General features: G+C 39.6%; 59 protein-coding genes (2 of these 59 cut by a window edge). 41 read left to right on the top strand and 18 right to left on the bottom strand.

Features of this window, described 5'->3' with window-relative positions:
- Both K7B07_RS02035 and ligD read right to left on the bottom strand, forming a co-directional pair.
- On the bottom strand, window positions 1-1560 hold the 5' portion of the coding sequence (locus K7B07_RS02035; protein ID WP_223707003.1) for a DNA polymerase III subunit alpha. The gene continues 1392 nt to the left of window position 1, outside the view; the window shows 1560 of its 2952 coding nt (coding positions 1-1560); the start codon lies at window positions 1558-1560; its stop codon lies off the left edge, out of view.
- Between the two features lie 1421 nt (window positions 1561-2981).
- Window positions 2982-5168 carry a DNA ligase D gene (ligD, locus tag K7B07_RS02030; protein ID WP_223707001.1) on the bottom strand — a complete coding sequence of 729 codons (2187 nt, stop codon included), beginning with the start codon at window positions 5166-5168 and terminating at the stop codon, window positions 2982-2984.
- A 163-nt stretch (window positions 5169-5331) separates the two neighbouring features.
- Between ligD and K7B07_RS02025 the strand changes: the two genes are divergently transcribed.
- Complete coding sequence (locus K7B07_RS02025; protein ID WP_223706999.1) at window positions 5332-5517, top strand: hypothetical protein; 186 nt, start codon at window positions 5332-5334, stop codon at window positions 5515-5517.
- Between the two features lie 78 nt (window positions 5518-5595).
- Here K7B07_RS02025 and K7B07_RS02020 read toward each other — a convergent pair whose 3' ends face one another.
- A complete protein-coding gene (locus K7B07_RS02020; RefSeq protein ID WP_223706997.1) occupies window positions 5596-6162 on the bottom strand; it encodes a hypothetical protein in 567 nt (188 codons plus the stop codon).
- Window positions 6163-6371: 209 nt separating this feature from the next.
- Between K7B07_RS02020 and K7B07_RS02015 the strand changes: the two genes are divergently transcribed.
- Window positions 6372-6572: a hypothetical protein gene (locus tag K7B07_RS02015; protein ID WP_223706996.1), complete on the top strand. Its 201-nt coding sequence runs from the start codon at window positions 6372-6374 to the stop codon at window positions 6570-6572.
- Window positions 6573-6700: 128 nt separating this feature from the next.
- Here K7B07_RS02015 and K7B07_RS02010 read toward each other — a convergent pair whose 3' ends face one another.
- Both K7B07_RS02010 and K7B07_RS02005 read right to left on the bottom strand, forming a co-directional pair.
- Complete coding sequence (locus tag K7B07_RS02010) at window positions 6701-7201, bottom strand: JAB domain-containing protein (RefSeq protein ID WP_223706994.1); 501 nt, start codon at window positions 7199-7201, stop codon at window positions 6701-6703.
- Between the two features lie 38 nt (window positions 7202-7239).
- Window positions 7240-7743, bottom strand: coding sequence for a JAB domain-containing protein (locus K7B07_RS02005; protein ID WP_223706992.1), 504 nt, complete (start codon window positions 7741-7743; stop codon window positions 7240-7242).
- Window positions 7744-8013: 270 nt separating this feature from the next.
- On the opposite strand from K7B07_RS02005, the gene pckA reads away from it, so the two are divergent.
- The 4 genes from pckA to K7B07_RS01985 all read left to right on the top strand — a co-directional run bounded on the left by pckA (window position 8014) and on the right by K7B07_RS01985 (window position 14252).
- Window positions 8014-9636 (top strand): phosphoenolpyruvate carboxykinase (ATP), encoded by a 1623-nt coding sequence (pckA, locus tag K7B07_RS02000; protein ID WP_223706990.1) that lies wholly within the window; start codon window positions 8014-8016, stop codon window positions 9634-9636.
- A 734-nt stretch (window positions 9637-10370) separates the two neighbouring features.
- Window positions 10371-12041: a S8 family peptidase gene (locus K7B07_RS01995; RefSeq protein ID WP_223706989.1), complete on the top strand. Its 1671-nt coding sequence runs from the start codon at window positions 10371-10373 to the stop codon at window positions 12039-12041.
- 80 nt (window positions 12042-12121) lie between these two features.
- Window positions 12122-13783 (top strand): S8 family serine peptidase, encoded by a 1662-nt coding sequence (locus K7B07_RS27745; protein ID WP_276225247.1) that lies wholly within the window; start codon window positions 12122-12124, stop codon window positions 13781-13783.
- A gap of 163 nt (window positions 13784-13946) precedes the next feature.
- A complete protein-coding gene (locus tag K7B07_RS01985) occupies window positions 13947-14252 on the top strand; it encodes a hypothetical protein (protein ID WP_223706987.1) in 306 nt (101 codons plus the stop codon).
- Window positions 14253-14289: 37 nt separating this feature from the next.
- Here the strand turns inward: K7B07_RS01985 and K7B07_RS01980 are convergent, their stop codons facing one another.
- The 3 genes from K7B07_RS01980 to K7B07_RS01970 all read right to left on the bottom strand — a co-directional run bounded on the left by K7B07_RS01980 (window position 14290) and on the right by K7B07_RS01970 (window position 17489).
- The gene (locus K7B07_RS01980) at window positions 14290-15591 is read right to left on the bottom strand and encodes an aminotransferase class I/II-fold pyridoxal phosphate-dependent enzyme (RefSeq protein ID WP_223706986.1); all 1302 of its coding nucleotides are present in this window, start codon (window positions 15589-15591) and stop codon (window positions 14290-14292) included.
- Between the two features lie 225 nt (window positions 15592-15816).
- Window positions 15817-16476 (bottom strand): TetR/AcrR family transcriptional regulator, encoded by a 660-nt coding sequence (locus K7B07_RS01975; protein WP_223706984.1) that lies wholly within the window; start codon window positions 16474-16476, stop codon window positions 15817-15819.
- 197 nt (window positions 16477-16673) lie between these two features.
- A complete protein-coding gene (locus K7B07_RS01970) occupies window positions 16674-17489 on the bottom strand; it encodes a DUF4249 domain-containing protein (protein WP_223706982.1) in 816 nt (271 codons plus the stop codon).
- Window positions 17490-18135: 646 nt separating this feature from the next.
- Here K7B07_RS01970 and K7B07_RS01965 point away from each other — a divergent pair.
- From K7B07_RS01965 to K7B07_RS01940, 6 genes are all read left to right on the top strand, one after another.
- A complete protein-coding gene (locus K7B07_RS01965; protein ID WP_223706980.1) occupies window positions 18136-18726 on the top strand; it encodes a hypothetical protein in 591 nt (196 codons plus the stop codon).
- A 53-nt stretch (window positions 18727-18779) separates the two neighbouring features.
- Window positions 18780-19163, top strand: a complete 384-nt coding sequence (locus K7B07_RS01960; RefSeq protein WP_223706978.1) for a hypothetical protein — start codon at window positions 18780-18782, stop codon at window positions 19161-19163.
- Window positions 19164-19310: 147 nt separating this feature from the next.
- Window positions 19311-20093: an HNH endonuclease gene (locus K7B07_RS01955; RefSeq protein ID WP_223706976.1), complete on the top strand. Its 783-nt coding sequence runs from the start codon at window positions 19311-19313 to the stop codon at window positions 20091-20093.
- A 20-nt stretch (window positions 20094-20113) separates the two neighbouring features.
- Entirely contained in the window at window positions 20114-20755 is a 642-nt protein-coding gene (locus K7B07_RS01950; protein WP_223706974.1) for an Nmad2 family putative nucleotide modification protein, read from the top strand.
- Between the two features lie 187 nt (window positions 20756-20942).
- On the top strand, window positions 20943-21815 hold the full coding sequence (locus K7B07_RS01945) for a hypothetical protein (protein ID WP_223706972.1): 873 nt from the start codon (window positions 20943-20945) through the stop codon (window positions 21813-21815).
- Window positions 21816-21935: 120 nt separating this feature from the next.
- Window positions 21936-23924: a hypothetical protein gene (locus K7B07_RS01940; RefSeq protein ID WP_223706970.1), complete on the top strand. Its 1989-nt coding sequence runs from the start codon at window positions 21936-21938 to the stop codon at window positions 23922-23924.
- Between the two features lie 45 nt (window positions 23925-23969).
- On the opposite strand, the gene K7B07_RS01935 is transcribed toward K7B07_RS01940, so the two are convergent.
- From K7B07_RS01935 to K7B07_RS01915, 5 genes are all read right to left on the bottom strand, one after another.
- Window positions 23970-24212, bottom strand: a complete 243-nt coding sequence (locus K7B07_RS01935) for a hypothetical protein (protein WP_223706968.1) — start codon at window positions 24210-24212, stop codon at window positions 23970-23972.
- A 293-nt stretch (window positions 24213-24505) separates the two neighbouring features.
- Complete coding sequence (locus K7B07_RS01930) at window positions 24506-24949, bottom strand: hypothetical protein (protein WP_223706966.1); 444 nt, start codon at window positions 24947-24949, stop codon at window positions 24506-24508.
- Window positions 24950-25301: 352 nt separating this feature from the next.
- On the bottom strand, window positions 25302-25601 hold the full coding sequence (locus K7B07_RS27860) for a type II toxin-antitoxin system RelE/ParE family toxin (RefSeq protein WP_223706964.1): 300 nt from the start codon (window positions 25599-25601) through the stop codon (window positions 25302-25304).
- On the bottom strand, window positions 25586-25822 hold the full coding sequence (locus K7B07_RS01920; protein WP_223706962.1) for a hypothetical protein: 237 nt from the start codon (window positions 25820-25822) through the stop codon (window positions 25586-25588). Before K7B07_RS01920 ends, K7B07_RS27860 begins: the two co-directional genes overlap by 16 nt.
- A gap of 145 nt (window positions 25823-25967) precedes the next feature.
- Complete coding sequence (locus K7B07_RS01915) at window positions 25968-26312, bottom strand: hypothetical protein (protein ID WP_223706961.1); 345 nt, start codon at window positions 26310-26312, stop codon at window positions 25968-25970.
- Between the two features lie 787 nt (window positions 26313-27099).
- Between K7B07_RS01915 and K7B07_RS01910 the strand changes: the two genes are divergently transcribed.
- Window positions 27100-30129, top strand: coding sequence for a SusC/RagA family TonB-linked outer membrane protein (locus K7B07_RS01910; RefSeq protein WP_223706959.1), 3030 nt, complete (start codon window positions 27100-27102; stop codon window positions 30127-30129).
- A gap of 10 nt (window positions 30130-30139) precedes the next feature.
- Window positions 30140-31591: a RagB/SusD family nutrient uptake outer membrane protein gene (locus tag K7B07_RS01905; protein ID WP_223706957.1), complete on the top strand. Its 1452-nt coding sequence runs from the start codon at window positions 30140-30142 to the stop codon at window positions 31589-31591.
- Window positions 31592-31682: 91 nt separating this feature from the next.
- Here K7B07_RS01905 and K7B07_RS01900 read toward each other — a convergent pair whose 3' ends face one another.
- From K7B07_RS01900 to K7B07_RS01895, 3 genes are all read right to left on the bottom strand, one after another.
- Entirely contained in the window at window positions 31683-31967 is a 285-nt protein-coding gene (locus K7B07_RS01900; protein ID WP_223706955.1) for a hypothetical protein, read from the bottom strand.
- 76 nt (window positions 31968-32043) lie between these two features.
- On the bottom strand, window positions 32044-32508 hold the full coding sequence (locus K7B07_RS27855) for a MauE/DoxX family redox-associated membrane protein (protein ID WP_420847739.1): 465 nt from the start codon (window positions 32506-32508) through the stop codon (window positions 32044-32046).
- Window positions 32509-33109: 601 nt separating this feature from the next.
- A complete protein-coding gene (locus tag K7B07_RS01895) occupies window positions 33110-34108 on the bottom strand; it encodes a helix-turn-helix domain-containing protein (RefSeq protein ID WP_223706953.1) in 999 nt (332 codons plus the stop codon).
- A 268-nt stretch (window positions 34109-34376) separates the two neighbouring features.
- On the opposite strand from K7B07_RS01895, the gene K7B07_RS01890 reads away from it, so the two are divergent.
- The 27 genes from K7B07_RS01890 (at window position 34377) to K7B07_RS01765 (ending at window position 55498) form a co-directional block, all read left to right on the top strand.
- Window positions 34377-34808: a response regulator transcription factor gene (locus tag K7B07_RS01890; RefSeq protein WP_223706952.1), complete on the top strand. Its 432-nt coding sequence runs from the start codon at window positions 34377-34379 to the stop codon at window positions 34806-34808.
- A 376-nt stretch (window positions 34809-35184) separates the two neighbouring features.
- Window positions 35185-36213 carry a helix-turn-helix domain-containing protein gene (locus K7B07_RS01885; protein WP_223706950.1) on the top strand — a complete coding sequence of 343 codons (1029 nt, stop codon included), beginning with the start codon at window positions 35185-35187 and terminating at the stop codon, window positions 36211-36213.
- 140 nt (window positions 36214-36353) lie between these two features.
- Window positions 36354-36791 (top strand): hypothetical protein, encoded by a 438-nt coding sequence (locus tag K7B07_RS01880; RefSeq protein WP_223706948.1) that lies wholly within the window; start codon window positions 36354-36356, stop codon window positions 36789-36791.
- A gap of 239 nt (window positions 36792-37030) precedes the next feature.
- Window positions 37031-37366 (top strand): DUF4134 domain-containing protein, encoded by a 336-nt coding sequence (locus K7B07_RS01875; protein WP_223711335.1) that lies wholly within the window; start codon window positions 37031-37033, stop codon window positions 37364-37366.
- 40 nt (window positions 37367-37406) lie between these two features.
- Complete coding sequence (locus tag K7B07_RS01870) at window positions 37407-37685, top strand: DUF4133 domain-containing protein (RefSeq protein ID WP_276225246.1); 279 nt, start codon at window positions 37407-37409, stop codon at window positions 37683-37685.
- Between the two features lie 42 nt (window positions 37686-37727).
- Window positions 37728-39071, top strand: coding sequence for a TraG family conjugative transposon ATPase (locus K7B07_RS27950; protein ID WP_262903491.1), 1344 nt, complete (start codon window positions 37728-37730; stop codon window positions 39069-39071).
- A 50-nt stretch (window positions 39072-39121) separates the two neighbouring features.
- A complete protein-coding gene (locus K7B07_RS27945) occupies window positions 39122-40231 on the top strand; it encodes a TraG family conjugative transposon ATPase (RefSeq protein ID WP_262903490.1) in 1110 nt (369 codons plus the stop codon).
- A 28-nt stretch (window positions 40232-40259) separates the two neighbouring features.
- Window positions 40260-40637, top strand: a complete 378-nt coding sequence (locus K7B07_RS01860) for a hypothetical protein (protein WP_223706944.1) — start codon at window positions 40260-40262, stop codon at window positions 40635-40637.
- A gap of 3 nt (window positions 40638-40640) precedes the next feature.
- Window positions 40641-41312 carry a conjugal transfer protein TraI gene (locus tag K7B07_RS01855; RefSeq protein WP_223706943.1) on the top strand — a complete coding sequence of 224 codons (672 nt, stop codon included), beginning with the start codon at window positions 40641-40643 and terminating at the stop codon, window positions 41310-41312.
- Between the two features lie 6 nt (window positions 41313-41318).
- Window positions 41319-41960 (top strand): hypothetical protein, encoded by a 642-nt coding sequence (locus K7B07_RS01850; protein ID WP_223706941.1) that lies wholly within the window; start codon window positions 41319-41321, stop codon window positions 41958-41960.
- Complete coding sequence (locus K7B07_RS01845; RefSeq protein ID WP_223706939.1) at window positions 41957-42592, top strand: TerB family tellurite resistance protein; 636 nt, start codon at window positions 41957-41959, stop codon at window positions 42590-42592. The genes K7B07_RS01850 and K7B07_RS01845 overlap by 4 nt, the downstream gene beginning before the upstream one ends.
- Window positions 42593-42657: 65 nt before the next feature.
- On the top strand, window positions 42658-43941 hold the full coding sequence (gene traJ / locus K7B07_RS01840) for a conjugative transposon protein TraJ (protein ID WP_223706937.1): 1284 nt from the start codon (window positions 42658-42660) through the stop codon (window positions 43939-43941).
- Window positions 43942-43956: 15 nt separating this feature from the next.
- On the top strand, window positions 43957-44559 hold the full coding sequence (gene traK, locus K7B07_RS01835) for a conjugative transposon protein TraK (protein WP_223706935.1): 603 nt from the start codon (window positions 43957-43959) through the stop codon (window positions 44557-44559).
- An 11-nt stretch (window positions 44560-44570) separates the two neighbouring features.
- Entirely contained in the window at window positions 44571-45068 is a 498-nt protein-coding gene (locus K7B07_RS01830) for a hypothetical protein (protein ID WP_223706933.1), read from the top strand.
- The gene (gene traM / locus K7B07_RS01825) at window positions 45052-46398 is read left to right on the top strand and encodes a conjugative transposon protein TraM (RefSeq protein WP_223706931.1); all 1347 of its coding nucleotides are present in this window, start codon (window positions 45052-45054) and stop codon (window positions 46396-46398) included. The genes K7B07_RS01830 and traM overlap by 17 nt, the downstream gene beginning before the upstream one ends.
- 21 nt (window positions 46399-46419) lie before the next feature.
- Complete coding sequence (gene traN / locus K7B07_RS01820; protein ID WP_223711334.1) at window positions 46420-47244, top strand: conjugative transposon protein TraN; 825 nt, start codon at window positions 46420-46422, stop codon at window positions 47242-47244.
- Between the two features lie 62 nt (window positions 47245-47306).
- On the top strand, window positions 47307-48092 hold the full coding sequence (locus K7B07_RS01815; RefSeq protein WP_223706929.1) for a hypothetical protein: 786 nt from the start codon (window positions 47307-47309) through the stop codon (window positions 48090-48092).
- 384 nt (window positions 48093-48476) lie between these two features.
- On the top strand, window positions 48477-49079 hold the full coding sequence (locus tag K7B07_RS01810; RefSeq protein WP_223706928.1) for a hypothetical protein: 603 nt from the start codon (window positions 48477-48479) through the stop codon (window positions 49077-49079).
- A 10-nt stretch (window positions 49080-49089) separates the two neighbouring features.
- Window positions 49090-49533: a hypothetical protein gene (locus K7B07_RS01805; RefSeq protein WP_223706926.1), complete on the top strand. Its 444-nt coding sequence runs from the start codon at window positions 49090-49092 to the stop codon at window positions 49531-49533.
- Window positions 49534-49549: 16 nt separating this feature from the next.
- Window positions 49550-50176, top strand: a complete 627-nt coding sequence (locus K7B07_RS01800) for a hypothetical protein (protein WP_223706924.1) — start codon at window positions 49550-49552, stop codon at window positions 50174-50176.
- Entirely contained in the window at window positions 50173-50484 is a 312-nt protein-coding gene (locus tag K7B07_RS01795; RefSeq protein ID WP_223706922.1) for a hypothetical protein, read from the top strand. Before K7B07_RS01800 ends, K7B07_RS01795 begins: the two co-directional genes overlap by 4 nt.
- 75 nt (window positions 50485-50559) lie before the next feature.
- Entirely contained in the window at window positions 50560-50859 is a 300-nt protein-coding gene (locus K7B07_RS01790) for a helix-turn-helix domain-containing protein (RefSeq protein WP_223706920.1), read from the top strand.
- 990 nt (window positions 50860-51849) lie between these two features.
- Window positions 51850-52623 (top strand): hypothetical protein, encoded by a 774-nt coding sequence (locus K7B07_RS01785; RefSeq protein WP_223706918.1) that lies wholly within the window; start codon window positions 51850-51852, stop codon window positions 52621-52623.
- A complete protein-coding gene (locus tag K7B07_RS01780; protein ID WP_223706916.1) occupies window positions 52620-53351 on the top strand; it encodes a hypothetical protein in 732 nt (243 codons plus the stop codon). Before K7B07_RS01785 ends, K7B07_RS01780 begins: the two co-directional genes overlap by 4 nt.
- Before the next feature lie 15 nt (window positions 53352-53366).
- Complete coding sequence (locus K7B07_RS01775; RefSeq protein ID WP_223706915.1) at window positions 53367-54686, top strand: hypothetical protein; 1320 nt, start codon at window positions 53367-53369, stop codon at window positions 54684-54686.
- 92 nt (window positions 54687-54778) lie between these two features.
- Window positions 54779-55030, top strand: coding sequence for a S8 family serine peptidase (locus K7B07_RS27845; protein WP_420847738.1), 252 nt, complete (start codon window positions 54779-54781; stop codon window positions 55028-55030).
- A 96-nt stretch (window positions 55031-55126) separates the two neighbouring features.
- Window positions 55127-55498, top strand: a complete 372-nt coding sequence (locus K7B07_RS01765; RefSeq protein WP_223706913.1) for a hypothetical protein — start codon at window positions 55127-55129, stop codon at window positions 55496-55498.
- A gap of 271 nt (window positions 55499-55769) precedes the next feature.
- Here the strand turns inward: K7B07_RS01765 and K7B07_RS01760 are convergent, their stop codons facing one another.
- The gene (locus tag K7B07_RS01760) at window positions 55770-56585 is read right to left on the bottom strand and encodes a DUF4249 domain-containing protein (protein ID WP_223706911.1); all 816 of its coding nucleotides are present in this window, start codon (window positions 56583-56585) and stop codon (window positions 55770-55772) included.
- Between the two features lie 819 nt (window positions 56586-57404).
- Window positions 57405-57671 carry the end of an AraC family transcriptional regulator gene (locus tag K7B07_RS01755; RefSeq protein WP_223706909.1) on the bottom strand. Its footprint extends 621 nt past the window's final position, so only the last 267 of its 888 coding nucleotides appear in the window; its start codon lies off the right edge, out of view; its stop codon occupies window positions 57405-57407.

The raw sequence follows: 57671 nt of genomic DNA, 5'->3' as shown, positions 1-57671 counted from the left end.
CTTTTTAAAACGCTGGATATCGAAAATATCGACTCGAACGCCTTTGTTCAGAAGAATCCAGGCCAGGCAGTCTTTAATATGGCCTAATCCGCGTTGGCTAAGAACGTCAAACTTGTTTAACCCTACATCCTCGGCGGTAAACATATCCATTTGCACTGTTGGAAACCCTTTAGGCGGCATAAAGCGGGTTGCATAGTGGGAAATGGCTTTGTCTGATATCAGAACCCCACAAGGGTGAAGGGACATAATATTGGGAAAGCCATGTAATAACCGGCTATATTGAATGACCAGCTTATGTATTGGGTCATTAAAATCGGGTGATTTTTGAACGGCTTTAATTTCTTCTTCGGATAATCCAAAGACTTTGCCCAATTCGTGTGTTGCCGCGTCATATTTAAAAGTTGAAATGGAACCTAACAAAGCGACATAATCACTTCCATGCCGCTTAAACAGATAATCCATAATTTCGTCGCGGTCGCGCCAGGAAAAATCTATGTCAAAATCCGGAGGGGACTTCCTGTGTGGGTTTAAAAAGCGCTCGAAAAAAAGATTTAATTCAACCGGGCAGACTTCCGTAATGTAAAGGCAATAGGCCACAATGGAATTAGCTCCGCTTCCTCGTCCCACATAATAGGAACCCCTGTTTTTTGCAAACATTACCATATCCCAATTGATCAGGAAGTAGGCATTAAAACCCAGGTCGTTTATGATTTTAAGTTCTTTATGCAGTCGTTCCAGGGCAACCTTATTTTGCATTCCATACCTTCTGCTAAAACCGTCCAGTGCCAGCTTCTCTAATAATTTCCGGTCATCTTCCGGGGTTCCCCCGAAAACTTTTTTTGTCTTATCGGTATAAAATTCCATTTTGATATCGCAGGCATCCATCAGTTTGTAAGTATTTGTTACGAAGCCTGGATAATCCTTGAACTTCTCCAGTAATTCGGATGGGGCAAGGAAGATCTCATCCGGAGAAGCCTGCGACTCGATGGTCAATTTGGTGAGTATTGCATTTTCATCTATTGCCCGGAGCAGCCGGTGCAGGTTGAAGTATTTTTTTTGGTTTTGAAAAGTAACCGGCTGGCGGATCACAAACCGATCCTTATAGGGTTTCCAATCAATTGAATAAAGCATATTTAATTCAGTCGGCAGGATACCAACGTACTCATTGCGCTCCAACTGTTCCAGCGGCTTTCCTCTAAGCGGGTAAATAACAAAACCGTCATTTTGATTGTCAAAAAAAAGAGGGGTATCACCAGCTAAAGGAAATGGTTTTTTGTTCATTAGATGTTCCGATAAAAACCGGTGGATCCAGCGCAAGCCATTGTTATTGGCGGCAATCAAAATGTAAAGAAGGGTGCCCTTGTTCCTGATCTCTGTGCCTAAAACCGGTTTTATTCCGTTTTGTTGACACAGCTTCACAAACTCCCAGGAATCAATGGTACTGTTAATATTGGTTAATGCCAGTGTTGTAACCAATTTGTCTGCGGCTTCCAAAACCAGTTCTTCAGTGCTATACGTTCCATACCGGAGGCTATAATATGTTTTGCAGTTAAGATACATTTACTGTGCATTTTCACTGCTAAGGTATACTCAAAAACTAAAAATATTAGCATTTAATTGCTAATTATTTTGGGCATGTCGCATTTGTTTGATTTTTAATTAAATATCAATGTGCAGAGCATTGTTGATTGTTCTCCGGGATGATTGCTTTTTATTCCCGGGTAAATGTGCATATGAAATCGAAGCGGCAGTTAAAGGCAATTTAGCAACGCGAAGAAAAAACCTGTGAATTTAAATTAAGTTTAAGCATATGAATTTCAGGATTGCAATCTTGATCATCAACTAGTTATAGAATTATCCACAATTTTGTTGATAACTTTGATAAAATTTCGTTTCAAAATTGTTTCGTGTTTGTTTAATAAAAGAAAACAAATACATTTGTGGCGAGCAAAGGAAATAATGGGCAAATACATGCATTTTAAACATCAAACAATAGACATTTAGTATAAAAAAATTAGGATCCCATATTGGTAGTATGAGATCCTAACCGGGTAGCTTCGACCTTTTCGATAGATCGGATTTTAAGGGGCTACTCCTACAAGATGCAATTAACACAGGTTAATTGCTGTCCGGATCAAACAGCACTTCAGAGCGTGCAGGCGGGGCAAAAGCAAATGCGTTTGCCCTTTTTTATTGTTTGACCTGTTTGGTCGTCGATGATTGGTTTTGTAGAAAACCAACAAACCGGACCATAGTTATGGCACCGCATGCAGGTGCCTTTATATTTAGACATAATCTAAATAAGGGGTCTTTTACATCCAAAGCGAAATTGCCAGGATTTAACCCAATGTTTTGAGGCTAAGCATAGCCTTAACAGGTGTCAAAAAACGGTGGATAAGTTGATGATTCCAGGACGGAACCGAACGTATATTCGCAGTGTGAAGTATGTGCACCAACCTATTGTTCCTACTTCCTTATCCTGAGTTTTTTATACAAAGAGCTTGTGATGCTGTTTTGACAGCAGTGAATTACAAATTAATTATATAAAGTTGAGACCTGTGAAACTTGTTATACACAGCCTGTGGAAATATTTTACCCCTTATTTTGCAATTTTTCGATCTGAACGTTCCGTAAATTTCTTATTTTATCCATAGCGTAATGCAGTCCTGTTGTGCCTTTCGGCGGATTGCTCGTTTTCCAATTTTATTCATTTTGTCATTTGACGGTCATGACCCGTGCTTTGACAAAATTGTTATAAACAATGTGGAAAGTTGCCTCATAAATTTATGACATGGGGGCTTTCCCAATGTAATTTGGGAGGTAAAATGAGGCTTCGGTTTGGTAGAAGGATAAACCTTACATTGTCTGTGTGCAGTGATGTTTTTTCAGCAGTTTTTCTATAAGGCCAGGTAATGAAGCCCGATATTGTAAAAAGCGCTTTTTCCGTTTCAGATGAAATATAGAATTAAGGATGATTGAGATCAGTCCTTGTCCATTGCCTTAACAATTTTGTAAAGATCAATTCCTTTCCCGAGAACAGGTTTAAACAGGTCACCTATTTTTTTTACCCGGTCAACAGCATTGTTAATGGTAAAGTCTGCTATCTTTAGTCCTTTGTTTACTTCAGACCAGTCCAATGGCATAGAAACGGTTGCGCCTGGCTTGGGCCTGACCGAATAAGGCGCTGCAATTGTAGCATGAGGTCTGTTCTGGAGAAAGTCCAGATACATTTTGCCTTTTCTGTTTTTTACGGTACGTTCTATCGATGTAAACTTAGGGATTCTGTGATGAACCAGCGTTGCAATCACCCGCGCAAATTCTTTGGATTGCTCATACGTGTATTTATTCCCCAAAGGGATATATATATGGATGCCTGTTGATCCGCTGGTTTTGGGATAAGATAGTACACCGAATTCAGTAAGAATTTCCCTGGTAACATTGGCCGCTTCGATAACCTGATCAAAAGAAGTTTTATTCCCCGGATCCAAATCTATGATGCAAAAGGTGGGATGGTCTGGCTTCTTAATCGTACTGCTCCAGGGATTCATTTCAATACACCCGAGATTGGCCATATATAGCAATGTAGCCTCATCATGTCCTACGAGGTAATTTCGGTCTCTATTATCTGCGTCGCTGCGATACAGGAACGTATGTACCCAATCCGGCGCTTTACCAGTTACATCTTTGAAATAAAAACCTTCCCCCTTGATCCCATCCGGAAAACGATTCATTGATTGGGGCCGGTCTTTTAAGTAGGGGAGAATGTATGGCGATACCTGGTAGTAATAATTAATTAAATCTCTTTTTGTATATTTTTCTTTCGGCCAGAATACTTTGCTCAGGTTTGTAAATTTCAGCTCATGCCCGCCAATTTTGCGCACCTGGGTTTCATCTGACGGATTAAGTAATGTTTTTCGTCCTCCGCTCTTCGCAATTTTGATAATCGATCTTTTCCCCTTTGGCGCTAAAACATCTTCCGTTTCTATTTCTTTTTCCAACCTGACCTCATTTGCCTTTTTGTCTGCACGCATTCCTTCAAAAGACGGGTGGCGCATTACTCCATCATTGGTCATCTCGGCAAAACTTACTTCGCAGATCAATTTTGGCTTTAGCCAGGTGGCGGTAGCCTTTGTTGGATTGGGACGGAACCTACTGGGTTTATTGATATCGGGTTCCTCATCAAATGCCGGTTTTTTAATAACAAGCGGCTTAAACTGGGTAAGCATTTCTTTCTGCTGTTTGATGTTAAAACCAGTCCCAATTTTGCCTGTATATATGAGCTTTCCTCTTTCGAAAACACCAACCAGCAAAGAACTAAAGGGTTTACTGCTGTCATTATTTTTGGTATAGCCCGCTATTACAACCTCCTGCCTTTTGTTAGCTTTTATTTTTAACCAGTTTCTGCTTCTGTCACCGGTAAGGTATGGGCTGTCTTTTTTCTTTGCCATGATCCCTTCCAACCCCATTTTTTTTGCGGCTTCAAGGAACTCGATACCTGATGTTTCAAAATTATCACTCAGTTTGAGAATGTCGCTTTCCGGGACAAGCTCTTTTAATATCGCTTTTCGCTCCGTTAGTTCTAATTTGGTAAGGTCATGCCCGTCATACCATAAGATATCAAAGAGGTAATAGAGCAAAGTACCATCTGCCTCACTTCTCCAATTCTGTAAAGATGAAAAATCAGATTGCCCGTTTTCTTTGACTACTACAATTTCACCGTCAACGATTACATTTTTCTTCCACGCTTTAAGCGCATCATAGACGGGATAGTATTTTTCATTGAAGGATTTGCTATTACGGGACTTGATTTCAACCTGTTTTTTGTTTAGAAATGACACTGCCCGGTAACCATCCCATTTTACTTCATAGATCCATCCTTGTTCGTCAAAGGGCTTATCAATCAATGTTGCCAACATGGGATTTAAATGGGTATAAAAAGCCCTTTTTGGAGCCTTTTTAAGCAATGTTTTTAAGGTGCCTTGTCCAGAGAGATTGGCTTTAGGTTCCTTTATAACTTTCTTAATCCTGGATACCGGCTCATTTTTGTTAACCTCCTTATTCTTTGCTTTTTGGGTAATTTTTTTCCCGTCGGCGCTTTTTTGACTTTTTTTCGCGGAGGCCTGCTTGCGGGTACTATTAGGGCTGCTTTTTGAGGTGACAAGGCTCATAATAAGTATAAATTAAAGGCAAAAAAATGAATCGTCTAATAATTACTTATTTATAAATAAAAATTTATGCCAATAAAAGAAAACGGGACCGGATCGTTTAAGATATTTCCCGTTTTACGGTTTTCCGTATTATTTCATTTATTATTGAGTTTATATTTGCTGTATGGAATTAATCAAGGAAAGGGAGATGATCCCGGTATCAACTGAAAGCTTGTGGCTTAAGGCAGAAGGGACAATTAACGTATTTCTTAAAGATGGCAAGTTGCATCTATATGTACATTCAGGGACCTGTCATATTATTGACTATGCATCCCCGGAAGACTGCAATATCGCATTTGATGATATTTAGTAAATGAATGTGGAAGTATTTGTAAAGCTTTCTGCCAGTGCCGGGTATTTGTGGTTACAGGGTTTGTAGATTATGCGATTATAAATAGCCACGTTCTTTCAATATTTTATCGATTTCCTCCCTGGTTATTTGTTTGAGCGGTTGGCCATTACTATCGGTGCGAGAAACCTGGTTTATCCTCACGACCATTTTCCCGTCTGGTTCTATGAAAGGGGTGGTTTCAATGTCTTGTGCGATATTCAAAAGACCAAATTTGTCAATAAAGCCGTTTCGCATCGGGCAATGCCAGTATTCTGTATTATAAAATTTTGGTTCCGGTCTAAATATGGAAGCTGCCCCCTTCCTCCATTCTATTAATTCATCTTTGTAAGTCATCCTGTCAAATTCCAGGATCACTGGTGAAAAAGCAACTAAAGCCATAAACGTTGAATGATAGCAAAGTTCTTCAGCGCTGGGAGGGTGGGACGGCCGGAAAGAAGGGGCCAAAAGGATTTTGTAGGCTGAGGCAAAACTTTCTTTCGCTTTCTCGAATGTATCGTAAAACAAGAGTGAGGCTGCATTCTGGTCTTTCACAATAATAGAGTCTTCGTCATTAAGCTTAGACCCGATCAGGAAAATTGTTTTATGGTTGTCAGTTATATCCATCGTTAAGTAAAAAGAAAAGTAACAAAGGCCCGAAATATAGCAGTTGGAGGTTTTAAAAATCAGGTATATAAGAAATATAGCAATTGTAAGTTAGGGGAAATAATCTGCTTCAAAATCCCTTGTTTGTCACAAATTTTCGTGACAAACATTAGGTAAGAAAGAGTAATATTAATGATTACCTTTATATTAGCAGAACTGACTTTTCAAATATGACAATGCCAAAAACTCCTAACAATGAAGAATTTCCTGGGTTTGACCACACTGCGGAAAAAATTAATAAGTATGTGGAAGCTTTGGGTATTTTTACGATATTATTAAAGAACGGCGCTATTGTGCATCACAATCCGAATGATGTGGAGGGCTTTCGGAATTGGTTAAAACAGAAAAGTATTCCCAATATCCGGGAATAAATTGGTTGAATTCATTATCTTCAACTTAGTGTTTTTCATAGGTTAGCAACGGCCCGCTCTTTCCAGGGCGGACCTTTTTTATTGATGCAAGGAATAAATTTGGCAATAGTGAAACTGGGTTGCTGCAATCAATGATCTCCCAGGGAGGCTGAATGCCAGTAGGAGCCGTTGCGGCTAATTATCATATGATCCCTAAACGGTATTCTTAATACAAGGCCTGCCTGAATTAATTGGTTGCACAAAATGAGGTCTTCTTTAGTTGGATTAGCGGGGCCATCCGGCAGGTATTGGCTTAGTATGACGAACCGCGCGCCAAAGGCAACTGCCTTGCGGTACACAATTGCCGGATCAATACCGAATTTTGACTTCCAGCCAAAATCAAGATCATCTACGCCGATAAGGCCTGAATCCTCATCAAGCAACATGATCTTGAATCGTTCTTCCGCGTTATTCCCACTTTGGTTCCACAAAGAATAAAATACCCTTGCGGCCGTTTCAGCATCAGCAATCAAAATCCGTTCTGCCGGAGTTATTGCGGGGCTGTAAGAAAGGTGAAGTGTCGGCACAAGGTAGTTCGCGTTTATATTTTGGACTTCATTATGCCCGCGTTTTGAATTGGCTCCTTCCATAGTAATTATTTTTAAGTTTGGTTGGTACAAATATAGCATCAATAGCCTCTTCTTATTTCAAAGCTTCCGGAGTCTTTAAAACTGTAATAGCTGGACTTTGTTATAATGAGATGATCCAGCATAGGTAAGCTAAACACAATTCCAAATTGTTTGACCATTGAAGTGATTAAACAATCCGGTCCTGAAGGCTGCACTTCCCCGCTAGGGTGGTTATGTGCTAACATAATAAAACTTGCATTTGCTACAAACGCTGCTGCATAGATCAGTTGGGGTTCGGTAATGACCATAGTACGATTACCAATGTGAAGATCGATAACGCCGATCAGTCTTTGCTTGTAATCTAATAACATGACCTTAAATTCTTCCAAAAGATCGATTTTGTTTTGATCCCAGTGTTGCCGGAAAATTGTTACTGCCATCCTGGTTGAATTGACAGGAATTCGGTCAGCAGGTTTCAGCTTCGGAGTGTAAACTAATCTGATTGTGGGGATTGCTAAAAGTGAAATAGGGATACTTGAGTCCCGGAGAATTGTTTTTTTCATGGTTGGCTGTTTTTATTGGTTATATGAAGTTGAGTTTGTCAGTATGGGCAGCAGTATGTTTTTAGGTTTGCATAAAATATTAATTAATCAAATTTAATATATTTTCTCTGTTTTCTCAAATATGAAACCGACCTTATTGGGTTTGTTTTTAAAAAATATATTGCTTCTTTCCTTGTTTTGTTTGAAAATATCTAAAATGTACGTAAAACATATATCTTAATTAGATAAAATCTAATCTATATTTTTGCGCCCTAAACAAATTAATACGACATGCTTGTTAAACCATTGGAGATTCCAAGGAAGAAGTTATTTCCTTCCGGGCTGAACTTAAACGGCCAGATTTATTACCAGCGAACCCCTGGAGAACTTATAAAAGACACGCTAAACCGAGATCAGGGCCTGCTTAATGACACCGGTGCTCTTGTCATAAAAACCGGTAAGTTTACGGGTCGTTCTCCAAAAGACAGATTCATTGTGAGGGATGACTTGACTGATCAATCGGTGGATTGGCGAAATTTCAACATTCCCATAGATGAAAGCTATTTTGAGAAAATATTGCTGGATACCTTCAGGTATTTAAACACCAGGGATGAACTTTGGGTCCGGGATGCGTATGCCTGTGCTGCCTCGGAATATCAGCTGAACATCCGGGTGATCAATGAATTGCCCTGGATGAACTTGTTTGTAAATAATATGTTCTTTAGGCCTGAAGAGGACGCTTTACGGACTTTTGAACCCAATTGGCACATTCTCTCTGCTCCGGGGCTGGAATTAGACCCTGATCTTCACGGAACCCGGCAAAAGAATGCAACTATAATTAGTTTTAAGCACAGGACCATAATAATTTGCGGGAGCAGTTACACGGGGGAAATAAAGAAATCCGTTTTTTCGGTTCTGAACTATTTGCTTCCTCACAAAAAGAACGTATTAACGATGCACTGTGCCGCTAATGTTGGAAAAGCGGGAGATACAGCGCTGTTTTTTGGACTGAGTGGTACGGGTAAAACAACTTTAAGTACCGATCCGGATCGAATGCTTATTGGTGATGATGAACATGGGTGGGACCGGGAAAGAATATTCAATTTTGAAGGGGGCTGTTATGCAAAATGCATAAATCTTTCCCAGGAAAAGGAGCCGGGAATTTATAATGCAATAAGAACGGGATCTCTGGTTGAAAATGTTACTTTTTATCCGGGTACTAACGAGATCAATTTTAGTGATGCTTCCATTACTGAAAATACGCGTGTTGCCTATCCCATAAATTTTGTTGAAAATATTGCGGCTGGCGCAACGGGTACCCAACCCCAAAATATCTTTTTTCTGACTTGTGATGCGTATGGAGTATTGCCTCCAATAGCCCGTTTGACCAGAACGCAGGCATTGTACTACTTTATCAGTGGGTATACGGCAAAAATTGCGGGCACAGAAACGGGAGTAACGGAACCAAAGGCTACTTTCAGCACCTGTTTTGGTGCGCCCTTTCTTCCATTGAGTCCGGGGGTTTATGCGTCCTTGTTAGATGAGCGGATTGTCAACCATAATGTTACTGTGTGGATGATCAACACAGGTTGGACAGGTGGGGCTTATGGAACCGGTAAGCGAATAAGCCTTGCGTCTTCCCGTGCAATGATAAAAGCAGTCCTAAATGGTGATCTGAATACGGCAATATTTTATAAAGATCCTATATTCGGATTGATGATTCCTAAAACCTGCCCAGGCGTGGATTCAAAAGTGTTGGACCCCAGTAAATGCTGGCAAAATGAAGCGGATTATGAAATTCAGGCAAAAGGGTTAGCGCAACTTTTCATTAATAATTTTAGCCATTTTCGCGGTCCTGCTGGCGAGCCGTCAGTAGATCTTATGGGAATTGAAGAGGCAGGCCCAAGGTATTAGCAGAAAAGGCATGTCTTTTTATTTGCAGCTGCGGCCTTTCAGCAGCTGCATTTTTATTGGACTTTTTCAAAATTTCCATCAAAGAAGTAGGTTTTAGCCAATCCAAAAAAGGCAGGGCTTGTTGTAAAAATGGTTTGCATATTAAGAGGCTGAGTTTCAATAGTTTTAGTCTTTAGATTGTTTACTTAAAATATAAAGTATAAAAATTTAGTAAATTATTTTGAATTATATACCAAATGGTGGTAAATTTGATACCAAGTGGTGTAAAATAATTTTATTATTGTTTCAGCCTCTAACTGAAATAATTTTTTTTACCTGTTTTACTAAAGCGCTTAATGAGGAAAGAGAATAAAGTACCGAAGGAACACTGATTGTAAAGCCCTTATTGTTTAAAGATAAAACACTGCTTCATTAGTCTTAACCAATTTCATTACACAAAAATGAATAATGTATGAAACATCTATTAACCATGACAGTGCTTTTGCCGCTGCTTCTTTTTCATTCAATTTCATCGAAGGTTTGAGATTGCCTGAAAGTAGCGGTATAGCTTAAGGTCAAAAAATTGTGCGCTTGTCACTCTGCATCATAATGTTCGAGTTAATCTTTTTATATGGGATAGCAAATGAGGTTGCTGAGAACTGTATGTTGTTGTCATTTTGCATCTACCGAAATCCTGCAAATATGCCGAAGCTTTAATGCCATAAATTCTTTTTTCACGTATTCAATTAATTTTTATGAACAACAATCAAAATCAACCCGTTTGGTGCGTCAAACGATTGCCTTCAATCGCACTTTGCGCATCTTTTTTCTTAACAATTTTTGTAGGATGTGATAAAAGGGACCTTCGAACTGCGGAAGAGAGTAGTATGGAACGAAGTGCTGCCAATACTTCATTGGAATTGGCTAAAAAGTCCGGTGAAGTGTTTTACTATTCAAGTAAACGGAAAAACTATTTGAGTATGGACACAAATGCATTGGTTCTTAAGCCCAAAAAGAATGTAGCTGTTCAAGATATGAAAACCGGGGCACTAAGTGGGGTTAACGTCGTTGATCTTGGGAATGGACTGTATTCTGTAAACGATTCGAAGGGTGCGTCTGATTTACTAAATAAGCTAAATGATGCAGATAAAATTGAAGCATCCTGGTTTTCATTGAAGCATGGAGACAACATGTTCCTGCCTACTGGTGAAATATTTCTGCAACCTAAAGGAAATGTATCGGCGGAAAGTATCATTGGTAAATTGAATCTTGCAAATGCAGTGAGTAAGGTGCGTTTTAATGCGAAGGAAAATGTTGCCCGGATAGTTTGCAATAACAAAAAGGATGTTTTTTCAATTGCAAATTCTATTTATGAAAGTGGCCTTGTAGAATGGTCTCATCCTGATTTTATAATACCCATAGAGGGTAGTTCAGTTCCGACTGATTTTTATTATGTGGAGCAGTGGTATATGGACAATTGGGGCCAGAGCGGAGGGGTTTCGGGTATTGATATCAATGCTGAACCTGCCTGGGATATTACAAAGGGAGATTCAAGTATAAAAGTTGCTGTAATTGATTATGATGGGTTTGGCGGCATTCATACTCATGAAGATTTGCCAGCTTCAAGAATCCTTCCGGGATATAATAATGGGGCCGCAACGGTCGGAGGTGGGCATACGCAATGTGTGGCAGGTATTATTGCCGCTTCACAAAACAATGATGGTACTTACCCAAGTTATACCATGTATTCCACTACCGGCGTTGCACCGGAATGTAAGTTGATCCCAATAGGCATGTACTATTTTTCATTTAGCAATATCGATGATGCTTTAGACCAGGCCTTGCTTAACGGTGCAGATGTACTTTGCTGCCCGTGGAATTATCTGAGAAATAATAATGGCATGATCGAGCCGGTTACTTTGGATGCGCTTATAAATAAGTTCAATTACGTTCGTGCAAATGGACGGGGTGGCAAGGGATTGCCCATTATTTTCCCATCAGGAAATGACAATGCTGCTGTTCGCTTTCCAGCTGATATTCCGGGAATTATTTCGGTTGGTGCCGTTGATCACAGGGGGTATAGAGCTACCTACAGTAATTATGGTACGAACCTGTTTTTAGTGGGGTGCTCTTCTTATGAAATGCGGCCTTTAGGAGATATAACCTGCATGGATGCGATGGGGTCTTATGGGTATGAATCAGGTAACATGTGGCGTGGATTTTTTGGTACTTCTGCCGCTTGTGCAGAGGTGTCAGGCGTCGTAGCATTGATGCTTTCTATTAAACCTACATTAACGGAGGCGCAGGTGAGAAGCATATTACAATCCACTGCGACCGATATGGGGGCTTCAGGGTATGACAGCCAATTTGGTTATGGAAGGGTAAATGCGGGCAGTGCGGTATACCAGGCTTCGATAACTCCGTGATCCCCAAACATTTTTATGTAAACAGGTATTTATTCAGGTTTTTCTTCGATTAAATTGATAACTCTTAAACGAATTTAAAAATGAAAACTAAATTTATTTTTATATCAGTCCTTGTCCTTATGATAATTTCCTGTTCAAAAAGGAATGGATACGTTGAGACTGACCTGCAAACTACGGCCCGTGCTGCTATTGATGTAAACCCCGGACTGTTTTACTATTCAGCCAAAGAGAAGAAGTATTTGACTGAAGATAGTAGTGTTATTGTACTGAAAACCCCGTTGAGTGAAGAGGAAAATGCCTATAATGAGCTTCAATCTGATTTGGCGGCTTTGGCTGTTGAGCGCATGACAAAAACCGATGTTGGTACCATTGAGATTCAATTAAAAGGCAATAATATAGGGGATGTGATCAATAAGATTAAATCCAATTTGAAGGAAGTGAATGTTTGGCACTCGCTAAAATTAGGTAGCCTCAATCTTATACCTACCGGTGAAATATTATTGAAGCCTAAAAAGGGAAATTCCATTTCGGAAATTTTGTCAAAAGTGAATTACAGCAACGGTGCTTCAATAAAAGAGGATGTTAACAAATACGGCACGGCAATACTGGATGTTAAGGACCGCCAAAATTTGTTTCCAATTGCAAATGCCATATATGAGAGTGGGTTGGTTGAATGGAGCCATCCGAATTTTTGGGTACCGATTTCAAAGAATTATTCACCTACTGACTTTTATTACGGATCGCAATTCTATTTGAAAAATAGAGGCTGGCAGGGAGGTACTATTGGAATGGATATTAATGTGGAACCAGCATGGGACATTACAAAGGGTTCTTCAAGTATCAAAATTGCCGTCATTGATGATGGAGTAGAGGCTCATGAGGATCTGCCGTCAAGCCGGATTTTGAGTGGCTATACACCCAGGAATGCCAGTGGCTATGGTGCGCCGACAGCGGCTTCTGCGCACGGGGAATGTGTTGCCGGAATTATTGCTGCAACGCAGGATAACGACAATCCTTCGGCCAGTCTTTACACGATATCCGGAATTGCACCCAATTGCAAAATTGTACCGGTTAATATTTTTTACGATGGGTATGAAACAGTAGCTGATCTTGCATCTGCCATTAACTGGGCATGGGATAATGGGGGTGCGGATGTGTTGAGCAATTCGTGGAATTACAATAGTACCAGCGGACCCATACTTGATCCTTCCTTTGACGCATTGGTTCAGTCATTTACCGATGCCCGAACCCTGGGAAGAGGTGGAAAAGGATCTGTTGTTGTATTTTCCTCGGGCAACTATGGGCCTTCCCAACCTACGGGAGTAAGGTTCCCTGCTAATCTTGATGGCATTATTACTGTTGGTGCGGTGGATATGCTCGGAAGACTATCAACATATACCTGTCAGGGACCTTCAATGGATCTGGTCGCTGTCTCTTCCTATGAACTGTTCCCCTTGGGGGATGTATTTACCATTGACCGAATGGGTGATCCCGGATATGTTCCCGGTCCTCCGGTACGGCCCTATTTTGCAGGGTTTGGTGGCACCTCAGCAGCCTGTCCACAGGTTTCCGGTGTTGCAGCATTAATGCTTTCAGCAAAATCCACTTTGACGGAAAGCCAGGTAAAATCAATATTACAGTCCACTGCCGTAGATATGGGGTCTTCAGGATTTGACAATCAGTATGGCTATGGTCGGGTAAATGCAGGATCGGCGGTTTATCAGGCTTCTATCACTCCGTAAATCTTCAGGCATGTTCTTCGGTAGTTAACACGGTAGAGGTAGGCTCGTCGTTGGCTTCGGTTTAACGGCGAGCTTTTTTAAAACTACATTTTTGGCCTGTTGCGATTTTTGAAATTAATTCGTTATACAGGTATATTGTTTATCATTTTTAAAACGTTTGTTTATGAAAAAATTATTAGGACTTTTGATAGTTGCAGGTTTTCTGTTTTCAGGATGTTCAAAGGGTAAGGCTGTTGACCAATGCCAGGCCGCAACCTTATATTATACGCCGGGCTGTGGTTCAATTAAGGGATACATTACACTTGCCGATAAAAGTACAACCTACTTATTTCAGCATGATATTGATAAAAAGTTTCAATCGAGCGGAGTAAAGGTTTGTGTTGAATACAGGATCGTGGATGATAAGATCCTTAAGGCAGATTGTGCCCAGGGCAGCGTTATTGAATTAACAAGTATTCAGCTGCAATAATAATTTCCTTCGTATGCTATCGGCGGTATAGTTCTATTTATTTGGTTTTACTTAAAAAGATGCCTGCTGGCCTGTTGTCCAAACTTGCTACAACCCGAAATGCGTTATTGATTTGTTCGAGGGAAAATTTATTTTGCTTTAGTGCAATCATAAATTCCTCGTTAAGTGTGGAAACGAGACTTTTAATTTGCTCAAATGTTTGTAATACGGTAATGGTAAACCGAATCCCGGAATGATTTTTTGAAACAGCGGGAAATACTCCTATGTTTAACAAAAAGCCTCTTTTCATCATCCTTGCCATAATTTCATACGCTAATTCTGCACGGGATGTTCCTATGAAGAAGATACCGGAATCAAAATTTGAAATTACAGGCAGGGAGGTTTGCCGGAACAGTGAATTGGCATACTGAATTCTTTCTGCCAATTCGGCCTGTAAACTGTAGATCTCATCTGTCAAATGTATTTTTGCTGAGGCTACAGCAGCTCCCAGTGAAGCTGGCTGTAGCGGACCCGATGAGTTGAACGGCGCTCCGCAGGTTCTTACTTTGCGGGCTAGCTCTTTATTAGGAAATACCAGGATTCCCCCACCGGTGGCAAAAGCTTTTGCCATACTGGAGGCCACAACCATTTTGTCGTGTATCGGCCGGTTGCCGATTATGAAGCCTTTTCCATTTTTACCCATGATACTCATGCTGTGTGCGTCGTCAATATAAGCATGGAATAAGGGGAATCTGTCCAGGAAATTAAAAATTTCGTCAGCAGGACAACGGTCTCCAAACATTGAATAAACACCATCGGCAAAATACCATACTCTGTCATACTCCGTTTGTAATTCTTCTATTCGTTTTTCCAGCAAGTCTACCCGGTTATGCCGCAATACTTCAAAGTGAATGGGCCAATTGGCCCTGAAGACGTTGATCCCGCTAAGAACCGAATTGTGCAATTGCTGATCTGCAATTACTGCGTCTCCGGAATCCAGTAATACCGGTATTGCCGCCAAGTGGCCCAGTGTAGTTGTGGGGGCGATCAGCGTGGGTGCGTCAAAAATCTCACTCATCAAATCCTCCAATTCCTGGTATAGTCCAATTGATACATAGGCTCTTGATTCGGAGAATTGGGCACCGTATTGATCAATTGCTGCAATAGCAGCCCGTTTTAATCGATTGTCGTGCTCAAGCCCCAAATAGCTGCAACTTGTAAAGTTGAAAAGTTCGGAATTGTTGATGCGGATCTTATTATCGGTTGTTAGGTTCCCATTTTGAATTAAATGAAGGATACCTTTTTTTACGCCTGTTGAGATCGTATGATCAACGGCATTCATAAAGTTTTGATGATTCATTAGCTGTTAATCTTTTAGGTTGAACGTTATTGGGTTGACAACGTTAAGGTACAAAATATTTGCACCATTTGGTATAAAAATGTTAAATAAATATTTGCCTGTTGCAAAAAAAAGGCCGTAAAAGCAGGGTATTGGAAAACCCCACCAATTGGTGGGGTATAAGAAGTCAAAACCAAATAAGTGTAATTGTTGAGCAGGTGTTTTTAAATGCCGATGTTATGTATTTTATAACTTAATGTCAGCATATTTATAAGTTAACTGAAGCAGGCGATCCATTGCTTTGAACATTCTTTCGGTACCTTCTTTTGAAGACACGTCAATGCCGCACATATTGCCGCCGGTACCCTTAACGTGCAGCACCGTATAATAAATCGCTGAAACAAGAATAGCTATTGTTGCTCTGTAATCGACCTTAGTGCCCTTGAAAATTTCGTCTGCCTGATGAAATACGGTTGCTCCCAGCTCTTCCCGCTCATCAGCCAGTGCGCGAATGGCTTTATTTTTTTCGCTGATGCCCCACAAAACAATTTTTTGCATTTCGGCAGAGTTTAAAAAATACTGAAAATCTGCTTTTAGCAGGTTTAGCATAAAATCTTTGGTAATGTCTGGCAACGTTTGATCGTTGTTGGCCTCTAATTTTTGCTTTTCAATCTGCCAAAAGTCTACCTGGCTTAAATAGGCTTTTATTAATCCGTCAAGGCCTCCAAAGTACTCATATATCCCTTTTTTGGCCACTCCGGCCACTTCTGCCACTTTATTAATGCGTACATTCTGAAATCCTTCCTTTACAAGGATCTTTCCGACAGCTTTAATAAGCTTGGACTTAGTACGCTCTTTATCATATATAGCCGGGGCTTTCCCGGTTTTTTTTGTTGTAGTTTTCAAAGTTTATTGGTTTATGTGCTGAAAATGCAGTTTAAATCCAGGCCAGTATTGCCGGGGTATCTTTGTTGTACGCACAAAGAAGCATCCGAAAAAAATGGACAAGATAAAACCTGATCCAAATTTACTTAAACAACAACAAACTGGAATATTGGCGCGAAATTTAGCAGTAATTTAAGCCTCCTTGTGGATTAGTTTTCTTAATCCCTGGGTACAAATCCTTTTTTTTGGGAGGTCTGTGCGCTGAAATACCCCAAAGCACCGCCGGAAAAGTTGGATTTTGGGTTGCCTGGATTTGTGGTACCTCCGTTTCCTAAAGCAGCCTCACGTAGCTGGTATAAATAGGTATAAACAGGTTCTTCAATACATTGCATATTGACAATTACACTATCGTATTTGTCAATAAACGTTGATGCGTTTTGGTCCTGAAAGGCATCTAAGATCTCCAGGGTTACTGTTTTGCCGTCAAAAAGCCGGTCGTTTTCAAGAAATATAGTAGTGTTTTCAAATCCATCAACAGTTAAAATAAAGCGATAAAAGTTAGTGACCCCCGGAGGATCGTGAAAAACGACTGTTGGAATGTATTGTTTGATCCCTAAAATGGTTCTTTTTGTATAGTACAAGGAATCAAAATTCACTTTAGCGGGCATCGTGGATGATGCCAAATACCTTGCCGTTGACAGCTGCACATCTAAGGTGTATTTTTCACCGGGGCTGGTTTTGATATATGTTACGTATCTGCCATTTCCACGGCCTTCTAATGTTAACGGAATACCTCCGTCTCTGTTTATTAGAATTTGAGCATTGTTATTCCCTTCGTAAAGGTTGGGGTCTTCTATCTTCAGGGTCTTCGATAAAAATACCACAACGGAATCTTTATCACTTGAAAGGATTGCCTGTATTACGTCCTTTTGATAATCCAGGTCGTCAAGATCCAGGCGGATCACTTTGCGGCAGGCTCCAAGAACAAGCGTAAGTAGTGATAAGATAGCAATAGTTTTTTTTATAGGTTTCATTTGTTTTTTAAATTTTGTCAATTATCAACGCATGGGCATGAATCAAATGGTTCCGTTAAAAAAAGGTCCACTATTGGAACAGCGTAATATATTCTGGAAAAGCAGGCAACAATGATTGTTTTATAGTGATCTGTGGTGGCTTGATCCAGGAAGTATACTAAGTGGTATAAAAATACTAAATATTCCTGGTGTTCGGCATAGGATTTATTTTCTCCTTAAGAATGGTTTCTCAGATCTATTATATTTCTTGAATTTTTGAGGTAGATTTGCGGCATGGAATTATCCCCCCAGCAGAAGGCCCAGGTTGATGTTTTGGATCATTATTTTTCGGATTACGGAGAAATGCCAGTGGTATTGCCGGTAAATCAGGGAGTAACGCAGCATAACCCAAGGAAGTATATAAATGAGAATATAAAAATGCTTAATGATGGTGTATTGTCGCCCATAATCATAGAAATGAGGATCTTTCATTTGAAGATGCTCCAAAGTGGATTGGACCAGTTGAAAAGCGAAAAAAAGTAAGTTTAGTCTTAAAGACAGGCAGGGTACGGCATTTTTCACTAGACTTTCCGATTCCAATAGTGTAAATTCATAGTCTAAAACTTTTGAATTATGGAAAATTACAAAACTGAAATCCTGCAATTATTTGAAAAAAAAAGCCAGCGGGAAATTGTCGATTAACCTGGTAAATCCAACTCCGGCAAAATTAAGGCAGGAATGTATAGTGGTCTTTAGAGGTATGCTAATTGAAAACGAAGCTGATCCTATTGATTTGATGTTGTTAAGAAGTTTTTTTGAGCGTCCTGGTGAGGAGGACCTCCGGCTATCCACAATCAGAACTTTTGATACGGATAAATTCAAACCACTGTGCAACTTCCTCAAAGGAAGGACAGGTAAAACCAGTGATAAAAATCTTGAATTATTGGCTTGGTTAATTGATTTCTCCCTGCGGCCGTATACAAGGTATGAGTATTTTGAAACCAGGCGCGGCAGAGACTTGTCTAGTTTAACCGTTTCTAAAATAGGTGATTTTGTAGAGAGTTTTGCCGGGGCACCAGTAGATAATGCGCTATCCTATTCCTATGGCAGTAGTTTTGAATGCCAGGCTACAAAAAGTATTACCTTGGAGTACCCATCCGGTGTTAAGATACGTGTAGATGCCAATGATATTCAATTGATTGAACAATTAGTAAAGGTAGGGCAAGATTTACCGGACTTCCGTAAAACACTTCCATAACTCTTGGTTATATTTGAAGAAAAATAGCGATGAGGTCCGATGCTGAAAATATAATGTCGCCAAAACTTCTTAAAGCCAAAATTAAAGATCCTGCAACGGGTGAAATGCTGGAGGGTTTTCCCATTTGTGCTGTAACCAAAGAGGGTTTAAATTCTTATTGGATGGTTCGTGCTGATTGTACTGTGGAAGGATTAACGACCGGCGGCATGGTTCATTTAGGTGAACGGGATTTAGAGAAACCCCAACCGAATTTTCTGAAAGCAAAAGCAATGGCGTTTGCTGATGGGAAAGTAGTAGAGGGTTTCCCATTTTTTGCAAAAGGGGATACGGAAGAAAGTTCTTACTGGTTGATCCGGTCTGGCTGTACGGTTGAAGAATTACTAACAGATGGGTTGGTAAATATTGTACCGGAATCCATTACTTATTTGGACCTTTAATTGAGAGTAGTATGCCAATATGATCTGAAAAACTCAGGTTATAACGGGGCAAATTCTTTTTTGAAGTTACAGGAATAACTTGGTGAACCCGTTTTATATTTATAATATTTAGAACGCTGGCCCTAAAATAAAAAAAGACTAAATAAAATGCCCGATGTCATATCAGAATGTTATGAAATTTCAAAGCAGGTTTTTGAAAAGAAAATACGGCGCACCGAGGGGATAAGTTTTTTAGCTGACAGGTATGGGACTAATAAAAATTCTACTGCTGGCTATATTCATGACTTTAGATGTTTAATGGAAGGCCGGAGATTTACAAGAAGAATGAATTCTTTGGCAATGGAATATTTTCTGGAAAATATTTTAAAAGATTATGGTACTAAGGTTCTTGAAAAAGCTTTGTTTGCTTTTGATGAGCACATTAAATATTATGAGGGCCTTCGGAAAGTGAATCTTAGAGCGATGAAGCTTATTTATAAGCGATATAGTGCTTTAATAGATTCACGATCTGTGGATGAAATTGAGCAGGAAGAAATTATTGAACAAATTGAGCAATCCGGAATTTCTAAATCAGAGATTCTGGATGCTTTAAAAAATCTTAAAGAAAAGGAACCGGAAGTGATCTATATTAGTGGGAAAGCTTACCGGCGGGATAATAAAACAATTGCTCAAATAAAAATCTTGCGGGATTTTTCCTGCCAGCTTTGCGGTAAATATATTTTGAAAAGAGGTGGTAAGAAATATATTGAGGCGGCGCATATCAAAGCAAAACATAAAAAAGGAGGGGAAACGCTCAGTAATATTATCTTGCTATGTCCAAACCATCACAAGGAATTTGATTTGGGGCACCTGGTCATATTAAACCATACAAAGGGAATTCTTGAAATTAACCTGAATGGTAGCAATTACAAAATTGTGTTTGAAATATAATGCAATAAAACGATTCTGTTTTGGCAAAGCTTTTCTCATATTGTATTCCATTTGACAATGGCGCTGCCCCCAATCCTTTTTGGGGGATGTGTACCCTTAATATTTGCAAACCGGTTATACGCAAGGTGGCCCAGGTGGGGGATTGGATTGTGGGAACAGGATCTGCCCGTCACAGATTTGAGAACAAAGTTGTGTACGCAATGGAGGTTACTGCTAAAATGACGATGGCAGAGTATGATCTTTATTGTAAAAAATTCTTGCCTGAGAAAATACCCAATTGGCGTGGTAAAAGTTACAAAGAGCGAGTGGGTGATTGCATTTATGATTTCAGTACCGAGCCGCCAAAATTGTTGAAAAGTGTACATGTTGAAGAAAACCGTAGACGTGATTTGAGCGGAGTTTATACCTTACTTTCTGACCATTTTTATTATTTTGGAGATCATCCAGAGCCGCTTCCTGATTATTTATTGCCCATTGTGAACCAGGGTCAGGGTTATAAGTCAACTTTAAATAAGCCTTATTTTGAAGCTTTTGTAGACTGGATCATGAGTCAGGCGAAGGCAAAGAACAGTGTTTATTCGGAACCTAAAGAAAGGATGCGATTTGCCTTCACAACAGATGTTGAATGCGGCCATCATCGGAAATGTTCTCATACGGAGTAAAATTTCCCCTTTTATTATATTTGAATTATTTGTATATTTAACTAACCAAACTAAATTTAACCAATGCAGCCCATAAATACTCCTTGTCCTCCAAATTGATCTGGAAACTTTTGACAATACAGTTTTAAATCCTACGTGATTGTTTATTTAAGGCTCAAATAATTTGTAAACATTTTGTTTAAGGGAAATGGCAAATTTATTATACCGATACATTAATTGGAATGACCGTGGGTCAAAAAGGCTTTTGTCTGAAAATGAACTTTTTTTCTACGGGGCGGATCAATGGGAAAAGGATGGTGAATATGCATTTGATTTGGATGGTTTTTCTGAAATGGAGTTGTTTGATATCATACTTAAAATTACTGATCACCTAAATAACTATCATTTTGATGAATATGAGAGGTGGATGAATTATAACGCTAACAAATATGGGGTTGATCTTAGCAAATTGTCTATTTTTCAACAAGACATGATGCAGCAGAAATTCGCACGAAAAATGGCAGAGGAAAAAGTTTCCAATCCCGCAAAATTTATGGAACTGTTAAAAGGAGTATTCTTCGCCAGGACAGGCATCATGAGTCTTTCGGAAAGTAAGTATTCATTCAATTTGTGGAATTCGTTTAGAAATGAAGGAAGCAATAATATTATTTGTTTAGGTATTGATAGTGATTTATTGGAAGGCATTTTAGCAAACGAGGGCAATTGTAAAAAGGGCAAGATTAAGTATTCTGAAGAGACTAAGAAGTTTGAATTGGAATTCGATCCATCAGGAATCACGAACCTAAATCAATTATTGACAATATCTTTTGCATTGAAGCCTCGCTTCCAATATGAAGAAGAGGTTAGGATTCAGCGTTTATTTATTGATAATAGTCGTGATAGCGAAGAAAGGAAAATTAAACTTCCAGACGGGATATTTAAAGAATTAATTATTCTTAAGGATGCGGATGATGCGACCCAGTCTGAGGTATTCGCCTTGGCAAGCCAAAAAAATATTGAAAATCTTCAGTATGTAGAAATCTTGGATGATGATAGTTCCGTTTCAATGACTATTATTTAGATTTAGAATAGTGATTTAAGCTTTTTGCAAGACTGTATTTTTTTAAAATTAGTTCTAGAGGCCAATTATTTCTCATTGTCGGGATTTTTCTATCTTCTCAAACTATCAAAACTTTCTGTTATGAAAAAATGCGCTTTGCTATTTGCCGTAATTTTATTATTCACTGGATTTGCAGGTGCACAGTCCTATGAATCAGACTCCGCTACAAGACGAATCCAGAAAAAGTCTCCTGTAAGTGGAAGCGGCCCTTACACTGATGTGATTACATTAAATGCTTGTTCTCCTGATTTGAGGTCCATTTATATCGAACGTTATAATAGCGGACGTAAAAAGTTATTTAAGCAACAAAGGTTTTCAGTAAATGTAAATCGTTCAACCAGTTTTAGAATTATTAATATAAATCCGTTAAGGTATGGATTTAAGATTAATAATCAGTTGGTGACGCAGTTTTTCGATGCTCAGGAAGTGGTATCCCAGGCTGCACTCAGGGATACTTCAATTGTTCCAGCGAGTTCGATTGAAGCATTGGTAATTTTCGACCTTAAAAAAGTTGCGACAGCCGATAATAAAATGATGACCTTGGCTCGCTCCAGAAAAGAAATAGGAGAGAACAAAGCGATATTTGACTCATTGGTTGATGAATGGAATAAAGTTGTAAACTATGCAAGTAGAATGAACCTGAAGTATGATAAAGAAGGAAGGATATTCAGTGATTCTGGTAGAAAATTTGATTCCATAAAGTTAGACAGTTTGAACCAAAGAATTACTGAGCTTGAGGAACTGTATTTTAAACAAAGTAGAAAAATGGCAGTCTTATTTAAGGATTATGAACCGTTGTTTAAGGAATATGACAATGTATCAGTATTAAATAACACTGTTATAGTTTGTGACAATTATAAAGAGATCCCAGGTTTAAAAACTACTGCGGCCTCAATAAAAGGTATTGCAGCTAATACGATTGAAAAAATTAAAGAAATTGAAGGTAAAGAAAAAGGCAAGGAGTCAGAATCCCCAAATTTAAATGCGGATGTTTTTGTGGATGAGCAGTATTCAAACGTACAGAAGATATACGAGGGCAAAATTGCTCAATTGAGTGAAAAAGAACAATTTGTTTTGATTGCGTCTATGGAAATAGGTCGACTATTACAAAATAAGCTGATTGAATACTCTAGGTTTCTAAATCAATTAAAAGACTTTGATTGTATAAACGATACTGAGGGGGACATTAAAAAAAAGAATGTGGAGGCAACTAACGTGTTTCAATTTATCCAGGATGTGTGTGTTAATCTCAATACGTATATTAATCAGTACCAACTGTCCAACACTGTTTTTGACAGTGTAGTGTTCCGAGTTAATAACAACTATAGAACACTTCTTAACGTCCTCAACGCGCTGGACAAGATTAATAAAAGCACTGAAGTTGTTTATACGCTGCCCTTTAATAATAATCTTGGGAATGCTGACAAGATTAGATATACTGTTAGTAGGTTTGATTTGAATACTAAAGGAAAAGAGCCGGATGTACAGCCATATGATATTTGGCTTAAGGGAGGACTGAAAGTTGATTTTAGCGTTGCGATTTTGGCATCGGGAATAAGCAACTTTACATATAATAAATTAGCTCTTTATGATTCCGCTGGCACCCGGACTTTGGGCGATACTATTGCTCTCACTAAAGTGGACGCTGGTCGATATAGTTTTGCTTTTGGCGGGATGGTGAATTTGTTGTGGAGGACTGGAACTTGTTGGTTTACACCCGGCTTTAGTGTGGGAGTTGCATATGGCACTAATCAAAATTTACAAGTTCTTTCCTCCCTGTCACTTCAGTTTGGGAAAACTGAAAGGCTCATCGTGCACTTTGGGTTCAGCGGAGGCCCGGCTAATTACCTAGATCTATCCCAATATTCCCTCGTTGATAAAAAAACTGATCAGGGGCTTGCAGATGATTTGTATAAGATTAGAGGTTCTATGGAAAATACAAAGATTGCATATCATCAACGTTTTGTGTTTAAACCTTTTTTCGGTATCTCTTATAATTTGAGCAAAAGAAATCCTTTAAATGCAGTAGGAAACCTAACAAAGGCATACGACGGATCATTCCCTCAATAAAATGGATACAAGTAAGTTCTCAGGGAGCCAACGATTATGTCTGGTCTATAAACAATAGATTACCTTAATGTTGTTATCAAAATCATCCGCTTTCAGTTCCTTCTTCAGGCTGTCTGGCAGTGAATTGTAATTCAAATTTTGTAGGGTGAATTTTTTGTCAAAGCATGGATACAGGTCCCGGCCTTCCAAAAATGGAAACAGGTACCATTTGGTTCCGTTGTGCATCCATAAGTAGGAGGAAAGGGCTTCGTTATTATAAACGATAATAATTTTGGTAGAAGTGTTCATAGTTTAAATAATTAGTCTGGGTTACAAAATCTCAAAATTCAGCCATCTTGACTGGCACGGAGTTTTAAAAAAATGGGTTCCCCGGTATTCAGTAGTTACGGTACTGGAGAAGCCCAATTAGGTCTATAATGCAATTCTAAGGTATAACCAAAACTGACATATTTCAAATTTTTTTAATCATTTCCTTGTCACGAATTATAGTGACAACGGTTTAAGGAAATGCTTGAAATTTAAATCAAAAAGGTTATCGCCTTTATGTGGGATAACCTTCATGTTTATTTGCTGCTCAAAAGTTAAATCAAATTGGATTTAAGGAATGCTATAATGGGATCATAATATTTTGGATTTTTGGTTACGCCATTGTCATCAATATAGATGCCATCGTCATTCACTTTTGGACTTCGGATCTTTTGTTTAACGTTGGCTTGGATATATATCCGTGAGCCTTTGTTCCGGTTGTTCTGAATCAGCAGGTTGTATTCAAGAATATCTATTTTTAACTTTGTAAATACCTTACTCTTATTGTCATCCATAACGATTTTGCATTGGATGAGGCCCGAACTTTTATCAGCCGAAAGAACGAAATAGTCGCTCGAAAGAAGCAGCTGCAAGACGCGCTCAAAAGTCGTATCCTGATGGGGCGAAGGTAGGTCTACAAAGTGATTTTTGTTGGTCTGTGCATTGGCAATTCCCGTTGCAGTAAAAAAGATAAATAGTAATAATCTGATTGCTTTCATGTCTATGGTATTAAGAAGTTGGTTCTGCCAACCTGGAAATGTTTAACTTAATTATTTTCTAGTTGTTCTCCAAATTATTCTTAGTGTCTGGATAACTTTAGGAATTTTTTAATTAATATCAAGCGGGAGTATAAACCCGATCTCCGCTGTTCAGCCAGAAAGAAAGCGCATTGGCATTGTAAATAATAATTACTTCTTGTAGCTGTTTTATATGGCTGTTTTGGGAAAACACCGTTGCCACCGAGGCTAATTACTTTCTTTTGCTTATATTAATTGTTAGGTATGCAATAGTGGTTTTTTGATTTTTGAAAATTTTTGCAGTTTTGACCTATGTTATTTAAAGGAAGTGCATTTACAGCTTCTTGGGATTTTGCCAGGTATTCCAAAATACTAATAGATCAATTTCATTTTTTATGGGTTTGTACTTATAAATAAGTAATACTCTTTTGTGCAGTACAGCACACCTTATGTTTTGGTACTTTTTATTCCGTGAACGGCCACTTTGAGGAAAGCGTGAAAGTCGTAAAATGAGTTTATCGGTTTGCTCAATAAAATTATTTACCTCTCGCTGTGTCCAGGCATCCTGAAGGTATTTGATGTTGGATTCATAGGTTTTCCAGGCCCGATTGGTCCAGTTTATTTTGACAGCCATTTGTGGTATCGCTTTTGTACTTCCTCATGAGGGGTTACCTTGCCGTTTTCAGATTCCACCAAAGCAACTTCCACGTCTTTCTTCACATTATCCGGCATGCCATCCCACCAGTCATTTTCCGCATCTACTTCTAACATGGCATGAACCATCTTTACCACTTTTTCATCAGCCGTATCAATATATTTCTTAACATCACGGCGCATTGCATTTACGCTGCCCATAGTTTTCAATTTTAAATATAAAATTATTTCTATTTTACTTACTCACGTCACATTGGCCGCAGTTTCCCAAATAGCTCATTTTCTCCGATTCATCCTTATTGTTCTCGAAGTTACTTAAAATTCGTCTTAGTTCTGTGTAGGAATTTTATAGCCTAATTGAATCTCCGGCCTTAAATTTGTTTTTATATTTCATCATTTTGAAAATGAACTTTATCAAAATGTTAATATCAATGTCAATTAATTCGGCCATTCGCACAAGTTCATTATTTGAGAAGTCGCCTGGATTATTACATTTGCTTTTGAAGGATTCGTAACCCATGTGTAGCTGACGAGCAAATACAGATGGAGGGATCAAAGCATTAATTTTTCCAAAACTCTCAACCTTATTCGATTCAAAATCTGTTTTTAAAGAGTTGAGTTTGTGCTGTAATTGTTGGTTGAATTCATTCGCTTTTTGCTCTTTCGAAATATTTCGCTTTGTTCTTGGCATTCATCTATAATTTATTATCAAAAATTAGATAAGAATTTGCCAGTCTTGATAAATATTAGATAATTGGTATAATTTATCGATTATTGAATATAAAATATACCATTATGGTATATTTTACGTATTTTTATTACGACAATTCTGCAACATGTAAATGTTGTAGCGATTATTCAATAAATTTGAGATTCTTCATTGATGTGAAGGATTTCACTACGAGTCTCGAACTGAAAGCCGCGAACTTAACAGACCCGAGATGATAGTGAAAGCCTGCTCTATATAATTTAACATATAGAGTAGGCTCCTATCAGCTTACTGGGTCAAGGCTCTTCGCGGCGCCGCAGTTCGGTAAGACGGGGCCTGCTCTATATGTTTTAAAATACTACGATTGCCCCGTCTGCTGAAGAGACTTGCTTAACCAAAAAGGCAAGATGAGGCAGGCTGATTACAAAAAACTATTTTTATTTTCAATAGAATTATGTTGCTCCGGACATTGCTGCTTAGGAGGCAGTGAACGGGCAAGTTACAACACCTGGTATTCGCTTATTCCGCGCCAACCAGATTAATTTTTTGCCAGGGTACCGGTTATTCTCATTCTAGTAAAATTTAAAGGCAACGGTAAAAACCCCTGGCGGCAGCACATCCAAAGGCCGGCTTATCTCATGGAGCCGGCCCCCGGCTGCTTTGTAGTACTCTATGAAAGAAGCATAATATTTTAAAATACACAAGTACTCTCCCCGGGATATAATTACATGGGTTTAAGATGATTTCTTAACCAAAAAATTCATGTATAATGAAAAAGAAAGCGCTCCTGGGCGTGCTGGCATTGCTATGTCTTTACCTCATCCCTATTAGCCAAAACAACCCAAAAGAGTACCGGGAAATTACCGGCACTGTACGTAATTCCTCCGGAGAACCGCTCTCCGGTGCCACCATTACCAATACCCGAACGGGAAAGGGCTCCGTAACAAATGCCTCCGGCAAGTTTACGCTGCCCACAGTAACAGAAGATGACAAATTGCGCGTTAGCTATATTGGCTATGCCATCCAATTTGTGACCGTTAAAAAAAACACTGAGTTGGACATTACCTTAAAGGATGCCACTAATGAATTAGATAGGGTGGTGGTGCAGGCTTACGGTACTACAAGCGACAGGCTGCGTACAGGAAATATTTCCAAAGTAACAGCCGCAGATATTGCGAAGCAGCCGGTGATGAATGTGCTAAATGTGTTGCAGGGCCTGAGTCCAGGAGTAGATGTTGTAAATACCAGCGGATATGCCAGCGGCGTTGTAAAAATCGAGATCAGAGGCCGTAATGGAATCAATCCAAATTTTTCATCTGACCCCCTGTATGTTATTGATGGAGTGCCATTAACCATTTTGAATTTGAATGGCCTGGAATCATATGCGGGCGGATCTACCGGGGTTAACCAGTCTAGTAATAATTTAGGGCCTGCTAATGGTCAAAGCCCTTTTTTTAATATTAATCCCAACGATATTGAAAGCATCGAGGTATTAAAAGATGCTGACGCCACTGCCATTTACGGATCACGGGGTGCAAAGGGGGTGATATTGATCACCACGAAGAAGGGAAAGCCCGGCAAGACAACCCTGGAAATGAATGTATCTTATGGAGCCACCGAAATCACGAAAATGTACGATATGCTTAATACGGAGCAGTACGTTGCCTTGCGCAGGGAGGCATTAAAGAATGATGGCCTACCCATTGATTCAAAAAATGCGCCGGATTTAGTGCTTTGGGATACTACAAAGTACACCAACTGGCAAAAAGCACTCATGAGCGGAGGATCCTCCATTCTGGCGAATGCAACGGTGTCTGGCGGGAACACTTATACCACTTTTCGCCTTTCGGGTGATTATTCCAGCCAAAAAGATCTTTCGACCTATAGCGGGGCCAATCAACGGGGATCCTTTTCGGCGAATGTAGCCCATCAATCAACAAATAGACGATTGCGTGTCAATTTGTCCACTATTTACGCATCATCAAAGGTGAACTTAAAGAGAATGCCATTGTTAACAACGCTGCCTCCAAATGCACCGTCGATCTGGAATGCAGATGGTAATCCGAACTATGCGGGCTGGGCACCGTTGGATAATTTGTACCGGTTTGGTAGCCTTGTAAATCCCTATGAGTCTAAAATTAATAATCTGAATGCAAGCCTTAGTACCAGCTATGAAATCTCTAAGGGGTTGAGTTTTAAAACCAACCTGGGGTATGACTACCTGCAATCCGGCCAGGTCCAGCTGGACCTCATTCGGTCAAAAAATCCTAAAAATAATTCCAAAGGGAGCAACCAGTTTAGTAATCTGATTGCCATTAATCAGATTGTTGAACCCCAGTTAGAGTACAACGGTTTCATAGGAAAGGGTAAACTGAACCTGCTTGCAGGAGGGTCCTGGCAGAATCATTTGTCAACTTCTACCCTGTGGGAGGGAAGGGGGTATGCTAACGATGCGCTGTTGCGATCCGTAAATAATGCTCCTGAAAGGGATGTATATAATAACAGAGGCGACTATAGATACGCTGCTGTTTTTGGACGTGTTGGTTATAACCTGCTGGAACGGTACCTTCTAAATCTTAACATGCGCCGGGATGGTTCCAGCCGATTTGGACCCGGCAGGCAGTTTGGTAATTTTGGTTCGATAGGGGCGGGATGGATATTTGGAGATGAAGCATGGATAAAGCGATCCATACCAGCATTAAGTTTTGGGAAGATTCGCGCAAGTATTGGCACTACCGGAAGCGATGATGTTGGAGATTACCAGTTTTTGAGTCGTTGGGGGTTTGGTCCTGCCGGTAGATCTTATAACGGCATATTGCCATTAATACCTTCAAGTCACCTGGATTCTTTGATTCAATGGCAGGTGAACTATAAAACGGAAGTAGGTTTTGCATTGGGATTTTTAAAGGATCGCATAACGGCAGATATCTCCTGGTACCGGACCCGTTGCAATAATCAGCTGGTTGCGCTACCAACTCCCACGTATTCGGGTTTTGATTTTGTGACAACGAATAGTCCGGCCAACGTGGAAAATACCGGATGGGAAATTATATTAAAAGGAAAACCACTGCAATCAACGAACCTTAACTGGGATATAAGTTTTAATATTAGTCTGAATCGCAACCGGTTGCTTTCATATCCGAATTTTTCTGCATCTCCATATTATGGAGCGATGCAACTTGGTCAGCCGCTCAATACAATCCGGGTATTGCACTATACAGGTGTGGATCCATCCTCCGGAAACTACAGCTTCGAGGACCGCAATGGTAATGGTAAAGTAGAGAATAACAAACCCTATGAAGATGATACTTATTTTCTGGATCTTACTCCCAAATACTTTGGCGGCTTAAATAATAGCCTTACGTATAAGCGCTGGCAGTTAAGCTTTTTATTTTACTTTAAAAAACAAATAGGACGTAGTGTCTTATCAACAGTCAATTATCCTGGCGGCATTTACAACTATCCTTCAATTATTCTGGACCGCTGGCAACAAGAAGGTGACATTACTGCTATTCCCCGTCCTAGCACCAACCCTTCATCTGTGCTATTTAATCAGTATAAGAATTCAGACGGTGTTTGGACGGATGCATCCTTTATCCGGTTACAAAACCTTGTTCTAAGCTACCGGCTGGGAGAAACAGCTTGTCGCAAACTTGGCATTTCGGATTGCAGTGCGTTTTTCAAGGGGCAAAATCTTTTGATCATTTCGAATTATGAGGGCCTTGACCCGGAAGTGCAGAATTTCGGATCGCCACCAAAGCCGCTGATCCTCACTTTTGGTATTTCATTAAAATTTTAAACCTATTGTTATGACTCTTTTATCATATTATAGTAGCTTGAAGCGGTTTGATAAATTTATAATTCATGTGACAGTCTTTTTATTTTTACAAATGCATATTTCCGGGTGCAAAAAGTTAATTGAAATTCCTCCTCCGGTTAGTACAATTACAACAGAACAGGTTTTCGCATCACCCGCTGAGGCAACTGCTGCAATGGCCGGAATTTATAGCGAATTGATTTCGGGTAACGCTAATTTTGCGAGCTATTCTACAACGGTATATTGCGGAATGAGTGCCGATGAATTAACAGTTGTCAACACTACAGAGGGGCCACAATTTGCTAAAAATAATTTGTTTAGTGGTAATTTAATTGTCGGGTATAATTTCTGGCAAAGTCTTTATGCAAATGTCTACCGGGCAAATGCAATAATAGAAGGACTACAAAACAGTACAAATATCAATGATTCTATTAAGGCTGAACTTGTTGGAGAAGCGCGATTTATACGCGCATTTTGCAATTTTTATCTGGTCAACCTTTTTGGGCCTGTTCCCCTTGTTACCACATCCAACTGGCGTAAGACAAACTTGCTTGCCAGGGCACCAACGGATAAGGTGTACGAACAGATTGTAGCAGACCTGAAAGATGCGAAAGAAAAGCTCGCAAAAGATTATTCAGTTGGCAAAGGAGAGCGCATCATTCCGAATAAAACGGCTGCTACAGCGCTTCTTGCAAGAGTATATCTTTATATGGGTGATTTGGTCCATGCGGAACAGGAGGCAACTACTGTTATTAATAGCCCCGAAATGGCTCTGGAACCTCTTGAAAATATTTTTGGCACAAAAAGCAGGGAAGCGATTTGGCAGTTAAAGCAGAACAATACATCAGGGACTTACAATGCAACGCCAGAAGGCTACTTTATTCGTCCATTGTCGCGCAATTCGGACTATCAGCCTGGAGTTTGGATAACGGATTTTTTCTTAAATAGCCTTCAACCGGAAGATCACAGGAAGGATGCCTGGGTGGATAGTACCAGGTTTGCCGTAGATAATTTGATCTATTATTTTCCTGGAAAATATAAAGAAGGATTGGGGGAGGCGATTGTGAATGGACCTTATAAGCAGTATTATATGGTATTACGACTTGCTGAACAATACTTGATCAGGGCTGAGGCGCTAATAAAACAAAACCAATATTCTAAGGCGACAGAGGATATAAATTTAATTCGTATAAGGGCGGGACTGGGACCATTGGAGACGACACTTTCTCCTGACGATATAATGAATGCATTGATTAAGGAACGGCAAGTCGAATTTTTTGCTGAATGGGGAAATCGCTGGCTGGACCTAAAACGTTGGGGTCTTGCAGATGGATTGTTAGGTACGTTAAAGGGAAGTGATTGGCAGCCTACAGACAAACTATATCCCATACCAGATGGGGAGCTTAAAAAGAATGCAAATATGACGCAAAATGATGGGTATTAAATTTGTTATTTTTTACATGTTTAGCGAAATAGAAAAAAGAAGCTGTTTTTTGAAACAGCTTCTTTTATGGCTAATTTGAGATTTTCTTGAACTACCAGGAACCCACTGCTGAAACCGGAACTTTGGTTGTGCCGTTGTCATGGAAAAGAGGACGTGCCGATGCTCCGTTTCCCTTTAGTTGAGCTTGGGTTTGACCAGGTGAGGCAATTTGCAGCTGAAGAAAATCCATCGTCCCATCTGAGATTTGGACGTAGTTGGATGAAGCATCCTGAATGTAAAGATTTAAGCCATTAGCAAACTTTTTGTTGTTTGCGAAGACAAATGCTGTGGTAGCCAATAAGCAGACCAGTAGCAGAAAGAATGAAAACCTTCTCATGATTATTGATTTTAAAAAATGCTTACTTTTTAGAGGGTTTCAGCAATTCCCTTTTTTCGTAGGCCGCTGTTTTATTTTAAAATAAACGTTTCTCGATTTTTAGCAATTTCATATGCAATTTCAAACTTACAAATGCCAACCATGCAGTACTCAACGTAAGCAAAAGAATCTCAAACCAATCTGCTTTCGTCCAAAATGGGTGCCACGGCCATACTAAATATGGAGTGAAATAGAATATGTATCCTATTAATACAACGTATGCTAATTGGGAGATGATTATATAATATAGTGCAGCCATCCGGGTTTTCTTGTGTAATAGCATTGCTGCAAGCAAGAGTTGTAACACTGGTATAATTATATAAAGAATATCCGAAAATGTTTTTGCAACCGGAACTCTGTTTAGCCAAAATCGATAGCTGGATAGTGCAATGCATTTTTGAAGTCCGAGGCTGTAGAAGTATAATAGCAATATCAGGATACAAATCTTTAATAATATCTTTGTGCAGGTTGCCTTGTTGGTATGTGTCAATATTACTTCCACTATTGTTGTTTTAGAGCGAATCCTTGCTTTTAGGCTCGAATTGTCAGTACCGAATATTTACCTATTCCGACTTTGATGGCGAAGAGGTAGTCCTGCGATTAAATAAAGCCTTTTATTTAGCAAGTATCGTTGCTTTTGAAATAATATATTTTATTCTTTTCTTTAAATTTGTCTAGAGAGCCGTTTGATAGTCGGTCAGGATGATTACCAATGTTTAGAGGTGCATGGCATTTCTTGATTCTATGTGTTCTGTAACCTAGCTTGGCCTGGTCTTTCTCTCTCAATAAACTTTTTAAGACAGATAATCTTTTGTTACCGCATCTTAATACGACGAGGAAGTAAGACTATATCCATCCTTTTTATGAATACGCGACCTGGACATGGCTGTTTGTGTCTTTATTCACTTTTTAAACTTTCCTTTAAAGAACCTTTTTGAATTTAATTAACTTCCGAAGAAGTCGTGGGCAATCCTCCAGCACTGTTTCCAATACAAAGTTGCAAAGGAAATTTGTATTCATTATTACGGTAAAATGAAAATTTTTGTTTGGAAAGTCGTGTACAATTGCATTTTACCGTAATCTTGTCTTGAAGAAGAGGACTTTTACCGTATTAAAAATTTATCTATTTGGTTTGGAGGATAACCAAAATAGTTATTGAATTCTTCTACAAAATTTGAATGGTTTTTAAAACCTAACTGTTCCTGGGCCTGTTTGCTTGACAAATTTTCGACTGCTATAAGATATAAGGCATACTCAAATCTTAGTTTTTTAAAACTTGCTCTTGGTGAGTCCTTTTTATGCCCCGACTTTATCCAGTAGTTCCGCAGCGTAGTCGCCTCCATCGAAAAATCCTGCTTTATTTTCTGTATGAGCTGCCTTACAGAAATGTCCATGTTATTGGCCAGAAATGTGTTTACCCATGCCCGGAAATCGATCGGCTTTGGTTCTCCGACCATGTTATTGATCTGCCGGTAATAGTGCCTATTTAATTTGGTTATTATCGAGATTGTTGTAAATGGAACTTCTGGTTCGTTACCGGGCAATTCGAGCAGTCTTCGGATGAGGTCTTTTACCCTGTGATCCATTGGTAATCTGGTAACTACGCTATTGTTTTTACCTTTTTCAGTATATTGATTTTGTGCGTCAATATGTGGATCAATGCTTGTGGGAGTGCTCAGAAAGGTGTCAGAGATCATGTAAAAATAGTGATAGGTACCCGCTGATAAGATTACTTTATGAGAGCCCTTTGGTATGTATTGGAGGGTGTATGTTCCTTCATAGAGCGGTATGCATCCATGATTGTAAAGTGCCGCAAATCCGTAGCCCTGTAATGTATATTGAAATGCCTTGAAATCATGTTCACAGGTTACTTCAAATAATGAATATTCTGAGAGATGTATGGTGACAAGTGCTAATGTGATGTTTGCCCATTGGTAAATTTGCTGAAGTACATAGTTTTCTTTTTTATTTCCCCAACTGGTAAGGTAGGGGGTGGCAAACATTAATACCAGCTGCTGACCGGGAGGGAGGCCGGTGCTTTCAGTTTTGGTACTTTGCCATTGGCCTGGAGCCTGAAATAATAGGGGTGGTTTGTAAGGCATGTTGTTTCAATTTGTACGTTTAAAAATGCTCCGTCGTGTAATAGATGGAGCTTATAGATAACAATGCAATAGTTTTGCTACATCAAAAGTACAAACCAAAAATGTAATTCTCGTAAAAAGTATACCAAGTGGTGGGAAAATTATTAAATTTGATCTAACTGTATAAGGTATTCAGCCTGAGACTGAATTGTGAAAGTGACATCAAAACAATTTGTTTTTTGCTAATTTCTATTAGTTTATAAATTGGTTATTAAATAATTAACTTCTTATGAGAAAGGATTTATCCCTTAACAACCCAATTAATAGTGCGAATGCTATTATTTCTCCAGTTGTGAAACAAAGAATACGGCTAGTAGAGGTTATGGCAAATGCAGGTTTACTTTTGCTGATTGCTTTGCAGGTTAAAATGAACATATTTTCTTTAAGAAAAGTGAATAAGCGTCTTAAAGAAACGGAGACTCGATTACAGGAGTGCGGCCAGTTGAAGAGAAATGAGAAGTTTAGAGAAAACTGCCAGCAATTTAATCTAACCAGCCGTGAGCAGGAAATTGCTTTTTTGGTGTATACGGGTGTTACTTACAAAGAAATTGCCAAACAGCTTTTTATTGCAGAAAGAACCGTGTCAAAGCATGTGCAACACATTTTTGATAAAATGAGCGTTTCTAACAAAGCCAAATTTATATATAAGATAAGCGCTTAATGGAGATATCGCAATGCCGATTTTCTAAAAATACGTAATTATGCGTATGGAAATAGTACTTTTTGCGTACTACTGAAGGCTTGGAATTTGCTGCTATTTCCTATAGAGTAATATTTATAGCCTTTTAAATTTTACACTATGATTGCATCTATTCAGTGGTGCCGGAACAGAATGAAGTTCCGGTGGCCAGAACCCTCTACGCCTAAATTACAACATGTAATGGAAGTGGCATTGCAAAAAGGTTTCCGAGATCCTTTGTGCCAAAGTGGCGAATTTTTATATGTTCTTGCATTTGGAACTGTGCTTTTTCTAAGGCAGCGACGTGGACAATATAGGTTCCAGATGAAGAAAAATACCATTCTGTTATTTTTATTTTATGTGGGCAATGGTGGATAAGTGTGCGGTGTTTATGGATGGTATTTTGATCATACAGTTTGTGCAAGAGGGTTTCGGAGCGCTTAGATCTTCACCGGATATTCCGGAGGATTTAGTTCGCTATGTAATTCAAGCAACTACGGCCTTTAGCATATCTGGGAAGGGTTTTAAAGCTCTTTTTCAAAAGTTTATGGGCAACGGCTTTGTAGCGTGGATTAATCACTTTTTTGCTGCCTCAGATACGGTTTTGCAGGTCAGCGGGTTTGAATCCACTTTTGATCTGTGGATAGCAATGCAAAATGGAATCAGGGGATCTTGGAACGGGGAGTTGGATGTTGAAATTCCAGCGTCCTGTTTTAATTTTCTTTTTATGCCTGCTGGTGTATGGCACGCCCGCTTTGATGCTGGAATGCAATATGAAACTTTTGATGTCCATTTTGAGAAGTGGTTTGTTGAGGATTTTGTAAAGGACTATAAATTATTTGGGCAGTTTATGAACCAGGTAAAGAATATCTCGCCGGTGAATTTGTATGATCGACCGCACCGCTGTACAAGTTTGATGTTAGAGGCGGTACAGGGCATAATACAAAATAATTATAGTGATGTGGGTAGGATGCGGCTTTTGCAGAACACCATCGGAAATGTTTTAGTTGCTACTTTGGAGGCAAATGGGCAGGTTAAGGACGGGACGGCTCAGCTGACTGAAGTTCAGATTAAGGCATTGCAGGAGGTAAAGCGATTGATTGATGAGAGCATTCCCTATTATCCAGGAAATAAACAACTTTGCCGTCAAACCTACCTCAACCATTTTACATTGAATTATGGATTCAAACGCTTATTTGGGCTTTCTCCTTATAAATATTACAATGCTATACGAATGGAGCGGGGAAAAGAATTGTTGCGTAATGGGGAAAGTATTCATTCGGTTGCGGCAGATCTTGACTTTGAATCACCCCAGGCATTTGGAAAAGCATTCAAGTTGGCGTTTGGCTTAACCCCAAGCCAATATCGGGCAGGCTTTCCAAAATGATTTTTTTCATGTGAAAAAAGTGCGCCGGTTTAAAAAGTTTTGGATACAAGAAATTGCTTTTTGGACTGATTTTATTGCTTTTTGGACTACAAAATGGCTGTTGTAAACCTCATTTTTGTGTTGTCAATAAAACATCAATTATGCAAAATGTAATTACCTGGGAACAGTTTTTAATTTGTCTTCTCGTTTTTCTTTTGATTTATTATGTAATAGTTCTGGCTTTATATTATCGTGATGATTTGGGAAAGCTTGGTAAGCGATTTGGCAAACAAGATGGGGCTAATGCAATGTATAAAAAAGGAAATTCGTCTATACCCAGAGAAAAGCACGAATACGAAAGTCTTTATGACAGTGTGCATGAATTGATGAAAGAATGCAGAGGCGTTTTTAGCAATACAAACAATGCGCCGATTGACAGGGGTAAACTAATTGCGGATTTGAGCGATAAGGTGAAGGCGTTTCCTCAAATTAAGGGGACAGCGTTTCAAATCTCAATGTCTAATCATTTTGCTCAGGAAGCATCTCACCGGTTAGGTGTTGAGCTAAACGACAATGAATTAGAAGAAATCTGGCAGTAGCCGTAATAATATGGCCTCCGTATCCCATTTTGTGTAGCATTGGATAAGGTGGGGAGGATCGGGAACGGAGGCCGCCTTAGTCCTGTCCGCGAGCTTATTCCGCTTACGGTGGTCGTCTCAGCCATAGGTTTGAGCCGCGGCAGGTTTTTTTGGATCACCTGCTTATGATTCATAAGACAGTGTGTTTGGATAGTGTGGGGATAGAAGGTTCTTATTGATCAAATAAAGCAGATGTGAGTATGATTATGTGGCGTAAGACTGCTTCAGGCAGTAAAGGGGAGCGCTATGCGCTTATTACAACAGTTCTTTGTTTTTTATGCAGTATTAGTTCCCATGCCCAGGATGGCAGTAAGGGGATCGAAGAAGCAAACTCGTTAGTACGGCAGTATTTTGATACCGGAATCAATTTAATGTATGCCGTGGGTGCCGTACTTGGGTTGGTTGGAGCGGTGAGGGTGTACCAGCGATGGAGCGGAGGGGATCCACATACAGGACAAATTGCGGCAAGCTGGTTTGGTAGTTGCATCTTCCTGGTAATTGTGGCCACAGTATTGCGTTCATTTTTCGGACTATAAGTACAGAACAATGGCCAGCGTTTATAAAATAAACAGGGGAGTGAACCAGCCTGTAATGTTTAAAGGACTTAAAGCACAATATATATGGTACCTGGGCGGTGGATTGGTGGCCTTGTTGGTCGGATTTGCCATATTATATATATGCGGTGTGAATATGTTCATTTGCCTTGGAATTGTTTTTATAACGGGAGGTATTCTTTTTAAAAGGGTTTATCGCATGAGCGGGAAATACGGTGAGCATGGATTGATGAAAAAAATTGGCAACCGACAGATTCCTGATTGGATTAAAAACAATAGCAGGAAGGTATTTATAAGGTAACGTTGGCGGTCTATCATTTGTGAAGAAGAAAAAGTGTGAGATATGGAAAAATGGTTAAACGATCTCATGCCCATAATGGATGTGGAGCATGATTGTATTTTGAGTAAGCATGGAGATATTTCCATTGTATTTAAAGTAACGCTTCCCGAAGTGTTTACCCAATCGGATGAGAATTATGAGGCGTTGCACCAGGGCTTTATTAAAGCCATTAAGGTGCTCCCAAAGGAAACGGTATTTCATAAGCAGGATTATTTTGTGCAGTCGAAGTTCCAGCCTGAAAAATTGGAGGACGGTTCTTTTCTTTCCCGGAGCAGCAACAATTTCTTTGAGGGGCGGCCATATTTGAGGCACGATTGTTATATAACATTAACAAAGAAGCCAGCGGGTAGAAAAGCATCCAGTTCTGTATTTACCAGTTTGCTTCGCCCAACATTTGTGCCTGAGCAGACTGTAAGTAATTCGGCATTGCAGGAATTTGAAGATTCTGCGGGGCAGTTCGCGCGAATCCTTTCGGACGCCGGAGTTTTACTGAAACGGCTTAGAACAAGTGAAATAAATAGCCAGAGCAACAGAGTCGGTCTAATTGAGCGTTACTTTACTTTGTCGGAACAGCCTGATCACTTATTAGTAAAAGACTTGCAGTTAAAAGATCAACTGAAGATCGGTGATCAGCACTGCCAGCTGTATACATTGGCAGATGTTACTGATCTTCCTTCACTTTGTGGATCCCGGATCAACTATGACAAGTATTCGAGTGACCGGACAAAGTTTTCCGTTGGTTTTTCATCAACTCTTGGTTTGCTCCTTCCCTGTAACCATGTTTATAATCAATATGTATTTATTGGCGATGCGGGTGTTACGATGAAAAAGCTGGAAAGTAAGCGGCTCCGGCTTCAGTCGTTAGCGGCTTACTCCAGGGAGAATTCTATTGCACGGGATGCAGTTGGTGATTTTCTCAATGAATGTGTGAGTGAACAGCGGCTGCCGGTTAAGGCACATTTTAATGTGTTGGTTTGGACGGATACCCCCGAAGAGCTAAAGGAGATTAAAAATAAGGTTACTTCTGCGCTCGCACAAATGGAAGCAGCGGTTAAATTGGAAACTGCCGGGGCGGCTCAGATCTGGTGGGCGGGCATTCCCGGAAACGCGGCTGATTTTCCAATGAACGATGTGTTTGATACGTTCGCGGAACAGGCCTGCTGTTTTCTAAACCTGGAAACTAATTACAGGGACAGTGACAGTGAAATTGGTATGCGGCTCGGGGACCGGCTGACGGGTAAGCCGGTACATGCGGATATAAGCGATGAGCCTATAAGGGCTGGTATTTGCACTAACCGGAATAAATTCATATTGGGGCCTTCTTTATGCCGGGCCATTCTTAACTGAGTGGCCCGGCATAAAAATCTGGATCAGGAAAGAGCTTCTTTACCAACCACATGGTAAGGAGCTATTATGAATCAGGCGCGCATATCGTGCTGGTAGATGTGGGGCATTCTTACAAGGGGTTGTGTGATTTAGTAGATGGTTATTATTTCACTTATTCGGAATCCGATCCCATCAGGTTTAATCCTTTCTACATCGGGGAAGGCGACAGCCTGGATATTGAAAAAAAGGAGAGTATTAAAACGCTCCTGTTAGCTCTTTGGAAAAAAGATGATGAATCTTATATGCGTAGTGAATACGTGGCACTTTCCAATGCTTTGCAGGGATATTTTGAGAACCTGGAAAAAGATAAAAGCATCTTTCCTTGTTTTGATTCCTTTTATGAATACCTGCAAACGGAATTTCAGGATGTGTTGAAGAAGGATAAGGTTCGGGAAAAATATTTCGACATCGATAATTTTCTCTTTGTGCTCAGACCTTATTACAGGGGCGGGGAGTTTGATTATTTATTGAATGCCACGAAAAATTTGGACCTGCTTCAACAGCGATTCATTGTTTTTGAGCTGGACAATATCAAGGATCACGCAATTTTTCCAGTAGTAACATTGATCATCATGGAAGTTTTTATATCCAAGATACGCAAGTTGAAGGGCGTACGGAAGATGATTCTTATTGAGGAAGCCTGGAAAGCGTTGATGCGGGAGGGTTTTGCAGCGTATATAAAATATCTCTTTAAAACGGTCCGGAAGCATTTTGGTGAAGCAATTGTTGTGACGCAGGAAATCGAAGATATCATTTCTTCTCCCGTTGTTAAGCAGGCTATTATTAATAATTCTGATTGTAAGATCTTACTGGATCAGTCCAAATATCAAAATAAGTTTGATGACATCCAGGAACTTTTGGGACTGACAGAAAAAGAAAAGGCGCTAGTACTTTCGGTTAATAAGGCGAACGACCCAACAAAAAAATATAAGGAAGTCTTTATTTCTCTCGGTGGTGTGCTTTCAAAAGTTTACCGCACAGAAGTTTCATTGGAAGAATACCTGGCTTATACTACAGAGGAAAGAGAAAAAGTAAAGGTACAGCAGTTTGCAGTTGAACATGGTAGTATTGAAGCAGGGATCCGGGAACTGGCTTCGCAATTACGGTCGAATTTGGCATAAGCATTATTGAAATCTAAACTTATTTTTTATGAAGTTGACAGCATACTACCTGGGTGTTCTTGTTGGGTATATGATGAGCTGTAACCGGGTTCCGAATCCTGAAATTTTGGAATTTATTCCGGGTGTTTATGTGCACTCCGATAATCTTGATTCTGCAACTGGAAATGATACGCTATTTGTAACCTTTCAAGAAAATAATAGGTATGCAGTTGTTAAGCGTACTGGGTTTCGTCGTGCAAAAGGTAATGTCAAAACTCGAAAATTGTTTAAAGTGGAAAGATGGACAGGAATTTATGACGTAAGAACAGGTATGCTGAATTTATCTGAAAACGGGAAAGTTATCACCTTCCTGTTGAACGAAAAGAAACTATTACTCGGGCAAACGCCATATCTTAAAATCAGATAATTTATGAAAAAGATTGTGTTAATAATTTCACTAAGTTTTGGCCTCGCATTAATGCCTACTCAAAAAAGCCATGCTATTGTTTGGGTTGTTGTTAAAGCCGCACTGAAAAAGGTGATAAAGGCAATGGACCTGGCAGTACAGCGCCTGCAAAATAAAACGATTTGGTTGCAGAACGCTCAAAAGACTTTGGAAAATACGCTTTCCAAAGTCAAGTTGGACGAAATTTCTGATTGGGTTAAGAAGAATAAGGATCAATATGCCAAGTACTATGATGAGCTTGCCCAGGTGAAAGCGGCGATCAGCGGTTACCGAAAGGTGAAAGAAATTATTTCCAAGCAAATCCGGCTGGTGGAAGAGTACAAACGGGCGTTTGGTCTTTTTAAACAGGATGCCCATTTTAGTCCTGAAGAAATTGCCTATATGACCAGGGTATATACGGGTATTGTTGACGAAAGCATAAAGAGCCTGGACCAACTCTTTTTAGTTATTACATCTATGGATACCAAAATGACGGATGGCAGGCGCTTAGAAATAATTTCTCAGGCGGCCGAAAGAATTGATGCAGCGCTTTCAGATCTTCGGTTATTTAACGTTCAGAATGCTAAACTCAGTTTGCAACGAGCAAAAGATTTGAGGGATGTGGAATCAGTTAAGGCATTATACGGAATTGAATAAGGGGATATGAAAAAGTACGTATTATTTACTTGGATTTGGATAGGGCTGTGTATTGAGGGGCACACTCAGGGTTTAAAACATTGGTTTAGCCAGAAGCAGACACAGACGGAATATTTAATTCAGCAGATAGCGGCACTAAAGATTTATACCGGCTACCTGGAAAAGGGATACAAAATTGTGCAGGGCGGGCTAAAAACTATTGGAGATATAAAAGGTGGTCATTTTAAACTGGACCAGGCTTTTTTTGATGGCCTTAAAATGATAAATCCAAAAGTGCGTAATTACAGCCGGGTTTCTGATATTGTTTCCCTGAATATTAAGGTAGTGAAATTATCAGAAAGGGCAATAAAATCCGCCCGAAGCAGCGAACTATTTTCAGGGGATGAATTGGAATATGTCTTGGGTGTTTTTAATAAAACGTTGGACGGCTGTTTTGAATTGTCCGGAGAATTGATACAGTTACTGACGCCCGGAGAGTTGCAATTGAGTGATGATGAAAGAATTAAAAGAATTGACGCGCTTGATGCTGAAATGGACCGCCGTGGTCAATTTGTAAATCAGTTCTACGGGGAGTTACAATTGTTACAGTTACAACGAAATAGGGAGTTATTGGATGCTAAAGAGGTGCAAAAAATGTATGGACAATGAAAAAGTATGTCATTATTCTGGGATTATTATGTTTTTATTTGGCGGCAGGAATGGTTGCAAAAGCGCAGGTTGCCGAACTTGAACAATTGGCGTTAAATATTGAAAAACTTGCGCAATTCAAGAATATTCTTTCAGATATGAAAAAGGGATACGAGATCCTGACAGGTGGTTATAACACGGTAAAAAATATTTCAGAGGGTAATTTCAAATTGCACCAGGTTTTTCTTGACGGATTAATGGATGTTAGCCCAGCTGTAAAAAAGTACAAGCGGGTAGGCGATATTATAAATTATCAGTTGCGAATTATTAAGGAGTATAAAGCGGCATTCGGACATTTTAAACAGGGTGGGTGGTTCCGCGATGATGAGATTGATTACCTGGGGAAAATATATGGTAAGTTGGTAAGTGAAAGTTTGGAGAGTTTGGATGATTTGCTTGTTGTTATTACGGCAAAGAAACTACGTATGTCAGATGAAGAAAGACTTTCTGCTATAGACGGTATTTATAAGGATATGTCCGAGAAATTGCAGTTTCTCCGCAAGTTTAATGATCAGACGGAGGTCCTTAGTTTGCAACGGGCCAAAGAAATGAAGGACGCAAAGACCCTCGGTCGTATTTACGGTGATCCATAGGCATTTTGACATTTTGGATGGTGTGGGTGTGATTGTTTTGTGAGTTTGATTTAAATCTGAAATGAATGAAGAAGATGTGGGAAACCTCTGTAATAGCCGTGGTTGTGGGCATGCTATTGCCATTAAACGGAAGCGCGCAGACAGACGTAAACGACTGGACAGGCGAAATTCAGAGCCTGCATAGCGTTTTAGATCAATTGCATGCGGAAATGTTACCGCTTTGCAGTGAACTTATCGGTGTTGGGCGGGGAATTGCTGGTTTTGCTGCTCTTTGGTTTATTGCAGCCAGGGTTTGGGGGCATATTTCTCGTGCAGAAGCGATTGATTTCTATCCGCTATTTAAACCGTTCGTAATTGGCACTGCCGTGGCTTTTTTTCCGGCGTGTATAGCTCTTATTCAGGGTGTCATGCAGCCGGTCGTTAACGGCACTGGGAATATGGTACAAAAATCAGATGCTGCTATTGCGGTTTTACTCAAACAGAAGGAAGATGCCGTTAAAAATTCAAAGTATTATGAAATGTATGTAGGGCCGTCAGGGGAAGGAGACCGGGATGCGTGGTATCGTCACGCATACCCGGATGAGGATCCTTCCGGTGAGGGCTGGATGGAAAAGATTGGGAATAACGTCCGGTTTGCTATGGCAAAGGCTTCCTATAATTTCAGAAACAGTATTAAGGAAGCAATTGCGGAGATCCTTCAATTACTCTTTGCGGCTGCATCTCTTGCAATAAATACTATGCGGACATTTAACCTGATCATCCTTGCGATCCTGGGGCCGCTTGCATTTGGGCTATCTGTTTTTGATGGATTTGGACACACTCTTAAGCATTGGTTGGCTCGTTATATAAACGTCTTTTTGTGGCTCCCCATTGCGAATATTTTTGGTGCGCTTATCGGAAAAATCCAGGAACAGATGTTGAAGATTGATATCAACCAGATTGCCGATGCCGGAGATACTTTTTTCAGCAGGACGGACCTGGGGTATATGATTTTTTTGATAATTGGCATATTAGGATACTTCTCCGTGCCCAATATTGCAAACCAGGTTTTATGGGTTGGAGGGGGCGATTCTCTCTCTGGTCGGGTAACCGGTGCTGCAATGGCGGCTGGTGGTGTTGCAGCTGGAATGGCTGGTGCTGCTGCGGGTGGTGTCGAAAATCTTGCTGCCGGAGCGGTTTCGGGTGCTGGTAATATAATGAAGGCACCATTCAATGTTCATGAAGGATATAGCGGAAAAGATACCGGATCGGGGATGGCCGGTAAAATTGGAAGCAAGATCGGCGGCGCTGGTGCTTACATGTATGATAAATTAAAGGGAGGTGGTAAAAAAGACAAGGAAAAAGAATAGTATATGTTCAAAAAAATGAAAAATATTGATACGGCATTCCGATCTATACGATTGTTTACCATAATTATTGTGGTCGGAGTTATGCTGTTGTGCGGATATATTGTTTATCGAACAAATGTTACACTTACAACCAACAAGGGGAAAGTCTATGTGATGGTAAATGGTAAATTGATAGAGGCCGTGGCGATGGAACGCAATATTCCTGTCGAGCTTCGAGACCATATAAGGACATTTCACACCCTTTTCTTTACCCTCTCCCCGGACGAGAAGGCGATACAAACGCAGATATCTAAGGCCCTGTACCTGGCAGATGGTTCCGCGCGACGGGAATACCAGAATTTAAAAGAGGCTGGTTATTATAATAATATTATTTCGGGTAATATTTCGCAGACCATAGACATTGACAGCATTGAGCTGGACATGAGTATTACACCTTACCGGTTCCGTTGTTTAGGACGGCAATATATTACCCGACCTACATCTGTGCTTACCCGAAGTATCGTAACGCAAGGCTATGTTCGCACGGGTATGTTGCAGAGTGATAATAATAGCCACGGTTTTCTAATTGAGCGATGGGAGATTGTTAGCAACAATGACATTAAGACTGATAATCGATAAACTTCTGAACCATGCTTAAGTTCTTTAGGAAAAAAAAGGAAAGCCCTTTGCTGATCAGTGGAGTTTTTCAAAAATTGGGGCGGAAAATTGAAACGAAGCAGCGCAAAGCAGCGGAATATTTGAACCGGAAAACGGCAACCCTCAATTCCAGGCAACAGCTAATAGGTTTGGTTTTGTTCTGCCTGTTATTTGGAAGTAGTTCTGCCTTTACAATTTGGTATTCTTTAAAGTCGTCTGAGAAAACCATTAAGGTACAGCCAATTTCTATACCTCAGACAGTTGAGGTTCCCAATGAAGATTTGCAAGCAAAATTGTTATTAACTGATCAAGAAATTGAAAATATCAGATTGATCCGGCGGCACCTGGATAGTCTGCTATTAACAAAATCGGGTCGCATAATATATGACAGTATAGCACATGTCAGACCCGGATTACTTGATAGCCTGGTTTATATCGAGAGAGTGTATCATAAACAATTAAAAATAAACGAAGATGGAAAAGAAAAATGAGGGGAATGAAAATCAGCAATATTCGGCAAAGTTTCTGCGGCGAAGGAAATTTTTACTAATTGCACCTGTATTAATAGTTCCATTTCTTGTACTTTTTCTATGGACCACTGGTTTGGTAGGAAATGCACAAGGAGAATCTAACGGAAGAAAAGGGTTACAGGGTTTTAATTTGAATTTACCATCAGCTGCTCCCGCAAAGGATAGCAACTGGAATAAACTCCGATATTACGAACAGGCGGATAAAGATTCTGCAAAACTCCGGTCACAGATGCGACGTGATCCATTCTTTCAGTCTTTGGAAGATGAAGAGGAACAGCCCAGCATGAATGGGGTTTCTGAGGCGGAATTTAGTGAGAGGTTGTATGAAAGTGAAAAATCTCCATATTCTAAAAAGCTGGATCGTAACGAACAAAAAGTATATCAAAAGCTTTCCAGGCTTCAGAGAGAATTGGACCGAAATCCGGAAGAAACCGTTTCCGCAGCTGCTTCACCCAATCCCTCCTACAATCCCGATGTTGAAAAGCTGGAAAATATGATGCATCAAATAAACCAGGAGAAGGGCCCGGATACAGAACTACTCCAATTAAATGGCATGCTTGAAAAAATAATGGACATTCAAAATCCGGAGAGAGTCCAGGACAAATTGCGGCAGCAATCTGAAAAGAATAAAATGCAGGCTTTCGCACTGGAAACACCTCCGGAGAATGTGGTTTCACGGTTAGAACCCCGGCGCGATCTTTATGAAATTCTTTCCCGAAATAACAGCGATACCATATCTGAAACGTTGCGCGCTTATCAGAACAGTAATCGTTTTTTTTCGCTGGTAGAGTCTGAGACGCAAACACAACAGGGACGGTCTATCCCGGCATCAATACCAGAGGCTCAAACGCTTGTGAGCGGAGCGACAATAAAAATGCGTTTACTGGAAGAAATATTTGTTGCAGGCATAAAAATACCTAAAAATCATTTTGTTTATGGCAAAGCGACCTTAAATGGTGATCGTTTGCAAATCGAAGTTTCTTCTATTGAGTACAATAATAGAATATTACCTGTTGCGCTTACGGTATATGATAAGAAGGATGGCCTTTCCGGAATCGATATTCCGGGTGCGATCACTCGGGATGTAGCAAAAAGATCTGCTGCTCAATCGGTACAAGGTCTGGGTACTTTGGGTACACTTGATCCTTCTTTTGGTACGCAAATGGCTACCGCTGGCTTAAATATGGCGCAAAATTTAGTTGGTCGCACTACAAAATTGGTCCGGGTAACAGTGGCAGCAGGTTACCAGGTTCTGCTGAGAGACGATAACAAAAAGTCAAATAATTTTTAAACCTTTAAATTTTCCATTGTGATGAACAGATTATGTGCAGTAGGATTAATGGGAATCCTCTTTAATATAGGTGGCCAAGCCGCCTTTGCCCAAAAAAGTGATGTTTTAGCTACTACAATTGCTCCTTATGAAGTTGCTGTCGGTTATCACCAGACTACAAACCTGATTTTCCCCTATTCGGTAAAAAGTGTTGATTTGGGGAGCAATGCAGTGTTAGCGCAGAAAGCCAAGGGCGTTGAGAATATTCTTCAACTAAAAGCGGGTGCCGAGCAATTTGTGCCTACAAATATTTCCGTTGTAACAGCTGATGGTAAGTTTTATTCCTTTGTTCTAAACTATGAAGAAAACCCATTAAATCTCAATATCAGTTTTGCGGGTAATCGTCCGGTGAAGCTTTCGGGAGGACAGCCCAATGCAAGGGAGTTGGAACAAGAGGCATGGAACGTGGCCGCGAAACGGTCGTTTATGTACTTGCAAAAAGATGCCCAGGCGCTCCGGTTAAGGTTAAATGGCGTGTTTTATTCCGAAAATAACCTTTGGATGAAGTTCGACATTAACAATCAATCCCAGGTGGATTTTCAACCGGCCTATATCCGATTTTTCTTACGTGATAAAAAGAGAATGAAACGAACGGCTCTCAATGAGACAGAAGTATTCCCACTTTATATGTCAGAGCTGAGTACAATCAGTGGGCGGTCCACTTCGGTATGGGCGGCAGGTTTTAAACCCTTTACGGTGCCCAAGCATCAGCGGCTGGTTACACAGGTAAGTGATGAATCCGGAGGTCGTATGATCGTGCTTCCTATCAAAAGTCGCTTTTTTCTAAAGGCACATAGACTGCGCTGAGAGGTTGGTTATTCCAAAATATTTTTTTCATTCCCGGTAATTGCCGGAAAAATATAATTAAAATGAAAATATTCTTTTCAACTATAATCGCATGTATTACAGTATTCATTTTTTCAACGGGCTGTAAGAAAAACGAAAATACGCAGCGGGTATCGGTGGCAGCTGAAAATGAACCGGCTAATTTAATGAATCCGTACGACAGTTTTGGCTACTGGCATAATGTAATCCTGGATTCCATTGATAAACAGCGTACAACTGGCAACTGCACAGGGTTCAGCGCTTCTTGTAATTATATCCGCAAATTCTATGACATGCACAAGTGGCAGGATCTTACTCCAGACCATTTCGACCAAATTCCGCAAAATGTGATGGACGCTGCTACGGATGTGAACGGATACATCGATCGATACCAATGGAGCGATTCTGTCAAAAAAAGATTGTCTCAGCTAGTTAAAATAATAGAAGATGTTTCAGCGGACAGCTGCACCTATCCCGAATTTAAAGGCGCCATCAGGTGTTTTGAAGAAAGCGTAATCAAAAGCAGCCTGCCGGTTGGCGATCGGGAAGTGATTCTAAAAGCAACATCCATCGCAAGATATTCCGGCTTTCGATGGATTCAGCAACCTGAATTAAAGCAAAGTTATGATCCCAATGAGCTGCCACGGCTATTCCAAAGGGCTGGCTTTGCCCCTGGTATGGTAAAAGTCCAGGTCCGCCCATTGAGTATTTTTAAAAAGGTTGCGAAATGGGTTGCCACTACGATGATCGATATCCAATGTGCCATCGGTGAACTTAGCATTGCAACCGGTTCAGAAGCAAGCGATTTTTTCCGGGAGTTGATGAAATAGCAATAATTGATATGACATTGTAGTGGTATTTAAGCTGACGAAGTAGATTTAAAATTTCACACCATGAAGGTAGTTGGAGCGGAAGCAGAATATCTAACCCAGGTATTTGAAAAGGCAATGAAGGACGGAGACCGGTATCTGTGTCTTAATACAGGAAATAATGATCGGCCTTTCCCGGCAGAAACAATGCGCTTTTTTAAAGATAAATCGGAAGCCTTGTATTACAACTACTGTAAACGATCGGAAGAAAGCCTGTATCTGGAAACGTTCCCCATTTTATCGTTACAGGAACAATTATGCAAGAATATCGAGCTGCAACGATTAACCCGTTCGCCAGAGGCAGAGCTGAAGGATATTGTAATAGATACAGGCCATATTCATTTTATGGAAAAGGCACGCAGGGAAATATTTACTGAAAATATCGTAAAGCGGCTTCGGGACCAGAATATAAAAATCGATCAGAAGCAGTTACAGGATTATATAAGCGCTGATTTTACAAAATTCCTGGTTAAGGGTATGCGAAATGAGCGAGGGGTAGAAACACCTTTTATGATAGAAATAGTGCAGAATGAAAATCGGGCCTTTTTGATCAATTCTGTTAGGATTCATCAATCAATGGATCAACAAAGAGCGCAGGAGTATAAAAGAAATACAGTGCTGAGAGGGAAGTTAACGGAGAAAGATGCAATTGAGCTTAAAGGCGCATTAAAAGATGAAAGGGATAAAGGGAATTTTTATGCAGTCATCCCTTCCGGAAAAGACCAGTTGAAAAAAGAAGATTTTTCCTTTGTCCGTTCGGTTTTTGATGCCTGGGAGCATATTGGTCAGAATGGGGCAGGTGAAGGTAGACATATATTTCGGTCGCTTAGTTTATTGAAGGATGAATTAGATCAACAATTAAATCTTAAAAAGGAAAGAGATCTATTACCGGAACAGGCGCCGGGGCAGAAAAGCCAGCAAAAGCGTGATCAGTCCAGAGAAATGTAAATAATTATAGATGATAAATTTTCCGGATCATATTTTAAGAATGACGGAAGAGGAAAATGTAATTGATATGTCTGTTGGGAGTGTTTATGAAAAAGATGCTTTGGAAATAAAAGAGATGCTGCGTGCTGCGTTAAATGATGGGAATCGGTTTGTATCATTTGAACTGGGTAAGGAAGGTTTAACAAAAAATGATTTTGCAGTTTTCAAGACCGCATTTGAAGCGCATGAGCATGCCTATGAAAATTCTACGGATGTGGATAAATATGATGTGCGTTCGATCGGCGAAGTTGAAAAAAGTATGGATAGCCTTCTTAAGAATAGGGAAATACATTTACTACAAAATATGAAAAAAGAAATAGGCCAAATGCTTGAGACTATTGAGCGAATGCAGCATAAAAATTTTTTGGAAGATGGGAAGGAAATAAAATCACAAAATAGACAACTATCAAGATAATTTTTAAAACATAATTATGAATGAGGAATTTGATGGTTTAACAAGGACTCAATTGAAGGAGGTATTTGTCAATTTTCTGTCTGATAAAATGTCAAAGGCTGATTGGCATTATGACTATTCTGATGATCCACGGGTGTGGCGTATAGGCAACTACGAAATTGGCGAAATTGATTCGGACCTTCGATTGTTGGCTAAGTTGGATGGTGGATTAGAGGAGGCGAAAGAATTATGGAAACAGCATGTTCCGCCCTATACTATAAATGAGGCTACTTTTTTTTCAAATCCAGGAGAATTGAAAGGCCCTTTAGGGGGGATAGTTTTGGAAAGGGATATGCCTGAACTGCAAAAAGTACTTGACAAATTTCAGGAAATTGGAGATCGTTTTGTTGCCTTCCCGAATGATCAGTGGATTATGCCGAATGACCGATTTGTGGGATTTTGCAACGCGACTGAAGCGCACTCATTCGCATTTGAAAGCGGTTCACCAGAAATAAATTACAAAGTGTGTTCGATTTCCGAGTTGCAAAAAGATCTCAACTGTGCATTAAAACCGGAGGCCGATAAGGAGCAAACAGTACAAAAAATTCTGGAGAAATTGTCCGGAGAGGGTAAGTCCAGGCACAGCCAGGAATTGTCCAGATGAAGAATTTATTACAAAAAGCAGTGAAAATGTATTTGAAGCAATTGGTTGAATTTTTGATTCGCGCAAGCGCTGACCACCGTATTGGTCCACATCACATATCCCTTTATATCGCAATTTTTCAGGAGTGGTGTATTCAGGATAAGGAAAAGCCTGTTCAGGTAACGAGTGTTCGTTTGAGGGCTGTTGCAAAGCTTGGAAGAACGAAGTATCATAAATGTATGAATGAATTGGAAGCTTTCGGTTATATAATATATATAAGGTCTTGCAGCCCATTTTTGGGAAGCTTAGTGTATTTGGTGGAGAGTTGAGGTTGAGCAGAAAGAGGAATTTAGGTAAAGTTCAAAAGTGCTTTATCTGTATTTGGGGGCTAAAAAGTGTGTGTAATGGAAATTGTGGTGTTGACAAAAGCCGACCTTGAAGCGTTTGGCAGAAAATTAATAGAGGAACTTTCGGTTATTTTATCTGGAGGTGTGGGTTCTCAACCGAATTCAGATAAAAAATGGTATAAACCCGCGGAAGTCAGAAAATTATTAGGTATTTCTTCGGGAAAATTGCAGCAATTACGGATAAATGGAACTCTTCAATCTTCAAAGATTGGAGGTGTTCATTATTATCAATCCGGGGATATCGATCGTATGTTTCGTAAGGGAATGCGGTCTGTAAAAGCGGATGATCATGGATAGGGGGCCGTGGAAAATGATCCCGATTTTGTTAAGGGACACTCGTATTACTTACGTTCATTTGGCTGTTTTCCTTGCTCTCTGTGATCTTTGGAATAAACGGGGGAGGGAAAACAAAGTGTTTATTTCACGTCGGGCTGTAATGTATTTGGCAAAGATTCACTCATTTACTACTTATCATAAGCATATTGAGCAGTTGCAGGCTATGGATTATATAAGCTATTTGCCGTCCTATGATCCAGGGATGAAGTCTGCAATATTTTTTAAGCTGCATCATTTAGGCTGATTTTTTTGGGTATTTGATTCGTAAAATTAAAGTGTTACCTTTATGGAGATAGTGCTCTTTTTAATATGTAGTAATTCATAGAGTATTCTGAGCAGGTCTTTATAAAATATTGATATTTAATTAATTAGGGGTGGGGTTCGAATCCCGCCCTCACCGCAACACAAGAATAAGTGCTCCTTCAGGGGAGCGCTTTTTTTATTGGTTCGTCAATTGAATAACGTCGATGAAGGGAGCCTACACCTGCTTCTGAAATGATTGCTATTACAACACTGAGCCCAAATGAGAAAGTACCTCAACCAATTGACCGGGAAAGTCTATATTCTTGAAGACGAAAAGTATTCCATGGAATATATAATAAGCTCGTTAGTGATATTCCATTTCTGCAACACTCTCACCGCAAAGCATGAAAGGGTTCTTTATCTGAGTAAAAAATGCTGCAAAAGTATATTTATTTTTTTAATACATTGGTTGCCTGTTTTAGACTCTTGTGCACCCGGCATTCATCGCTTAAAAATGTCAATTATGCCGGATCAAGCAATTTGGGTTCCTTAATGCCATCTAATGATTCCTTATTTCCTGAACGAGGCCTTTGGATGTAATATGGTGTACTGTATATATTTATATATATAATAATTATCGCTATTTAACTTTCGTTTAACTTTTGCTTTCGGACAAATTCAATAATATTAATTTTTAAATTAATAATTATGAGAACAAAACTAAAACTGAGCTTTGATCAGCTCGAAAATGAAATTGAAGTTATTGATTCGATTTCTGAATTAAAAAACATTGTTGGCGGCGCAGCGGTCGACGAAATAATGGGATTGCTCGCATCCAAAGGGTTCACGTTTACAGCAGGCCCCGATGGTAGTTACTATGGCACCGCTCCAGGCGGATCACAAGATGAGTTTCAACTCGGAGCAAACATGGACTTCAATTTAGATGATAATTGGTGGGGGTGGGATTATGTATATGATGGTGGAAGCGTCGGGTCTGGAACTGGCTTTGATATGAGTAATGAAGAAGGACGAACGGACTGTGTGCCTATAGCATTAGATTATCTTATGGGTTCAATGATTAATCCTCTCAACCAGACCTTAGTACCAACGTCTTTCGCGATCGGGGCTTATGATCAACATCACGGAACGGATAATATTACTAATGGAGTGGATGCCCAGAATTCTCTTATGGATATACTTGATCTGGCAGCTGACATGAACGGATTTGCGACGGATACACGTGCGGGAACCGGTTACATTATGGATCTGCCGGATGATACCCCCGAGTGGACTAACGTTCCCTTCGAAGGGGTCGGTTTTTTCAATACTGAAACAGGTAGCCATGCTGTGAATATAACCGGTTATTTTAAAGATGATGATGGTAACTGGTTGATCGGTTATGATGATAAACAAAATAACGAAGTTGGACTATTCATGCTTGCTTCTGAAATGCTTGCTGTTACAACCCTGACTCCCAAATGAAAAAACTAAATTATCTGATCATTGTTTGTATGATTATGCAGTATAGGGTTGATGCACAACCTTATACTTTATTAAAGCCGATACCCGCAGAACAGATTTCAGGGAAGCTGGATAGCGTAAATGCCAGCTTTTTCCAGATATCGGATAGTGTCTGGACAAATGAAAGCCCCACAAACACCAGCTCATGCTTCCGGGGATATTTACGTAACAATTTTACTAAAAAGAATCGTATAGGAGTTGCTTATTTCGTTCGAAGTAATAAATGTGGAGAAGATCAGCTTTGGAGGAACTTTATTGAAACCAAAAAAATGTTAGATCAAATTCCTGATGCAGCTATTGAGAAGCGTGATTCTATTGTGGAAACCGAATATAGGAGATGGATAGCGTTCAGATCTGGTCAAAATGCTTGGAGCGATAAACGGCCTTGTTTTCCCCAAGAAGATTTTTTGTTGAAATCAAAGCACGACGGGACTAAGATTAATGCGGATAGTATTTTTATTGTACAATGGATTTACAAATATACTCCTTCTTGTGCAATAGGCTTGGAGAAAGAAGTTTTGTTGTACAAAAAGAATGTCGGATATATAGTATTGCAGTATAAGTTATATCATGAAGACAAGAGGAATATAAGTTTTAAGGAGGCTTCTGATCTGTTGGATCAGGCAATCGAACAAACCTGGGGAATTATTCGTTTTAAGAATCCCGAACAGGTGACGGGAAAATTGTAAATCAGTATTTAATTAATGAGCATTGCCACGTATATCTTAAACTTAGAAAAGCGAACAGATCGGAAAGTCAGTATTTTAGCAGAATTCAATGGCCGTGATGAGTTTGAAGTAGAAATCATCCAACCGGTTCCTCATCCTATAGCTGCGGTGAGTTTATGGAATACGATCAAAGCTATTTTGCAGCAATCAATAGGCGTAGAGCAAGAGTATATATTAATTTGCGAAGATGACCATCAATTCACCGTTGATTATGAAAAAGAACGATTGGAAGATGCCATAGCCGAAGCAAGAAGTTTACAGGCTGATGTATTGTGTGGTGGGGTTAGTTGGTGGGAAGATGCCCTTCCAATTAGTAAACAGCTTTTTTGGGTTAAAAAGTTTTCGGGGTTGCAGTTTACTGTCATTTTTAAGAAATTCTTTCCAGTTGTACTTTCGGCGAATTTCACGGATAAGGATTCAGCCGATTATAAGATTTCAAGGTTGTCTTCGAATATTTTTTTTTGCTTTCCTTTCCTCTCAACTCAAAAGGAATTTGGGTATTCAGATGTGACTACGCAGAATAATGCTAACGGGAGAGTAGAGAGACTATTTCAAACAACCAGGAAAAGATCTTTACATCTTATTTTGTTCTCGACGCTATTTAAGAAGATTAAACCCTCTGTTATAAGTTCACGCGCTGTGAAAAACGCGGCTATTCCAACGTACATAATTTGTAAGGATCGGAATAAAACAGTGGGAATAAGAATACTAAAGCAATTTTCAGGAAAAGATGAATTCGCCATAAATTTAGTAGTTGCTCGTAAAACAGCAGGAGGAGACGTAGACCTCTGGACAACGATCCGGCATATATTGTCCTTGGCTGTCGATAAGAAAGATGATGTCATAGTTATTTGTAATGAGGAGCATAATTTTACAAGGGCTTATAATAGGGATCGTTTTATAAAAGATATTATTGAGGCATATAATCTGCATTGTGAAATTTTGTGTGGTAATGCGGTTGATTTTGGAATGGCGTTGCCACTCTTAAATGACAAATTTTGGGTTGATCAATTTTCGGGAACATCATTTTTTATTCTGTATAAGCCTGTTTTTGAAAAAATATTAAGTCATCCAAAAAAAAATACAGAATTTCCTTATCAGTTGCTATCTTCTTGTAGCAATTATAAAATGCTATTAGCTCCGTTTGTTTCTGCTGTCAGCAATGAATTGCATATTAAACCGTATATTCAAACCATGATGAATATCCCCCGTACTCCTATATTGAATAGACTTGCAGTCTTATCAGATGCCAGTAATCGATTCCCGCATAATCAAACTGTTTCGAAAAATCGTTAACTGTTGCTCTCATTTTCAGATGTGGCAGCGAAAGGTTGTTTTCACAGGCAATAGAAAGATAGCCCATCTACTTTTTTATCGAATATTTCAGATTGTCAAATAACCGTTCAATTAACCGGCGATCTTTGGTTATAATTTTGGCCGTCCCTTTTGCCTCATGCCCACAGGTTTCCGGTGTTGCGGCTTTAATGCTTTCAGCAAAATCAACATTGACGGAAAGTCAGGTAAAATCCATATTGCAGTCCACTGCCGTCGATATGGGCAGTTCAGGATTTGACAATCAATATGGATATGGTCGGGTAAATGCCGGATCGGCAGTTTATCAGGCTTCCATTACACCATGATTTTTGGCAATTGTTCTTTGCAATTGATATGGTTTAGGTTTGCTCGTCGTTGCCTTTGGTACAGCGGCGAGCATTTTTTAAATATAACTAAATATTGTGTTGCATTTTATAAAAATCAGACGTCTTATAGATACATCTTTTATATTTTTTAATTATGTGCTTTATGAAAAATTATTAGGTCTTTGGGTAGTTGTAGGCTTCTTGTTATCCGGATGTTCAAAGGGTAAGGCTGTTGATCAATGTCAATCCGCAATATTGTATTATACGCCTGATTGTGCTTCAATTAAAGGATATATTACGCTTGAAGGCAATAATACGACTTACTTGTTCCAACATGATATTGATAAAAAGTTCCAGTCAAGTAGCTTGAAGGTTTGCGTGGAGTACAAGATTATTGATGATAAGATACTAAAGGCTGATTGCGCCCAGGGCAGCCTTATTGAATTAACTAATCTTCAGTTGCAATAGTTACTAATCCTGTCCGGCATTTTTAAAATAAAAAGGAGCAACAGTATAGTGCTGCGCTTTCCGGATGTCATCAATTGGTTTAGTTACAGTGATTGCTTTTACTTAAGAATAAGTCTGCAGATCTGCTGTCTAAACTTCCGTCAACCCGAAATACGTTGTTGATTTGTTCAAGGAAAAGTAGATTTGATATAGGGTATTCAAATCAACAACAAAATAGAGTGAAAAAGAAGAGTTTATCAGTTGTTTAACCTTTACTTGCAAATCACTTATATCAATCTCTGGGAACAAAACCTCTTTTTTGGGTGGTTTGCGCGCTGAAATATCCCAAGGCGCCGCCTGAAAAATTGGATTTGGGGTTTCCAGGATTTGTGGTGCCTCCATTTCCTAAAGCAGCGTCCCGTAGCTGGTATAAATACGTATAAACAGGTTCTTCGATGCACTGCATGTTTACGATTACACTGTCATATTTGTCGATAAACGTTGTAGCGTTTTGATCCTGAAAAGCATCTAATAACTGCAGAGAAACTATTTTTCCATCAAAGAGACGGTCATTTTCGAGAAATATGGTGGTGTTTTCAAACCCATCAACGGTCAATATAAACCGGTAAAAGTTAGCGATCCCTGGCGGATCATGAAAAACGACTGTTGGTATATATAGGTTTTTTCCCAATACAGTTCTTTTTGTATAATAGAGGGAGTCGAAATTGACTTTGGCGGGCATTGTGGATGACGCTAAATATCTTGCGAATGGGAGCTGTACGTCTAGCGTATATTTTTCACCAGGACGCGTAGTAATATACGTTACGTATTTACCGCTTCCCCGGCCCTCCAATTTAAGCGGAACACCTCCCTCTCTACTTATGAGGATCTGCGCATCGTCATTTCCATTATACAAGTTAGGATCTTCTATGTTTAGGGTCTGCGACAAAAATACCGTTACAGAATCTTTGGCACTTGAAAGGATTGCTTGTATTACGTCCTTTTTATAATCCAATTCATCAAGGTCCAGGCGAACCACTTTACGGCAAGCTGTAAGGATAAGCAAAAGCACTGATAAAATAGTAATAATTTTTTTAACAGGGGGCATCTCTTTTTTATCTAATGTTTGTCAATTTGCAATATATACCGCAAGTCTCGGTAAGAAGCGTTATAAAAATCCTTTTAGAAACAGTGTTGTGCTTAATTTCGGGAAAGCAGGCTGCAATTGTGATTTAATATGGGATATGCTTTGGCTTTATCCTGAAACATTATAAAACAGCGTATAAATGTACTAAAATTTGCTGGTCTTTAGTGCATTAATAGAATTGTCTTTAATCGTTAAAGTGTATCATTTAGGTTGGCTTTGGCCAGCTTTGACAATTCCGTATATACCTAGCCTTTTATATCCTCTATGCTTAGGAAGTTATTTGTGATTTTCGTAAGTAATTCATGGTTTTTCATAATAAATGGATGGTAGATGTAGTGTGCTTCTATATTATTTTTGTAAGACTTTTGCTAAAGCAATGCAAAAAGCGATTTCAACCATATCGGAAGTTTGTCTATATGGAATCCTTTATGCATGCAAACCCAAAAACCCAGTATAGCCGGCTGCCTGCACCAATCTCAACTTATGCTTTTCAGATGTAGCTATAATTCGCCAGTATAATAATAGCTACGTTTTCTTATAAACCTGCTATATGAAATTTGAGGAACAAGCCTATTTTTATTTCGATCATTTTAAAAAAGGTAAAGAAGAAGGCCTTATCTTTTTTACAATCTATACTTTAAACCACTTTCAAGGTTCGGATCAAGGATAGTTGACAATTTATTTATAATAGAAGTGTGGAAAGAAGGAAACACAGCAACAGGGTAGCGCTGTTTGCCGGGGAGTGGACTGCAGCTGCAATGGTCTGTTTGCTGTGCCTGTCTATTTATTCTTAAAGTGCTTGGGTGAGATCCCCATGATCTTTTTGAAGACCCGGGAAAAATGATACTGATCCTCGTAGCCCAGGCTGTACGAGATCGTTTTAATGTTATGCGCGTTGTCCATCAGCATCTGGCAGGCCTTCTGTATTTTAAGGGAAGTAAATAAATGGATCGGACTTGATTTTACCTGTTTTTTAAACAGGGAGGAGAGATGGGAGGACGAGAGGCCTACTTCGGTGCTGATCTCATCCAGGCGCAGCGGTTTGTC

This window comes from Niabella beijingensis (assembly GCF_020034665.1).
GTDB lineage: Bacteria > Bacteroidota > Bacteroidia > Chitinophagales > Chitinophagaceae > Niabella > Niabella beijingensis.
Note: the sequence above shows the minus strand (reverse complement) of the source record. Positions and strands in the feature narration are given on the sequence as shown.

Coding starts and splice junctions, on each gene's coding strand:
- ligD (WP_223707001.1), bottom strand. CDS start 5,168: ATGAGCCTTGTCACCTCAAAAAGCAGCCCTAATAGTACCCGCAAGCAG.
- K7B07_RS02025 (WP_223706999.1), top strand. CDS start 5,332: ATGGAATTAATCAAGGAAAGGGAGATGATCCCGGTATCAACTGAAAGC.
- K7B07_RS02020 (WP_223706997.1), bottom strand. CDS start 6,162: ATGGATATAACTGACAACCATAAAACAATTTTCCTGATCGGGTCTAAG.
- K7B07_RS02015 (WP_223706996.1), top strand. CDS start 6,372: ATGACAATGCCAAAAACTCCTAACAATGAAGAATTTCCTGGGTTTGAC.
- K7B07_RS02010 (WP_223706994.1), bottom strand. CDS start 7,201: ATGGAAGGAGCCAATTCAAAACGCGGGCATAATGAAGTCCAAAATATA.
- K7B07_RS02005 (WP_223706992.1), bottom strand. CDS start 7,743: ATGAAAAAAACAATTCTCCGGGACTCAAGTATCCCTATTTCACTTTTA.
- pckA (WP_223706990.1), top strand. CDS start 8,014: ATGCTTGTTAAACCATTGGAGATTCCAAGGAAGAAGTTATTTCCTTCC.
- K7B07_RS01995 (WP_223706989.1), top strand. CDS start 10,371: ATGAACAACAATCAAAATCAACCCGTTTGGTGCGTCAAACGATTGCCT.
- K7B07_RS27745 (WP_276225247.1), top strand. CDS start 12,122: ATGAAAACTAAATTTATTTTTATATCAGTCCTTGTCCTTATGATAATT.
- K7B07_RS01985 (WP_223706987.1), top strand. CDS start 13,947: ATGAAAAAATTATTAGGACTTTTGATAGTTGCAGGTTTTCTGTTTTCA.
- K7B07_RS01980 (WP_223706986.1), bottom strand. CDS start 15,591: ATGAATCATCAAAACTTTATGAATGCCGTTGATCATACGATCTCAACA.
- K7B07_RS01970 (WP_223706982.1), bottom strand. CDS start 17,489: ATGAAACCTATAAAAAAAACTATTGCTATCTTATCACTACTTACGCTT.
- K7B07_RS01960 (WP_223706978.1), top strand. CDS start 18,780: ATGTCGCCAAAACTTCTTAAAGCCAAAATTAAAGATCCTGCAACGGGT.
- K7B07_RS01955 (WP_223706976.1), top strand. CDS start 19,311: ATGCCCGATGTCATATCAGAATGTTATGAAATTTCAAAGCAGGTTTTT.
- K7B07_RS01945 (WP_223706972.1), top strand. CDS start 20,943: ATGGCAAATTTATTATACCGATACATTAATTGGAATGACCGTGGGTCA.
- K7B07_RS01940 (WP_223706970.1), top strand. CDS start 21,936: ATGAAAAAATGCGCTTTGCTATTTGCCGTAATTTTATTATTCACTGGA.
- K7B07_RS01935 (WP_223706968.1), bottom strand. CDS start 24,212: ATGAACACTTCTACCAAAATTATTATCGTTTATAATAACGAAGCCCTT.
- K7B07_RS01930 (WP_223706966.1), bottom strand. CDS start 24,949: ATGAAAGCAATCAGATTATTACTATTTATCTTTTTTACTGCAACGGGA.
- K7B07_RS27860 (WP_223706964.1), bottom strand. CDS start 25,601: ATGGCTGTCAAAATAAACTGGACCAATCGGGCCTGGAAAACCTATGAA.
- K7B07_RS01920 (WP_223706962.1), bottom strand. CDS start 25,822: ATGGGCAGCGTAAATGCAATGCGCCGTGATGTTAAGAAATATATTGAT.
- K7B07_RS01915 (WP_223706961.1), bottom strand. CDS start 26,312: ATGCCAAGAACAAAGCGAAATATTTCGAAAGAGCAAAAAGCGAATGAA.
- K7B07_RS01910 (WP_223706959.1), top strand. CDS start 27,100: ATGAAAAAGAAAGCGCTCCTGGGCGTGCTGGCATTGCTATGTCTTTAC.
- K7B07_RS01905 (WP_223706957.1), top strand. CDS start 30,140: ATGACTCTTTTATCATATTATAGTAGCTTGAAGCGGTTTGATAAATTT.
- K7B07_RS01900 (WP_223706955.1), bottom strand. CDS start 31,967: ATGAGAAGGTTTTCATTCTTTCTGCTACTGGTCTGCTTATTGGCTACC.
- K7B07_RS01895 (WP_223706953.1), bottom strand. CDS start 34,108: ATGCCTTACAAACCACCCCTATTATTTCAGGCTCCAGGCCAATGGCAA.
- K7B07_RS01890 (WP_223706952.1), top strand. CDS start 34,377: ATGAGAAAGGATTTATCCCTTAACAACCCAATTAATAGTGCGAATGCT.
- K7B07_RS01885 (WP_223706950.1), top strand. CDS start 35,185: ATGTGGGCAATGGTGGATAAGTGTGCGGTGTTTATGGATGGTATTTTG.
- K7B07_RS01880 (WP_223706948.1), top strand. CDS start 36,354: ATGCAAAATGTAATTACCTGGGAACAGTTTTTAATTTGTCTTCTCGTT.
- K7B07_RS01875 (WP_223711335.1), top strand. CDS start 37,031: ATGATTATGTGGCGTAAGACTGCTTCAGGCAGTAAAGGGGAGCGCTAT.
- K7B07_RS27950 (WP_262903491.1), top strand. CDS start 37,728: ATGGAAAAATGGTTAAACGATCTCATGCCCATAATGGATGTGGAGCAT.
- K7B07_RS27945 (WP_262903490.1), top strand. CDS start 39,122: ATGGTAAGGAGCTATTATGAATCAGGCGCGCATATCGTGCTGGTAGAT.
- K7B07_RS01860 (WP_223706944.1), top strand. CDS start 40,260: ATGAAGTTGACAGCATACTACCTGGGTGTTCTTGTTGGGTATATGATG.
- K7B07_RS01855 (WP_223706943.1), top strand. CDS start 40,641: ATGAAAAAGATTGTGTTAATAATTTCACTAAGTTTTGGCCTCGCATTA.
- K7B07_RS01850 (WP_223706941.1), top strand. CDS start 41,319: ATGAAAAAGTACGTATTATTTACTTGGATTTGGATAGGGCTGTGTATT.
- K7B07_RS01845 (WP_223706939.1), top strand. CDS start 41,957: ATGAAAAAGTATGTCATTATTCTGGGATTATTATGTTTTTATTTGGCG.
- traJ (WP_223706937.1), top strand. CDS start 42,658: ATGAAGAAGATGTGGGAAACCTCTGTAATAGCCGTGGTTGTGGGCATG.
- traK (WP_223706935.1), top strand. CDS start 43,957: ATGAAAAATATTGATACGGCATTCCGATCTATACGATTGTTTACCATA.
- K7B07_RS01830 (WP_223706933.1), top strand. CDS start 44,571: ATGCTTAAGTTCTTTAGGAAAAAAAAGGAAAGCCCTTTGCTGATCAGT.
- traM (WP_223706931.1), top strand. CDS start 45,052: ATGGAAAAGAAAAATGAGGGGAATGAAAATCAGCAATATTCGGCAAAG.
- traN (WP_223711334.1), top strand. CDS start 46,420: ATGAACAGATTATGTGCAGTAGGATTAATGGGAATCCTCTTTAATATA.
- K7B07_RS01815 (WP_223706929.1), top strand. CDS start 47,307: ATGAAAATATTCTTTTCAACTATAATCGCATGTATTACAGTATTCATT.
- K7B07_RS01810 (WP_223706928.1), top strand. CDS start 48,477: ATGGAAAAGGCACGCAGGGAAATATTTACTGAAAATATCGTAAAGCGG.
- K7B07_RS01805 (WP_223706926.1), top strand. CDS start 49,090: ATGATAAATTTTCCGGATCATATTTTAAGAATGACGGAAGAGGAAAAT.
- K7B07_RS01800 (WP_223706924.1), top strand. CDS start 49,550: ATGAATGAGGAATTTGATGGTTTAACAAGGACTCAATTGAAGGAGGTA.
- K7B07_RS01795 (WP_223706922.1), top strand. CDS start 50,173: ATGAAGAATTTATTACAAAAAGCAGTGAAAATGTATTTGAAGCAATTG.
- K7B07_RS01790 (WP_223706920.1), top strand. CDS start 50,560: ATGGAAATTGTGGTGTTGACAAAAGCCGACCTTGAAGCGTTTGGCAGA.
- K7B07_RS01785 (WP_223706918.1), top strand. CDS start 51,850: ATGAGAACAAAACTAAAACTGAGCTTTGATCAGCTCGAAAATGAAATT.
- K7B07_RS01780 (WP_223706916.1), top strand. CDS start 52,620: ATGAAAAAACTAAATTATCTGATCATTGTTTGTATGATTATGCAGTAT.
- K7B07_RS01775 (WP_223706915.1), top strand. CDS start 53,367: ATGAGCATTGCCACGTATATCTTAAACTTAGAAAAGCGAACAGATCGG.
- K7B07_RS01760 (WP_223706911.1), bottom strand. CDS start 56,585: ATGCCCCCTGTTAAAAAAATTATTACTATTTTATCAGTGCTTTTGCTT.